The organism is Photobacterium lucens (genome assembly GCF_009873615.1).
Lineage (GTDB): Bacteria > Pseudomonadota > Gammaproteobacteria > Enterobacterales > Vibrionaceae > Photobacterium > Photobacterium lucens.
Genome location: NZ_SSMG01000001.1, coordinates 1,645 through 59,315, shown reverse-complemented (window position 1 = coordinate 59,315; position 57,671 = coordinate 1,645). Strand labels below are relative to the sequence as shown.

The 57,671-nt window shown below is 43.1% G+C and carries 48 protein-coding genes, 1 tRNA gene, 2 rRNA genes and 1 riboswitch (2 of these 52 only partly in view); of the genes, 27 read left to right on the top strand and 24 right to left on the bottom strand.

The window, feature by feature from the left end; translation table 11 throughout:
* Window positions 1–815, top strand: the 3' portion of a protein-coding gene (gene pykF / locus E5A76_RS00255; protein WP_053987224.1) for a pyruvate kinase PykF. The gene continues 598 nt to the left of window position 1, outside the view; 815 of the gene's 1,413 nt are visible here — the last part of the coding sequence; its start codon lies off the left edge, out of view; the stop codon is at window positions 813–815.
* 352 nt (window positions 816–1,167) lie between these two features.
* Complete coding sequence (locus E5A76_RS00250; RefSeq protein ID WP_161117778.1) at window positions 1,168–1,791, top strand: FCD domain-containing protein; 624 nt, start codon at window positions 1,168–1,170, stop codon at window positions 1,789–1,791.
* Between the two features lie 322 nt (window positions 1,792–2,113).
* Here E5A76_RS00250 and ilvN read toward each other — a convergent pair whose 3' ends face one another.
* From ilvN to E5A76_RS00220, 6 genes are all read right to left on the bottom strand, one after another.
* Window positions 2,114–2,611, bottom strand: a complete 498-nt coding sequence (gene ilvN, locus E5A76_RS00245) for an acetolactate synthase small subunit (protein ID WP_008989809.1) — start codon at window positions 2,609–2,611, stop codon at window positions 2,114–2,116.
* Complete coding sequence (locus E5A76_RS00240; protein WP_161117768.1) at window positions 2,611–4,329, bottom strand: acetolactate synthase 3 large subunit; 1,719 nt, start codon at window positions 4,327–4,329, stop codon at window positions 2,611–2,613. The genes ilvN and E5A76_RS00240 overlap by 1 nt, the downstream gene beginning before the upstream one ends.
* Before the next feature lie 326 nt (window positions 4,330–4,655).
* Window positions 4,656–6,479, bottom strand: a complete 1,824-nt coding sequence (locus E5A76_RS00235) for an AMP-dependent synthetase/ligase (RefSeq protein WP_053987226.1) — start codon at window positions 6,477–6,479, stop codon at window positions 4,656–4,658.
* A gap of 369 nt (window positions 6,480–6,848) precedes the next feature.
* Window positions 6,849–7,805 carry a transcriptional regulator LeuO gene (leuO, locus tag E5A76_RS00230; protein ID WP_161117767.1) on the bottom strand — a complete coding sequence of 319 codons (957 nt, stop codon included), beginning with the start codon at window positions 7,803–7,805 and terminating at the stop codon, window positions 6,849–6,851.
* Between the two features lie 324 nt (window positions 7,806–8,129).
* Window positions 8,130–9,248, bottom strand: a complete 1,119-nt coding sequence (locus tag E5A76_RS00225; RefSeq protein WP_161117766.1) for an MJ1255/VC2487 family glycosyltransferase — start codon at window positions 9,246–9,248, stop codon at window positions 8,130–8,132.
* 10 nt (window positions 9,249–9,258) lie between these two features.
* Window positions 9,259–9,768, bottom strand: coding sequence for a phosphatase PAP2 family protein (locus tag E5A76_RS00220; protein WP_161117765.1), 510 nt, complete (start codon window positions 9,766–9,768; stop codon window positions 9,259–9,261).
* Between the two features lie 510 nt (window positions 9,769–10,278).
* On the opposite strand from E5A76_RS00220, the gene leuA reads away from it, so the two are divergent.
* The 7 genes from leuA (at window position 10,279) to thiQ (ending at window position 18,863) form a co-directional block, all read left to right on the top strand.
* On the top strand, window positions 10,279–11,820 hold the full coding sequence (gene leuA, locus E5A76_RS00215) for a 2-isopropylmalate synthase (protein WP_023932259.1): 1,542 nt from the start codon (window positions 10,279–10,281) through the stop codon (window positions 11,818–11,820).
* A gap of 61 nt (window positions 11,821–11,881) precedes the next feature.
* A complete protein-coding gene (gene leuB / locus E5A76_RS00210; RefSeq protein ID WP_161117764.1) occupies window positions 11,882–12,970 on the top strand; it encodes a 3-isopropylmalate dehydrogenase in 1,089 nt (362 codons plus the stop codon).
* A 13-nt stretch (window positions 12,971–12,983) separates the two neighbouring features.
* Complete coding sequence (leuC, locus tag E5A76_RS00205; RefSeq protein WP_161117763.1) at window positions 12,984–14,417, top strand: 3-isopropylmalate dehydratase large subunit; 1,434 nt, start codon at window positions 12,984–12,986, stop codon at window positions 14,415–14,417.
* A 15-nt stretch (window positions 14,418–14,432) separates the two neighbouring features.
* Window positions 14,433–15,035, top strand: a complete 603-nt coding sequence (gene leuD / locus E5A76_RS00200) for a 3-isopropylmalate dehydratase small subunit (protein WP_161117762.1) — start codon at window positions 14,433–14,435, stop codon at window positions 15,033–15,035.
* Window positions 15,036–15,298: 263 nt separating this feature from the next.
* A riboswitch (TPP riboswitch) is annotated at window positions 15,299–15,411 on the top strand.
* 109 nt (window positions 15,412–15,520) lie between these two features.
* On the top strand, window positions 15,521–16,519 hold the full coding sequence (gene thiB, locus E5A76_RS00195; RefSeq protein WP_161117761.1) for a thiamine ABC transporter substrate binding subunit: 999 nt from the start codon (window positions 15,521–15,523) through the stop codon (window positions 16,517–16,519).
* Between the two features lie 42 nt (window positions 16,520–16,561).
* Window positions 16,562–18,142, top strand: a complete 1,581-nt coding sequence (thiP, locus tag E5A76_RS00190) for a thiamine/thiamine pyrophosphate ABC transporter permease ThiP (RefSeq protein ID WP_187695513.1) — start codon at window positions 16,562–16,564, stop codon at window positions 18,140–18,142.
* A complete protein-coding gene (thiQ, locus tag E5A76_RS00185) occupies window positions 18,129–18,863 on the top strand; it encodes a thiamine ABC transporter ATP-binding protein (protein WP_161117759.1) in 735 nt (244 codons plus the stop codon). The genes thiP and thiQ overlap by 14 nt, the downstream gene beginning before the upstream one ends.
* Window positions 18,864–18,945: 82 nt before the next feature.
* Here thiQ and E5A76_RS00180 read toward each other — a convergent pair whose 3' ends face one another.
* Entirely contained in the window at window positions 18,946–20,322 is a 1,377-nt protein-coding gene (locus E5A76_RS00180) for a PhoH family protein (RefSeq protein ID WP_161117758.1), read from the bottom strand.
* Between the two features lie 323 nt (window positions 20,323–20,645).
* Between E5A76_RS00180 and rapA the strand changes: the two genes are divergently transcribed.
* The 3 genes from rapA (at window position 20,646) to E5A76_RS00165 (ending at window position 25,490) form a co-directional block, all read left to right on the top strand.
* The gene (rapA, locus tag E5A76_RS00175; protein WP_161117757.1) at window positions 20,646–23,564 is read left to right on the top strand and encodes an RNA polymerase-associated protein RapA; all 2,919 of its coding nucleotides are present in this window, start codon (window positions 20,646–20,648) and stop codon (window positions 23,562–23,564) included.
* 151 nt (window positions 23,565–23,715) lie between these two features.
* On the top strand, window positions 23,716–24,423 hold the full coding sequence (gene rluA, locus E5A76_RS00170) for a bifunctional tRNA pseudouridine(32) synthase/23S rRNA pseudouridine(746) synthase RluA (RefSeq protein WP_161117756.1): 708 nt from the start codon (window positions 23,716–23,718) through the stop codon (window positions 24,421–24,423).
* 101 nt (window positions 24,424–24,524) lie between these two features.
* Window positions 24,525–25,490, top strand: a complete 966-nt coding sequence (locus tag E5A76_RS00165) for a D-2-hydroxyacid dehydrogenase (RefSeq protein ID WP_187695509.1) — start codon at window positions 24,525–24,527, stop codon at window positions 25,488–25,490.
* A gap of 67 nt (window positions 25,491–25,557) precedes the next feature.
* Here E5A76_RS00165 and djlA read toward each other — a convergent pair whose 3' ends face one another.
* Complete coding sequence (gene djlA / locus E5A76_RS00160; protein ID WP_023932270.1) at window positions 25,558–26,409, bottom strand: co-chaperone DjlA; 852 nt, start codon at window positions 26,407–26,409, stop codon at window positions 25,558–25,560.
* 172 nt (window positions 26,410–26,581) lie between these two features.
* On the opposite strand from djlA, the gene lptD reads away from it, so the two are divergent.
* The 6 genes from lptD to E5A76_RS00130 all read left to right on the top strand — a co-directional run bounded on the left by lptD (window position 26,582) and on the right by E5A76_RS00130 (window position 33,517).
* Window positions 26,582–28,993, top strand: a complete 2,412-nt coding sequence (gene lptD, locus E5A76_RS00155; RefSeq protein WP_161117754.1) for an LPS assembly protein LptD — start codon at window positions 26,582–26,584, stop codon at window positions 28,991–28,993.
* Between the two features lie 45 nt (window positions 28,994–29,038).
* Window positions 29,039–30,340: a peptidylprolyl isomerase SurA gene (surA, locus tag E5A76_RS00150; protein WP_161117753.1), complete on the top strand. Its 1,302-nt coding sequence runs from the start codon at window positions 29,039–29,041 to the stop codon at window positions 30,338–30,340.
* A 10-nt stretch (window positions 30,341–30,350) separates the two neighbouring features.
* Window positions 30,351–31,343, top strand: coding sequence for a 4-hydroxythreonine-4-phosphate dehydrogenase PdxA (pdxA, locus tag E5A76_RS00145; RefSeq protein ID WP_161117777.1), 993 nt, complete (start codon window positions 30,351–30,353; stop codon window positions 31,341–31,343).
* Entirely contained in the window at window positions 31,340–32,164 is an 825-nt protein-coding gene (gene rsmA / locus E5A76_RS00140; protein WP_045063516.1) for a 16S rRNA (adenine(1518)-N(6)/adenine(1519)-N(6))-dimethyltransferase RsmA, read from the top strand. The genes pdxA and rsmA overlap by 4 nt, the downstream gene beginning before the upstream one ends.
* Window positions 32,165–32,283: 119 nt before the next feature.
* Window positions 32,284–32,667, top strand: a complete 384-nt coding sequence (apaG, locus tag E5A76_RS00135; RefSeq protein WP_053987352.1) for a Co2+/Mg2+ efflux protein ApaG — start codon at window positions 32,284–32,286, stop codon at window positions 32,665–32,667.
* Between the two features lie 34 nt (window positions 32,668–32,701).
* Window positions 32,702–33,517 carry a symmetrical bis(5'-nucleosyl)-tetraphosphatase gene (locus tag E5A76_RS00130; RefSeq protein ID WP_107167059.1) on the top strand — a complete coding sequence of 272 codons (816 nt, stop codon included), beginning with the start codon at window positions 32,702–32,704 and terminating at the stop codon, window positions 33,515–33,517.
* A 61-nt stretch (window positions 33,518–33,578) separates the two neighbouring features.
* Here the strand turns inward: E5A76_RS00130 and folA are convergent, their stop codons facing one another.
* The 7 genes from folA to rplU form a co-directional block, all read right to left on the bottom strand.
* Window positions 33,579–34,061, bottom strand: coding sequence for a type 3 dihydrofolate reductase (gene folA, locus E5A76_RS00125; RefSeq protein WP_161117752.1), 483 nt, complete (start codon window positions 34,059–34,061; stop codon window positions 33,579–33,581).
* A gap of 35 nt (window positions 34,062–34,096) precedes the next feature.
* Window positions 34,097–34,573, bottom strand: a complete 477-nt coding sequence (locus E5A76_RS00120) for a threonine/serine exporter family protein (protein WP_161117751.1) — start codon at window positions 34,571–34,573, stop codon at window positions 34,097–34,099.
* A complete protein-coding gene (locus tag E5A76_RS00115) occupies window positions 34,570–35,373 on the bottom strand; it encodes a threonine/serine exporter family protein (RefSeq protein ID WP_107167061.1) in 804 nt (267 codons plus the stop codon). Before E5A76_RS00115 ends, E5A76_RS00120 begins: the two co-directional genes overlap by 4 nt.
* 128 nt (window positions 35,374–35,501) lie before the next feature.
* On the bottom strand, window positions 35,502–36,677 hold the full coding sequence (gene cgtA / locus E5A76_RS00110) for an Obg family GTPase CgtA (protein WP_053987347.1): 1,176 nt from the start codon (window positions 36,675–36,677) through the stop codon (window positions 35,502–35,504).
* 82 nt (window positions 36,678–36,759) lie between these two features.
* A complete protein-coding gene (locus E5A76_RS00105; protein ID WP_053987346.1) occupies window positions 36,760–37,686 on the bottom strand; it encodes a DMT family transporter in 927 nt (308 codons plus the stop codon).
* 66 nt (window positions 37,687–37,752) lie between these two features.
* Window positions 37,753–38,010, bottom strand: a complete 258-nt coding sequence (rpmA, locus tag E5A76_RS00100; RefSeq protein WP_005369901.1) for a 50S ribosomal protein L27 — start codon at window positions 38,008–38,010, stop codon at window positions 37,753–37,755.
* 18 nt (window positions 38,011–38,028) lie between these two features.
* Window positions 38,029–38,340, bottom strand: coding sequence for a 50S ribosomal protein L21 (rplU, locus tag E5A76_RS00095; RefSeq protein ID WP_008989838.1), 312 nt, complete (start codon window positions 38,338–38,340; stop codon window positions 38,029–38,031).
* A 277-nt stretch (window positions 38,341–38,617) separates the two neighbouring features.
* Between rplU and ispB the strand changes: the two genes are divergently transcribed.
* Window positions 38,618–39,589 (top strand): octaprenyl diphosphate synthase, encoded by a 972-nt coding sequence (gene ispB / locus E5A76_RS00090; protein ID WP_161117750.1) that lies wholly within the window; start codon window positions 38,618–38,620, stop codon window positions 39,587–39,589.
* A 127-nt stretch (window positions 39,590–39,716) separates the two neighbouring features.
* A complete protein-coding gene (locus tag E5A76_RS00085) occupies window positions 39,717–39,908 on the top strand; it encodes a hypothetical protein (RefSeq protein ID WP_161117749.1) in 192 nt (63 codons plus the stop codon).
* 78 nt (window positions 39,909–39,986) lie between these two features.
* On the opposite strand, the gene mdh is transcribed toward E5A76_RS00085, so the two are convergent.
* Window positions 39,987–40,925 (bottom strand): malate dehydrogenase, encoded by a 939-nt coding sequence (gene mdh / locus E5A76_RS00080; RefSeq protein WP_107167064.1) that lies wholly within the window; start codon window positions 40,923–40,925, stop codon window positions 39,987–39,989.
* A 392-nt stretch (window positions 40,926–41,317) separates the two neighbouring features.
* Between mdh and argR the strand changes: the two genes are divergently transcribed.
* Window positions 41,318–41,788, top strand: a complete 471-nt coding sequence (argR, locus tag E5A76_RS00075; protein ID WP_008989843.1) for a transcriptional regulator ArgR — start codon at window positions 41,318–41,320, stop codon at window positions 41,786–41,788.
* 259 nt (window positions 41,789–42,047) lie between these two features.
* A complete protein-coding gene (locus tag E5A76_RS00070; RefSeq protein ID WP_161117748.1) occupies window positions 42,048–43,031 on the top strand; it encodes a TAXI family TRAP transporter solute-binding subunit in 984 nt (327 codons plus the stop codon).
* Window positions 43,032–43,072: 41 nt separating this feature from the next.
* Here the strand turns inward: E5A76_RS00070 and E5A76_RS00065 are convergent, their stop codons facing one another.
* Together E5A76_RS00065 and mpl are read right to left on the bottom strand one after the other, a co-directional pair.
* A complete protein-coding gene (locus tag E5A76_RS00065) occupies window positions 43,073–43,687 on the bottom strand; it encodes a flavin prenyltransferase UbiX (protein ID WP_161117747.1) in 615 nt (204 codons plus the stop codon).
* Window positions 43,688–43,700: 13 nt separating this feature from the next.
* Window positions 43,701–45,053 (bottom strand): UDP-N-acetylmuramate:L-alanyl-gamma-D-glutamyl-meso-diaminopimelate ligase, encoded by a 1,353-nt coding sequence (gene mpl / locus E5A76_RS00060; RefSeq protein WP_161117776.1) that lies wholly within the window; start codon window positions 45,051–45,053, stop codon window positions 43,701–43,703.
* 198 nt (window positions 45,054–45,251) lie between these two features.
* Between mpl and fbp the strand changes: the two genes are divergently transcribed.
* The 3 genes from fbp (at window position 45,252) to E5A76_RS00045 (ending at window position 47,325) form a co-directional block, all read left to right on the top strand.
* Window positions 45,252–46,265, top strand: coding sequence for a class 1 fructose-bisphosphatase (fbp, locus tag E5A76_RS00055; RefSeq protein WP_053987339.1), 1,014 nt, complete (start codon window positions 45,252–45,254; stop codon window positions 46,263–46,265).
* Window positions 46,266–46,396: 131 nt separating this feature from the next.
* Window positions 46,397–46,927, top strand: coding sequence for an inorganic diphosphatase (gene ppa / locus E5A76_RS00050; protein ID WP_053987338.1), 531 nt, complete (start codon window positions 46,397–46,399; stop codon window positions 46,925–46,927).
* A gap of 32 nt (window positions 46,928–46,959) precedes the next feature.
* A complete protein-coding gene (locus E5A76_RS00045; protein ID WP_237458799.1) occupies window positions 46,960–47,325 on the top strand; it encodes a rhodanese-like domain-containing protein in 366 nt (121 codons plus the stop codon).
* An 85-nt stretch (window positions 47,326–47,410) separates the two neighbouring features.
* Here E5A76_RS00045 and tamB read toward each other — a convergent pair whose 3' ends face one another.
* From tamB to E5A76_RS00030, 3 genes are all read right to left on the bottom strand, one after another.
* Window positions 47,411–51,166: an autotransporter assembly complex protein TamB gene (gene tamB / locus E5A76_RS00040; RefSeq protein ID WP_161117746.1), complete on the bottom strand. Its 3,756-nt coding sequence runs from the start codon at window positions 51,164–51,166 to the stop codon at window positions 47,411–47,413.
* Window positions 51,163–52,890: an autotransporter assembly complex protein TamA gene (gene tamA, locus E5A76_RS00035; protein WP_161117745.1), complete on the bottom strand. Its 1,728-nt coding sequence runs from the start codon at window positions 52,888–52,890 to the stop codon at window positions 51,163–51,165. Before tamA ends, tamB begins: the two co-directional genes overlap by 4 nt.
* Window positions 52,891–53,420: 530 nt before the next feature.
* Window positions 53,421–53,627, bottom strand: a complete 207-nt coding sequence (locus E5A76_RS00030) for a DUF1107 domain-containing protein (protein ID WP_053987334.1) — start codon at window positions 53,625–53,627, stop codon at window positions 53,421–53,423.
* A gap of 224 nt (window positions 53,628–53,851) precedes the next feature.
* On the opposite strand from E5A76_RS00030, the gene E5A76_RS00025 reads away from it, so the two are divergent.
* Window positions 53,852–54,403, top strand: a complete 552-nt coding sequence (locus E5A76_RS00025; protein ID WP_053987333.1) for a YtfJ family protein — start codon at window positions 53,852–53,854, stop codon at window positions 54,401–54,403.
* A 314-nt stretch (window positions 54,404–54,717) separates the two neighbouring features.
* The gene (locus tag E5A76_RS00020) at window positions 54,718–55,569 is read left to right on the top strand and encodes a TIGR03899 family protein (RefSeq protein WP_161117744.1); all 852 of its coding nucleotides are present in this window, start codon (window positions 54,718–54,720) and stop codon (window positions 55,567–55,569) included.
* A gap of 394 nt (window positions 55,570–55,963) precedes the next feature.
* On the opposite strand, the gene E5A76_RS00015 is transcribed toward E5A76_RS00020, so the two are convergent.
* The 3 genes from E5A76_RS00015 to E5A76_RS00005 form a co-directional block, all read right to left on the bottom strand.
* Window positions 55,964–56,040: transfer RNA gene (locus tag E5A76_RS00015), tRNA-Asp, on the bottom strand.
* A gap of 64 nt (window positions 56,041–56,104) precedes the next feature.
* Window positions 56,105–56,220: ribosomal RNA gene (gene rrf / locus E5A76_RS00010) — 5S ribosomal RNA — on the bottom strand.
* Between the two features lie 85 nt (window positions 56,221–56,305).
* Window positions 56,306–57,671, bottom strand: a 23S ribosomal RNA gene (locus tag E5A76_RS00005) (it continues 1,259 nt past the right edge of the window).

The following is a 57,671-nucleotide window of genomic DNA, read 5'->3' as shown; positions in this document are numbered from 1 at the left end:
TACAAGAGATCCGTGCTCTTCTAGCAGCTAACGGTGGCGAAAACATCCAAATCATCTCTAAGATTGAGAACCAAGAAGGTGTTGATAACTTCGACGCTATCCTTGAAGCTTCTGACGGTATCATGGTTGCTCGTGGTGACCTTGGTGTTGAGATCCCAGTAGAAGAAGTTATCTTCGCTCAGAAGATGATGATCGAGAAATGTAACCGTGCACGTAAAGTTGTAATCACTGCAACTCAAATGCTTGACTCTATGATCAAGAACCCACGTCCAACTCGCGCAGAAGCGGGCGACGTTGCTAACGCAATCATGGATGGTACTGACGCAGTTATGCTTTCTGGTGAATCAGCGAAGGGTAAATACCCAATCGAAGCTGTAACTATCATGGCTCAAATCTGTGCTCGTACAGATGACGTTCTTAAGCCTGAGCTAGGCTCTCGTCTAGACAGCCCACGTCTACGTATCACTGAAGCGGTATGTAAAGGCGCAGTAGACACAGCTGAGAAGCTAAATGCTCCACTGATCATCGTTGCTACTGAAGCTGGTAAGTCTGCACGTTCTGTACGTAAATACTTCCCAACTGCACGCATCCTTGCAGTAACAACAAACACTAAGACAGCAGCTCAACTATGTCTATCTAAAGGTGTTACTCCTGTTGTTGTTGATTCAATCGAAAGTACTGACGCATTCTACCTACGTGGTAAAGAGCTAGCACTTGAGACTGGTCTTGGCGCTAAAGGCGACATCGTTGTTATGGTTTCTGGTGCACTTGTTGCTTCAGGTACAACTAACACTGCATCTGTACACGTACTATAATTCGTACTTACAAATGCTAAAAAGGAGCCCATGTGGCTCCTTTTTTATTATCATCAATTAAGCTCATATCCTACATATATTACTCAAGAACATCTCTATAAGATAAGAGGTATAACCTACAACTCATGAGGTTATATCGCTCATTAAGCCATCACTAGTTTGATATCCCTTCTATAAATGACCAAATACCATCTAAAATGTTTAAGCAATAAACAAAGCAAGGTATAATTAATTTTAGCCGAACTGTAAAGTTCGATATACAGCAAAGCAAAATCCCAATAATAATAATAACGGGATAATAATAACAATAATGAGGACTCACGTGTCTAGCCCGACTTTAACAAATCAGGTTATGGAAGTAATTCGACAGGACATCTTGCTCGGTAAACTCACTCCTGGACAAAAACTGGTTGTAGCTGATCTAAAAGAACGCTACAACGTTGGTGCATCGCCAATCCGTGAAGCATTGGTGCAATTATCATGGAAGAAGTACATTAAATTTGCACCACAAAAAGGCTGCTGGGTAGCTCCTGTCTCTATTGAAGAGCTACAGGATCTTTTCAGTGCTAATAAAATTATTTCACGTGAGCTATTAACGCGTGCAATTACCCATGGTGATGAAGCATGGGAGCTTAATATCCTAACTGCTTACCATAAACTAAGCCGTCTTGATCCTACGTCAGATGAAACAGATTTATCTGAATGGGAACAACGTCATTGCGATTTCCATACCGCAATTCTTACCAGTGAGCATTCTCCTGTGATGCTAGATATCTACCATGATATCTATGATCAGATTAAGCGATATCGCCATATTTGGGTCAGCAAAACCCGACAAGTCGAAGATCGTTACACTGATGAAGGTGAACATGAAGCATTGATGAAAGCAGTGCTAGCACGTGATCTTGAGCTCGCACAAAAGATCATGCACACCCACTTTGAACGTGCGGTAGAAGATATTAAAAACTATCTTTAATACGCTTAGTTTAAAATAATAAAAAGCTCGCTAACCACTTAGCGAGCTTTTTAGATCTTACCAGCCAAAAATCTCTTTATGATGGGTATTGAGTAGTAAAACTACCAATAAAAAGTAGATAGCACTCACTTTAAACCCCAAAATAACCAGAGTAGCTGTGGTTAATCGGACCAAAAATTGCTGCAGCATCGCTTACCTCTGTGGTACAGCGCTTCCCTGCCTTCTGCTCCTCAATTAATCTTAGTCTATGTTTATTAAACCATTACAAACAAAAGAGCCGATTGCTGCTATCAACAATCGGCTCAATATTAATCGGCTATGATTATGCTCTTAATGCACGCTCTCCACGGGCCATACCCACGACACCACTTCTAGCAACTTCAATAATTTCAGTTGCCTCACCAACAGCTTCCAGAAAAGCATCAAGTTTATCGCCAGTACCTGCAAGTTGAATGGTGTATAGCTGACTGGTCACATCAATGATCTGTCCACGGAAAATATCTGCAGTGCGTTTAACTTCTGCGCGAGCAAAACCACTGGCTTTCACTTTCACTAACATCAGTTCACGCTCTACATGTTCCGACTCAGTAACATTACTCACTTTTAAAATATCGATCAGCTTATGCAGTTGTTTTTCAATCTGCTCATAAGCCGATTCATTTTTAACATTTGTCGTAATGTTTAAACGAGAAAGCGTTGGATCATCAGTTGGTGCAACGGTTAACGATTCAATGTTGTAGCCACGCTGAGAAAACAGACCAACCACACGAGACAATGCGCCCGGTTGGTTTTCAAGTAATACTGAAATGATTCTACGCATTATGTTCTCTCCGTTTTACTTAGCCACATCTCATTCATTGCACCACCACGGATCAACATTGGGTACACATGCTCCGTTTCATCGACGCTGATATCGATGAAGACTAATTTATCTTTCAGTGCTAACGCTTTTTCTAATTCACTTTCTAATTTATTCGGATCTGAGATACGTACACCAACATGGCCATAGGCTTCAGCTATAGCAGCAAAATCAGGTACTGAGTCCATGTAAGAGTGAGAATGTCGACCTTGGTAGATCATGTCTTGCCACTGCTTAACCATGCCTAAGAAACGGTTGTTTAAGTTAATAATTTTAACTGGGATATCATATTGCAGTGCGGTCGATAGCTCTTGAATATTCATCTGAATACTGCCATCCCCCGTGACACACACCACTTCTGCATCAGGCAGGGCAAACTTCACCCCCATCGCAGCTGGAAGACCAAAGCCCATGGTGCCAAGACCACCTGAATTGATCCAACGGCGAGGCTTATCAAACGGATAATAGAGAGCAGCAAACATTTGGTGCTGACCTACATCTGAGGCAACATACGCATCACCATCAGTTAAACGGTGCAGCGCTTCAATCACTTGTTGTGGCTTAATACGCTCGTTACTCGTCTCGTAGTTTAAACATTGGCGATCACGCCATGTTGTGATCTCTTGCCACCATTGCTCTATAGCAGCTTGATCATTTTTCACTTCGTGCTCTTTTAATTGTTTTAGCATTTGATTTAAAACAGTATCAGCAGAGCCAACAATAGGAATATCAGCAGAAACCGTTTTTGATATTGATGATGGATCAATATCAATATGCATGATGGTCGCATCAGGGCAATACTTCTCTAAGTTATTGGTCGTACGATCATCAAAACGCACACCTACCCCAAAGATCAGATCAGCATTGTGCATCGCCATATTGGCTTCATAAGTCCCGTGCATACCTAACATGCCTAGACATTGCTTATGAGTACCGGGAAACGCACCAAGCCCCATTAAAGTATTAACTACTGGAATATTTAATGATTCAGCAAGCTCTATCAACTGCTCGCTACACGATGACATGATCGCGCCACCACCAACATATAAGACGGGCTTTTTCGCAGACAGCAATGCTTTTACGCCGCGTTTAATTTGGCCTTTATGGCCTTGCGTAGTGGGATTATAAGAGCGAAGGGCAATCGACTCTGGATATTGATAAGGATACGCTTCTGCAGGGTTTAGCATATCTTTTGGAATATCGACCACAACAGGACCAGGACGCCCTGTTGACGCAATGTAGAATGCTTTTTTAATGATCGCTGGAATGTCTTCAGGCTTGGTCACTAAAAAGCTGTGTTTCACCACCGGACGTGAGATCCCGACCATATCACATTCTTGAAAAGCATCATTACCAATCAAGCTACTCATTACCTGACCGGATAGCACCACCATTGGGATAGAATCCATATAGGCCGTTGCGATACCTGTAATAGCATTGGTTGCGCCAGGGCCTGATGTGACAAGCACAACACCAACTTCACCCGTTGCACGCGCGTAACCATCAGCCATATGCACAGCGGCTTGTTCATGGCGAACAAGGACGTGTTCAATATCGCTTTTCTCATGAAGGGCATCGTAGATATCAAGAACTGAGCCACCAGGGTAGCCGAATATATGCTTAACGCCTTGATCGATCATAGAACGTACGATCATATCAGCGCCGGACAACATCTCCATATTTTGTCTCCAGGTCGATGAAACATAGTTAGGGCTTATTTTTAGCCTAATAAACACATGATCTTGTCATGCTATGTATGCTGCGCTAAGTCATAACAAAACGCAGTTACCTGTAACAACTTTAACGCCTTTGCAGCATTTAGATCCAGTAGCTAAATAGAGTTTACGGTTAAAATCTAACAAATGACTTATTCATAAGTATTTCTACAAACAACCTCTTTGGTTGCCATATCAATAACTAGATTATTAAGCCGATACCAAACATGTCACTAGTGATAATAAAAAAGGAGCCCCAAGAGGCTCCTTAATTTATTAAAAGTAAAACATTAATCGTCTTTATGAGAGGCCTTTTTATGGCTTTCTTCATACATTCGTTCAATTTCTTGATGGTAACGATCTTGGATCACTTTACGACGCAGTTTTTGCGTTGGGGTTAATTCACCATGATCCATCGAGAACGATTTTGGTAACAAGGTAAATTTCTTCACTTGCTCGAAACGGGCTAAGTCTTTTTGTAGCTCTACCACACGCTTTTCAATCAACTCAACAATTTGGCTATGTTTGATCAGCTCTAAACGGTCTTTATATTTGATATTCAATTCACGAGCGTGCTCTTCAAGGGTCTCAAAACACGGAACGATAAGCGCTGATACAAACTTACGGGTATCCGCAATAACAGCAATTTGTTCGATGAAGTGATCTTTACCGATAGCCCCTTCAATCACTTGTGGTGCGATGTATTTACCACCAGAAGTCTTCATCAACTCTTTGATACGATCAGTGATAAACAAATTACCTTGCTCATCAATAAAGCCTGCATCACCCGTTTTCAAAAAACCATCTTCAGTGAAGTTTTTCGCTGTCTCTTCAGGCATGTTGTAGTAACCACGCATCACCATTGGACCACGTACTAAGATCTCGTTTTCTTGACCGATCTTCACTTCAGCACCTGGCATTGGCATACCGATGGAATCAGGGTTATAACAGCTGTCATCCCAACAAGATACGGTTGCTGTGGTTTCAGTCATGCCATAACCCAGCTTCACATTAATACCGATGGCATGAAAGAAACGACCGATACCTGCATCCAGTTTTGCACCACCACATGGCATGAATTTAATGTTACCACCGAGCACTGCCTGCAGTTTTGATAACACCACTTTCTCAGCTAATGCATAAGATTTCTTCAATAACCAAGATGGCTCACGACATTCTTGGCGTGCAACCGACATCTTAGCGCCCATATTAACCGCCCATGTGAAGATCATTTTACGGTGTAATGGTGCACGAGAAACTTTGTCGTGAATACCAGAGTAAATTTTTTCAAATACGCGTGGTACCGCTGACATGTAATGCGGTTTTACTGTTACTAACGCTTCTTTTAACTTGTTTGTATCTGACAGATAACAGTTCACCACACCACGATGGAGCACATAGAACGTCCATGCGCGCTCAAATACGTGTGATAACGGTAAGAAACACAGTGATGTGTCGCCTTCATCTAAAGCTAAACGCTGATCGTGCGCTTCGATTTGTGAAGCAATATTCGCGTAATCTAGCATTACCCCTTTAGGTGTACCAGTTGTACCCGAGGTGTAAATAAGGGTGATCAGATCATCCATTGCTTGTTCAGCTAAACGGGCATCTAGCTCTTGCTGATACTCTACGCTTGCTTGATTAACAAAGTCATTGTAATGACAAGCTAATGGGTGCTTAGGAATAACGACATCATCAGATAAAGCAACAATTCGCTCTAACTGAGGGCATTGTTCTGCAATTTCGACAGCCGCATCCATTTGCGCCTGCTCGCCAACAAATAAAACTTTTACGCTTGCATCTTGCAGAATATAAGCTGCTTGTTGCGGTGTACTTGTTGGGTAAATAGGAACAGTAATACAACGATTGTATAAAGTAGCAAAATCAGCCACAGTCCAACGAGGCATATTATTTGAGAAAATACCTACTTTATCTTGAACTTGTAGACCCTGACGCAATAGCGCTAACGCCAATTGCTGAATTTGTTCACCAAAACAATTCCAACTAATATCTTGCCATTCACCATCAACTTGATGACGTAATGCTGCCTTCTCGCCTAAACGGGCAATTTGGCTACGAATGCGGTGAACAATATGAAAATCGTGTTGTGCCATAAGTACTCTGTTTTTTTAGCTTACACTTGTAAGCTGATTCGAGATATGCAGTCTACAATTCAGCCTATAAAAAGCCAACCATAACGCGCATAAAAATATCTATTCTGATGCCCGAACTTCACTCTACGCCTTATGAATAAAGGCTATCAAACGACTTTTTGAGCAATTGATAAAAGTGTAAGAATCTATAAATAACATGGACGAACAGCGAAACCCCACGCTTACACTTATATACCGAAGTGACTTGAGTATATTAATAATATTATCATTTCACTTCTCGTATTTACTGCTCTTACCACTACTGTTCATAGGGATATAATAAAAAAGGTCAGCAACTAGGCTGACCTCTCTTTCAATGATGCTTATAGATTACTGTGCTAGATCGCCACAGATAGCCATTAATTGATCGCGCATCCAAATGTTACCTTTGTCTTTTTGTGTTGATTCATGCCAACTTAGGTAACCGCTGATCTTGTTGTTCGCAAATGGTAGCTCTAATACCTTTAATTGTAGGTTATCAGCCACAGATTCCGCTAACCAACGAGGTGCTACAGCAATCAGCTCAGATTGACCTACAACGTACATAATATTGCTCAGGCTTGCACCTTGATATGCTTCGTTATAATTCACAGCTTGATTGTAAATATGATCAGCAAAGTTTTTTACTTCTGGTACATTTTTAAGTACCGCATGCATTTCATGGTTAAACTCGGATTCTGAAATAGTATCACCTAAACGCGGGTGCTTATCTGAAGCGATAACCACTAGCTCATCGCTGAACAATTCTGTACTACAAAAACCTTGCTCATCAAAGCGTACATAATCAATAACAAAATCGATTTCCTGATAACGCAATTTTTGTGCTAAATCCGCTTCAAATTCTGCTTCAAGTTGTACACGCAAGTTCGGCGCTTGAGTGCTCATTTCTGTCAGAATTTGTGGTGCAAAACGCATGTCTGAAGGGCTACAAATAGCAAGCTTAAATGAGCGGTTCGATGTCTGAGGACTAAAGATAGAGCACGGCAATTCATTCTTCACTAATTGCAACGCTTGGCGTAATGGACCAAACAATTGTTTTGCTCGTTGAGTAGGTTGAATACCACGGCCATGGCGAATAAAAAGTTCATCATTGAACATAACTTTCAGGCGAGCAACAGCATTACTTACAGCAGGTTGTGACATACCCAAATTATGTGCAGCACGAGTGATATTTTGCTCTTGCATCACGGCATCAAAAACCGTCAATAAGTTAAGATCAACACTACGTAATGTCGATTCCATTGAGTAATTGTCTGCTGGGTAAACTGTAGATGTCTTACGTGTCATGTTATGCCTCTAATTATTAATTTATAGGCATATCCGTTATGCCAGCAGTAACTTAGAAGCCTAACGCTAACTTCTAGTGTTACTCCCCTAAACTCGGGATGAGGCAAGTATTATCCAAACCGATTGATGAGACTAATAATAGAAAATAAGCGATCATGAAGATTGTATGAATTGATAAACATTCAGAAAACAAAACATTAAAAATCAAACAGATAGTTGATACATAAAATAAATAAAAAAAGATATAAATAAAAATTTAGATCGTTTTTTAATATAAAACATCACCACCGATTCAAGAATAATCAGTACTCTAAGGTCATTAATTCACTTCATTAATGGTTTAGTTAACGAAAGGTTCGAGGTGATATATTGGCTTTCTGGATAATGCTCTGACATCACTTCACAAACTAATTCAGGGAATTCAACTTGCGACCAAAGTGTATTTTGCAGCGTTGTTATATCATCCCAATCACCACTAAGTAACCACTTACCAACTTCACTTGCAACATCAGGAATTTTGACTCGTCCTACACTTTCACTATCTAGCCATACTCGCATCGTCGTGACATCTAACGACTGAGTCACATGAGCCAATCCCATCATTGCTAAAGTAGCAACATTACTGCTCTGTTCAAATTGTCCTTGTAGTGGTTTCAACAACAATTTTTTACCCAGTGAAATCGCCTCCGATGGCAGTTCAAACCCACCGTTTGCCACCACGCCTTTGCATTGATGTAAGTGATGATGAAAACCATCACGACTAAGTGGTTTTAACTGTACATTTTGCCACTGAGATTCAATCTCAATATCGGGGTGATAACAGACAAAATTGATCGACTGAAAGTGGGAAAGTAATTCAGTAATTTGAGTTAAGGACTCAAATGGCAAATACACTAAGATGAACGATGCTTGATTGATGCTTGGCTTATCAAAACAAGGAATAATCGGCGGTAATATTGGACAGTTAAAATGATACCAATGTAGTCCAATTTGATACTGAGTTGGAGCAAAATAACGCGTCAATAATCGATCACATAAGCTGTCGTTAACCTTAGGTACATGATGAAGAAATGCCGCTTGGTGGCTAAGCGATAAACTCGGTACTTGCTGTTGCTTGGCTGCCCATGCTGTTACTGGCTCAAAATCATTAAGCACCAAATCATAATCGGATAAATCGAGCGCTTTCACTTCTTGACGAAAATAACCTAACTTCAGATGACGCCACGTTTTCCACTTTTGCACGCAGCCTTGCTCGGTAACAAACGTCAGCCCTTTACCTACCTGAAAATCTCCAAAGCACGCCATATCAAAAAATTTATCGGCGGCTCGACCTGAAAAATAATAATCAACTTGGCAATCTAAGCCTTGAAAGGCCCGTGCCATTTCACGAGCGCGAGAAATATGACCATTGCCAGTACCTTGGATCCCATAAAGTATTTTCATTGTTTATTCCTCACAAGGTAACACTGACTAATTCAAAGCAAACAAGGCCTAATAACGCACCTGCCACAATGTCGCTAAAGTAATGCACTCCCAGCAACACACGAGATAGTCCAATACAGCCAGCCCAACACCAAGCCAATAGGCTAAAAGCAGGAAAAAAACTTGAAATCAACGCCGCCATCATAAAAGCAGCCGCGGTATGACCTGACGGCAAGCTGTAGCGATCGGAAGGTTTAATAAAGGTGGGTAAACTGACTGGGCGATCGCGTTTGAAGCTATTTTTCAACAGCCAGTACAGGGGCAATTCAAGTAAAAACATCAATAAGCCATAGCGAAGAAATGCACTACCTTGTTGATCATCAATCAACCACACCATCAAGCCAATCAAAGCATAAAGGTGGCCATCACCAGTACGAGAGACAATACGGCTGATCTTGGCTACAGAAGGGGTAAAACGATGACAAAGACAAAGCGTTGAAAAGGCATAGTCAAAACGATGAATAGGGCTTAATAACGTCATCTATCAATCTCCTTTTTATAATTATCACTAGCATAAAAAGGAGTTATGACAGCAAAGTTAAGCTTCAAAGGAGACTCAATGACAATCCATTTATCTATTTAAAAGCAAGCAAATGTTAGCTAAATGTAATGAATGAAGATGCTTTAAAATAATATTGATAGCAGCATGCCTTGTGCTCATATCGAGAAACAACACTTTCCTTTAATTTAAAATCAACACTTTAATGGCATATTTGTAAAATAAACGTAATTATTGGTTGACCTTTGACCTGTCTATTTGGTATTCATTTGTTAATTAACTTTATATAAGTGTGTACAAGATGAAAAAGCATTTCTCGTTACTCCTAAGCCTCCTCCTTATCGTGACTTAATCGCGCGGGTTGCTTATGGGTGGGAAATGCCACTGATGAATTTAGAACCCGCGCCACTTGCGCGGGTTTTTTCATATATCGGACTAGCGCAAGTGAATGCGAACTAACCTGTAACGGTAATAGACTAAAAGGAAGTAGCAATGAAAGATCAGGTCATTATTTTCGATACTACGCTACGTGACGGTGAGCAGGCGCTATCAGCAAGCCTAACCGTAAAAGAAAAGCTACAGATCGCATACGCATTAGAACGTCTAGGTGTTGATGTTATTGAGGCGGGTTTCCCTGTTTCATCACCAGGTGATTTTGAGTCAGTGCAGACCATTGCCAAAAATATCAAAAATAGTCGTGTTTGTGCCCTTTCTCGTGCCGTTGCGAAAGATATTGATGTGGCAGCAGAATCTTTAAAAGTCGCAGAAGCTTTTCGTATTCATACTTTTATTTCTACTTCGACCGTTCACGTCCAAGACAAACTGCGTCGCAGCTATGATGACGTGATTGAGATGGGTGTTGCCGCAGTTAAACGTGCTCGCAATTACACTGATGATGTCGAGTTTTCTTGTGAAGATGCAGGTCGCACTCCTATTGATAACCTGTGTCGTATGGTAGAAGCTGCGATCAATGCAGGCGCAAACACCATTAATATTCCAGATACCGTAGGCTACACCCTACCAAGTGAATTTGGTGGCATCATCACTCAGCTATTTAACCGCGTCCCGAATATCGATAAAGCCATCATCTCGGTTCACTGTCATGATGATTTAGGGATGTCTGTTGCTAACTCAATGGCAGCAGTTCAAGCGGGTGCTCGCCAAGTGGAAGGGACGATTAACGGCTTAGGTGAACGTGCAGGTAACTGTTCGCTAGAAGAGATCGCCATGATCATCAAAACCCGTCAAGAGCTACTTGGCGTGACGACCAATATCAAGCACGATGAAATTCACCGCACCAGTAAAATGGTCAGCCAACTATGTAACATGCCTATTCAGGCCAACAAAGCGATTGTCGGTGCTAATGCCTTTAGTCACTCATCAGGTATTCACCAAGATGGCATGCTAAAGAATAAGAACACCTATGAAATCATGACACCAGAGTCTATTGGTCTGAAAAACCAAGCACTCAACCTAACCAGCCGTTCCGGTCGTGCCGCAGTGAAAAGCCATATGGATGCCATGGGTTACACCGAAAACGAATACAACCTAGATAAGTTGTACGCTGATTTCCTAAAACTGGCAGATCGTAAAGGTCAGGTGTTTGATTACGATCTTGAAGCACTGATGCATTTTTCCAACCTGCGTGATGAAGATGACTACTTCAAACTAAATTACCTAAGTGTGCAATCAGGTAGCGTAATGGCAACCACCAGCATCAAGCTGCAATGTGGTGATGAAGAAAAGTGTGAAGCAGCTGTCGGCAATGGTCCGGTTGATGCGCTATACCAATGTATTTACCGTTTAACGGGTTACGACATTGTATTGGATAAGTTTGATCTAACCGCCAAAGGTGAAGGCGAAGATGGCCTAGGTCAGGCCGATATTATCGCTAACTATAAAGGCAGAAAATACCACGGTACGGGTCTCGCAACTGATATTGTTGAAGCCTCTGGTCAAGCCCTACTGCACGTTATTAATAGTATTCACCGTGCCGATCAAATTGAAGAGATCAAACAGCGCTCTGCTCATTGAGCTGATAGCAAACCAAGATAACGAATTTTAATGTTTACATAATTACGGAGAGCAACAAGCCATGGCAGGTTCTTACAAAATTGCAGTTCTACCCGGTGACGGGATTGGCCCTGAAGTGATGCAGCAAGCACATAAAGTGCTAGATGCTGTTGAAGCTAAATTTAATCTTACCTTTGCTCGTACCGAGTATGATGTCGGCGGGATTGCTATCGACAACCACGGTTGCCCACTACCTGATGCAACCCTAAAAGGGTGTGAAGAGGCTGACGCAGTGCTATTTGGCTCTGTCGGTGGTCCTAAATGGGAACATCTTGCGCCCAACGATCAACCAGAGCGTGGTGCTCTACTGCCGCTACGTAAACACTTCCAACTCTTTTGTAATCTTCGCCCAGCCCAAATCCACCGTGGTCTAGAGAAGTTTTCACCACTGCGTGCTGATATTTCTGAGCGTGGCTTTGATATTGCGGTAGTACGTGAACTAACGGGCGGTATCTACTTTGGTCAGCCAAAAGGTCGTGAAGGTGAAGGCGATCAAGAAAAAGCGTTCGATACCGAAGTTTACTACCGTTATGAGATTGAACGTATTGCCAAGATTGCCTTTGAATCAGCACGTCTTCGTAGCAAGAAAGTGTGCTCGATTGATAAAGCGAACGTACTACAAAGCTCAATTCTATGGCGTGAAGTGGTCGAAGAAGTGGCAAAAGACTACCCTGATGTCTGCCTTAGCCACATGTATATTGATAATGCGACGATGCAGCTGATTAAAGATCCTTCGCAGTTTGATGTGATGCTATGTTCAAACATCTTCGGCGACATCATTTCAGATGAATGTGCCATGATCACAGGCTCTATGGGTATGTTGCCATCAGCCAGCCTTAACCAAGATAAGTTTGGCATGTACGAACCTGCGGGCGGCTCTGCGCCTGATATTGCTGGCAAGAATATCGCTAACCCTGTGGCACAGATCCTATCAGCGGCACTGATGCTACGTTACAGTCTTGGTGAAGAAAAAGCCGCACGCACTATTGAGCAAGCAGTATCACAAGCACTGGAAGCCGGTGAACTCACAGCGGATCTTGCCAGTGATAAACCTGCATTAACCACCTCTGAAATGGGCGATAGGATCGCTGCATACATTCAGCAAGCATAAGGGAGCATGAGCAATGTCGAACACTAATAATAGCGCCCCTAAAACGCTTTACGAGAAAGTTTACGATGCCCACGTTGCTGTTGCAGCGCAAGGCGAAAACCCGATCCTGTATATCGATCGCCACTTAGTGCATGAGGTGACATCACCACAAGCCTTTGATGGTCTGCGTGAAAAAGGCCGTAAAGTACGCCAAGTATCAAAAACCTTTGCCACCATGGATCACAATGTCTCTACTCAAACTAAAGACATTAATGCCTCTGGTGAAATGGCACGCATTCAAATGGAAACGTTAGCCAAAAACTGTGAAGAATTTGGTGTCACCCTGTACGATCTAAACCATAAATATCAAGGTATTGTGCACGTTATGGGCCCAGAGCTAGGTATTACGCTACCGGGTATGACCATTGTTTGTGGTGACTCACACACCGCCACGCACGGTGCCTTTGGCGCACTGGCCTTTGGTATTGGTACTTCTGAAGTTGAGCACGTTCTAGCAACTCAGACCCTAAAGCAATCTCGTGCCAAAACCATGAAGATTGAAGTAAAAGGTAAGGTTGCTGAAGGCATTACCGCTAAAGATATCGTCCTTGCGATCATTGGTAAAACCACTGCCGCTGGCGGTACGGGTTATGTGGTGGAGTTCTGTGGTGAAGCCATTACCGATCTGAGTATGGAAGGTCGTATGACCGTCTGTAACATGGCAATTGAACTGGGCGCAAAAGCCGGTTTGATCGCACCAGATCAAACTACCTTTGATTATATTAAAGATCGTGAATTTGCACCAAAAGGCGCTGACTTTGATGCAGCAGTCGAGTACTGGACATCACTGAAATCGGATCCTGATGCTAAGTTTGATGCAGTCGTCACCCTTGATGCGAAAGAGATTAAACCACAAGTGACATGGGGAACTAACCCAGGTCAAGTGATTGCCGTTGACGAGCCAATTCCAGCACCTGAAAGCTTTAGCGATCCAGTAGAAAAAGCATCAGCGGAAAAAGCGTTGGCTTACATGGGGCTAGAAGCAGGTAAAACCCTGTCTGATTTCTCTATTGATAAGGTCTTTATCGGTTCATGTACCAACTCACGTATTGAAGATATGCGTGCAGCAGCAGCGATTGCCAAAGGCCGTAAAGTCGCTCCGAATGTTCAGGCTCTGGTTGTACCGGGTTCAGAGCAAGTTAAAGCACAAGCGGAAAAAGAAGGGCTAGATAAAATCTTCATTGAAGCCGGCTTTGAATGGCGTCTACCTGGGTGCTCAATGTGCTTGGCAATGAATAACGATCGCTTAGGCCCAGGTGAGCGTTGTGCCTCAACCAGTAACCGTAACTTCGAAGGCCGCCAAGGTCGTGATGGACGTACTCACCTAGTAAGTCCTGCGATGGCAGCAGCCGCGGCATGTGCAGGTCACTTTGTCGATATTCGTCAACTAGACGCAGCTTCTGCGTAACAAAAGGATGTGAACATGACTGGTTTTAAACAACACACTGGGCTTGTCGTACCGCTAGATGCTGCCAACGTCGATACCGATGCGATTATTCCAAAACAATTTTTGCAGAAAGTCACCCGTACTGGATTTGGTAAACACCTTTTCCATGACTGGCGTTTCCTTGATGATGCAGGCGAGCAAAACAACCCTGATTTTGTAATGAATGCCCCGCGCTATCAAGGTGCAAGTATTCTGCTTGCCCGTGAAAACTTTGGCTGTGGTTCATCTCGTGAGCACGCACCATGGGCACTGGCTGATTACGGGATCCAAGTAATGATCGCACCAAGCTTTGCCGACATTTTCTACGGTAACTCGATCAACAATCAAATGGTGCCTGTTCGCCTAACCGAACAAGAAGTCGATGAGCTGTTCCAATTTGTTGAAACCAATGAAGGTGCAGAGATCACAGTTGATCTTGAGCAAATGAACGTTACCGCAAACGGCAAAACCTATTCATTCGAAATCGATGAATTCCGTCGCCACTGTTTGCTTAACGGTCTAGACAACATCGGCTTAACGCTACAACACGAAGATAAGATCGCCAGCTTTGAGAGCCAAATCCCTCGCTTCCTTGCTTGATCATTCATCATTTTAAACTTCATAGACGCCCTTGATGGGCGTTTATTTTTTGTCACTAATAACAAAACAAACAATAAAAGCAGGTTTTAGTCACTAAATACTCTATAGTCGTTTAGAAAACCGATTACTTACTATTATCAAGGAATACAACACCTTGATGAGAGAATGTTAATACTGTCATTGCTTTAAATAATATGCGCTTTGTCTACAACAGGTGGTGTATTCAGACGCTATCACTTATTTACTGTTACAGGTACAATGCATTGTTCTCATTGGGGAGCCTGTTGGCTGAGATTGTTAAGCATAACTGCTTTATACAGAACCCATCGAACCTGAACCAGGTAATGCTGGCGTAGGAATTGAGATACTCGACATTTAACTAAATGCTCGAGTCTGCTGCACCGCACGATGCGACAGCTCTCAAACCTGTGCCGCTCTCTCTTTCTATTTTTGTCCATAGGATGTCGGACATACCGGAGCGCATAGTGAAAAAAACAACCACTCTTCTACCACTTATCTCATTGTCACTGATCGCAAGCACTGCTTTTGCTGCCGACAATACTCTCAACGTCTACACCTACAGCTCATTTGCATCTGAATGGGGCCCGGGCCCTGTGATCAAGAAAGCATTTGAAGCACAATGTAATGGCTGTAAGGTGAATTTTGTTTCACTAGAAGATGGCGTCTCTATTTTAAATCGTGTGCGTCTTGAAGGTAAAAACAGCAAAGCCGATATTCTGTTAGGGCTTGATAATAACCTGATGACAGAAGCGAAAAACACTGGATTACTAACAACCTCTAACGTTGATACCAGTAAGCTAGCACTACCCAAAGGCTGGAATGACGATACATTCGTGCCTTATGACTATGGTTATTTTGCCTTTGTCTACGACAGTTCAAAACTACCAAATCCACCAGCAAGTCTTGATGCCTTGATCAAAGATCAAAACATTAGCGTGATCTACCAAGATCCTCGTACCTCAACCCCAGGCCAAGGTCTAATGTTGTGGATCAAGTCAGTATATGGTGATAAAGCACCGGAAATGTGGCAGCAACTAGCAAAACACACCGTCACTGTAACTAAAGGCTGGTCAGAAGCTTATAACATGTTTTTAAAAGGCGAGTCAGATATGGTGTTGTCATACACTACATCACCGGCTTATCACATCATTGCTGAGAACAAGCATCAGTACAAAGCGGCTGATTTTAAAGAAGGCCACTACATGCAAGTAGAAGTCGCAGCGAAGATGAAAAATAGCCCACACCCAAAACTGGCTGATGAGTTCATGCAATTTGTTGTCAGCGGTGCTTTCCAATCACAAATCGCTACCCACAACTGGATGTATCCAGTGACAAAACAAAGCTTACCGAAAGGATTTGATGAGCTAACCGTACCAAGCAAAGCCCTTGAGTTTAGTGCCGATGAAGTGGCAACACACCGCAAAGCTTGGATCCGCGAGTGGCAACAAGCATTGACTCAATAATGGTTTAAGACTTTGAACAAACGCATCACCTTATTGCCCGGTATGATCAGTGCCGGGCTGATCATTTTCATTGTCGTTTCTGCGCTGTATGCCTTAATCAGTGAAGCTGGCGACTGGCAACTTGCAACCTTATGGCATGATCCCTACCTGCGTCATGTAACGGGTTTTAGCTTCTATCAAGCGCTCCTTTCAACGCTACTTAGTATCATTCCAGCGATCCCCATCGCCTATGCCCTTTCTCGTCGTCAATTTATCGGCAAAGCCCTACTCCTTCGCCTCTTTGCGATGACATTGGTCATGCCCGTCTTAGTGGCCGTTTTTGGTTTGCTGTCTATTTATGGCAAAAGCGGCATCATCAGCGACAGTTTGGGAACACTTGGCTTACCACCATTAAATATTTATGGCTTAAGTGGGATCTTACTGGCACATGTATTTTTAAACTTGCCGCTTACGGTACGCTTTTTACTGCAAAGCCTCGATGGTATTCCTGCTGAGCAACATCAACTTGCTGCTCATTTAGGGATCACAGGATGGAGTAAGTTTCGCTTAATTGCATGGCCTCGACTACGCCAGCAGCTACTGCACATTGCCGGCTTAGTCTTCATGCTGTGCTTTACCAGTTTTGCGGTGATCATGTCATTAGGTGGCGGTCCTAAATCCACCACGATTGAACTCGCGATTTATCAAGCGCTGCGTTATGACTTTGATTTATCAACCGGTGCTATTTTGGCGCTATGGCAAATGCTGCTGTGTTGTTCGTTAGTATTGATCACTCAACGCTTTGCTAAACCACTATCAACCCTAAATGGCTCGATCAATAAAACGGTAGTGAACTATCACGATCACTGGCGTGCTAAATGTTGGGATGCCTTTTGGATCATCGTAGCATTACTGTTTGTCGTACCACCGATCATCGCTGTGGTCATTTCGGGTATTAACCGCCAATTGCTCACTATTTTAGAGCAAGAGCAACTCTGGTCCGCTATTTATAACTCGCTGCATATCGCCCTGTTTTCTTGTGTTATCGCTTTCTGTGCTGGGGTGATGATCTTGATCACCAGTCGCAGTTTACGTATAGCCCGTCGCAAGCTTGCCGCCGATGGTATCGAAATGATAGGTACCGTGATTTTAGTGACGCCGGGGCTGGTACTGAGTACCGGGATCTTCTTGTTATTGCGCCAATACACCGATGCTTACAGTGCTGCACTGTGGGTCGTAGTCTGTGTTAATGCCCTAATGGCGCTGCCGTATGTGATAAAAACATTAAGCCAGCCAATGCTGCATCTAGCGCAACAATATAATCCGTTATGTCGCAGTTTAGGTATGACACATCTATCACGATTACGCTTAGTTGAATGGCGTGCATTACGTGCTCCTATCGCTCAGGCTTTAGCGATAAGCTTTGTGTTATCACTAGGGGATTTAGGTGCCATAGCCCTATTTGGCAGCCAAGATTTTCAAACCTTGCCACTGTATTTATTTGAGTTAATGGGCAGTTATCGAATGGATGCTGCAGCCGTTGCAGCACTCGCTCTGCTGTTACTCAGCTTAGGTTTATTTAGTGTTGTCGAGTTTTTGGTTGTGACTCGCCATCGCCAAGGAGTTCATCATGCTAAACATTAATCAACTCAACTATACCTATTTGCCTCAACATAAAAATGAGGTTGCTATGGCGTTGAGCTTTGATGTTCAACTTGAGCAAGGTGACATCGCCGCCCTTATTGGCCCGAGCGGTGCGGGTAAAAGTACTCTATTGGCGCTTATTGCAGGCTTCCTCGTACCTGATAGCGGTGATATTACGATAAATGGTACATCTATCTGCCAGCTAGAGCCTGCACAGCGTCCGCTATCTATGCTATTTCAAGAGTACAATTTATTTCCCCACCTCAGTGTGTTTGAAAATATTGCATTGGGGATCAACCCTAAGCTTAAACTTACGACAGAGCAAAAAAAGCGGGTGATTGAGTGCGCCAAACAAGTAGGAATTGAGAGTTATCTTGAGCGTTTGCCAGAGCAGCTTTCTGGTGGTCAACGTCAACGGGTTGCGCTCGCACGTTGTTTACTTCGTGATCGTCCATTGCTGCTACTTGACGAACCATTCTCTGCGTTAGATCCCGCTCTTCGTGCTGAAATGCTGACGTTAGTGCAACAACTGGCGAAAGAGAAAAACATCACGGTATTAATGATCACCCACAGCCCTGATGACGCCAGAAAAATCGCCGATAAATGTATTTTTATTGATGATGGCAAAATTAAAACGGCAGGTGTAACGCAAACAATCCTTGATAATCCAAGCTTACCAGAGCTGAAAAAATACCTCGGATTAACGCCCACTGTGATTTGATTTATCGCTATCTACATTCAATTAACAACAAAAAAGCGAGCACCTAATATGCTCGCTTTTCATATCTATTAAGTAATGTTAATTAGAGATTTTCTTCAGCAAATTCTGCAAGGCGACTTCGCACCACACCATTGAGGTAAATGTTGGCGCTGCCTTCAAAGTTTTTAAAGCGCTCAACAATGTAAGTGAGTCCTGATGTCACAGGCGATAAGTAATTCGAGTCAATCTGGGCTAAGTTACCCGAACACACAATTTTAGTGCCTTCACCACAACGGGTGATGATGGTTTTGATTTGAGAAGCGGTTAAGTTTTGGCACTCATCCAGTAATACAAACGCATTTTGGATCGAGCGTCCACGCATAAAGTTAATCGATTTAAATTGAATATTCGCTTTATCAAAAATGTACTTCATTGAGCCATCAGTACATACATCATGCTTATGAAGTGCTTCCATTGTATCGGTAACGGCAGCAAGCCAAGGCATCATTTTCTCTTCTTCTGTGCCCGGTAAGAAGCCGATAGATTCTGCAATTTCAGGCGTATTACGGGTGACAATGATCTTGTCATACATCCCTTTTTCAATCACCTGTTCAAGTGCTGCAGCCATCGCTAAGATGGTTTTACCACAGCCCGCTGGGCCCGTTAAGATCACCAGATCAATGTTTGGATCGAGCATGGCATCGAGTGCCATTCCTTGATAAATGTTTTTCGGGGTAACCCCCCACGCTTGTCGATGCATTAACCGCTCTTGGCTAATGTCTTTGATTGTTACTGTTTCTTCATCAATACGCTGAATTCGCGCAGCAAAATCACTGCCTTCATCAACAAGGTATTGGTTTATATAAGGAGTTTCAAAAAGTGATTTAGGGAGTGTGTGCAGTGTCGCTCGGCCTTTATTTTCAGATTGGCACTCAGCAACGTTATTCCAAAAGTCACCACTGTAACGATGAAAACCTTTACTTAATAAGGCAACATCATCGATAAGTTGGTCGGTACGATAATCGTCAACATGTAATACACCTGCACCTTTAGCGCGCAATCGCATATTAATGTCTTTAGTTACTAATACCACTGGTCGTGGCGCATGTTTTTGTTGCAGAAATAGAACACTATTAAGGATTCGGTTATCACCTGCTTTATCACTAAAAGCATGAACCGTTTCTTTTACTTCATAATCGGCAAAAATAGAGATTGTGCCGCTATGTGCGACCGTGTCATTGAAAGGAATACCTGCTGATATTTGCTCAGGTGGCGCATCGTGAAAAATATCTTCTAACGCACGTATGGCGACTCGTGCATCACGAGAAACATCACGTTTACTGTCTTTAATTCTGTCCAATTCTTCCAGTACCGTCATGGGAATAACCACGTCGTGTTCCTGAAATGAAAAGAACGCCAGAGGCTCGTGGAGCAGAATATTTGTATCTAGTACAAACAGTTTCCGTGCGGCGTCGTCCATAGGCACCTCCTTGGTTGTCTGGACAGCGATAATTTAGCTATCACTCTTTTAGCTTACGTCATAATTTACAATCCGGTTTAATTCTGACGTATTTCTTATTAAGCCCTCTCTAAATGAAAGTTTTATGATGATTTTACTGTGACGTATTTTCATCACTTTCACCGTGACCTTAATCACATCATGCAGTAACATTACTCCCCTTTTTTGAGCTATGCACAAATTTCAAATTCTAGCGTACACTTATCTTCAGTGTCGCTTATTAATAAACTGCATAGCTTAATGCACTCTCTTTGATATCAAATAATTAGAAGGTTTCTACCACTATGCCATTTGCTTTGGGTCAACGTTGGATCAGTGATACAGAAAGTGATTTAGGTCTAGGTACCGTTGTCGCTCTTGAACCAAGAACGGTTACCTTGATGTTCCCCGCATCAGATGAAAACCGCCTATATGCACGTAATGATGCCCCTGTTACCCGTGTCATGTTTAATATTGGTGATGTGATTGAAAGCCATGAAGGTTGGTCACTAAAGGTAGAAGCGATCAACGAAGACAATGGTGTGATCACCTACATCGGTACTCGCACTGATACCGAAGAAGAAAATGTCGCGCTACGCGAAGTTTTCTTAAGCCACCAAATCCGTTTCAACAAGCCACAAGATAAGCTATTTGCAGGTCAAATCGATCGCATGGATCGCTTTGCATTGCGTTACCGTGCGCTAAAAAACCAGTACGAGCAGCTTAAGAGTCCATTACGTGGTTTATGTGGTATGCGCGCAGGCTTGATCCCCCATCAGCTATATATTGCCCATGAAGTAGGTCGTCGTTACGCACCACGTGTTTTACTTGCCGATGAAGTTGGTTTAGGTAAAACAATTGAAGCAGGCATGATCATCCACCAGCAAGTGCTATCAGGCCGTGCTGAACGTATTCTGATCGTAGTTCCTGAAACCCTACAACACCAATGGCTAGTTGAAATGATGCGTCGTTTCAATCTGCACTTCTCTATCTTTGATGAAGAGCGTTGTGTTGAAGCCTTTGCTGATGCGGCCAACCCTTTTGATACCGCGCAATATGTACTGTGTTCTTTAGACTTTTTACGTAAAAGCCGTCGTCGCTTTGAACAAGCACTAGATGCTGATTGGGATCTACTTGTTGTCGATGAAGCGCACCACCTTGAGTGGAGCGAAGATAAGCCAAGTCGCCAATACCAAGTGATTGAAGCACTCGCTGAAAAAACACCGAGTGTACTGCTACTAACCGCAACACCTGAGCAATTAGGTCGCGAAAGTCACTTCGCACGTCTACGTATTCTCGATCCTGATCGTTTCTACGATTACGAAGCGTTTGTTGAAGAAGAGCGTCAATATGAGCCTGTTGCTGATGCTGTAACTCAACTACTTTCTGGTGAGAAACTCAATAACGACGCGAAAAACACTTTAACAGAGCTGTTATCTGAGCAAGATATCGAGCCAATGTTGCGTGTTATCGAAGATTCAACGCAAGACGATCCTGAAGCTTTAACAGCACGTCATGAGTTGATCAACAACCTGATGGATCGTCATGGTACGGGTCGCGTATTGTTCCGTAATACCCGCTCTGCAATTACAGGTTTCCCTCAACGCCACCTAAACATGTATCCGCTAGCAATGCCGAGCCAATACACTACTGCAATGCGTGTAGCTGCAATGATGGGCGGCAAAATGGGTGTCAACGAGAAGGCAATCAAGCTGCTTTACCCTGAAGATATCTACCAAGAATTTGAAGGTGAATCTGCCACTTGGTGGAACTTCGATCCTCGTGTGAACTGGCTACTAGATATGCTAAAAGCCAACCGTAACGAGAAGGTATTGGTGATCTGCTCTCGTGCACAAACAGCGCTTACGCTTGAACAAGCACTACGTGAACGTGAAGGTATTCGTGCCACTGTGTTCCACGAAGGTATGTCGATCATCGAGCGTGATAAAGCCGCCGCTTACTTTGCTCAAGAAGAAGATGGCGCACAAGTGTTACTATGTTCCGAAATTGGTTCAGAAGGTCGTAACTTCCAGTTTGCTAACCAATTAGTGATGTTTGATCTACCAAGCAACCCAGATCTACTAGAGCAGCGTATTGGTCGTTTGGATCGTATTGGTCAAAAACGTGAAATTGAAATTCATGTTCCTTACCTAGAAGGGACTTCTCAAGCACTATTGGCACGTTGGTTCAACGAAGGTTTAAATGCCTTTGAAGAAACTTGCCCGACAGGTCGTGCGGTTTATGAAGAAGTCTGTGAAGATCTCATCACCTTACTTGCTAGCGATAAACATGATGTTGAAACGCTAGAGTCTGTAATTCAACGCAGTGCTGAAATGCACAGTGAGCTAAAAGCAAAGCTTGAGCAAGGTCGTGATCGCCTATTAGAAATTCACTCTAACGGTGGCGAAGATGCACAAAAACTGGTTGAAGAAATTGGCTCAAAAGATGGCGATACTAACCTGGTGACTTTCGCACTTGGCTTATTCGATACCATTGGTTTGAACCAAGATGACAAAGGCGAAAATGCGATTGTTGTAACGCCTTCAGAGCACATGATGGTGGCAAGCTACCCTGGCTTACCTTACGACGGTTGTACCATCACATTTGATCGTGATACGGCACTATCTCGTGAAGATATGCACTTTATCAGTTGGGAGCACCCAATGATCCAGGGTGGTATCGAGTTACTACTCAGCGAAGGTGTCGGTACAACAGCGGTTTCTCTGCTTAAGAACAAAGCACTACCCGTTGGTACACTGCTACTTGAGCTGATCTACGTGGTAGACGCACAAGCACCAAAACAATCAGGTATTAGTCGTTTCTTACCAAAGACACCGATCCGCATTCTGCTTGATGGTAAAGGCAATAACCTATCGGCTAACGTTGAGTTTGAGGGCTTTAACCGCCAGCTAAGCCCTGTTAATCGCCACTTAGGCAGCAAACTGGTTAACTCAGTACAAAAAGACATTCATACCTTAATTGAGTTTGCTGAGCGTGAGATCAGTAAAGAGTTAGATGTTGTTCGCAGCCAAGCACAAGCGGAAATGGAAGCGACGCTACGCGCTGAGTTTGATCGTCTACAAGCGTTAAAAGCGGTGAACCCGAATATTCGTGATGACGAATTAGAGTTAATCGAAAGCCAAATTAATGAGCTAACAGGCTACATTGAGAAAGCTCAGATCCAATTAGATTCACTACGATTAATTGTTGTGAGCCATAACTAAGCCACAATAGATTGATAACAATGAAAAGCCGTGAGTATTTAAACCAATACTCGCGGCTTTTTTCTTAAGTCCCTTCGCCAAACATACCAATTTGCTACTATTCATATTAGTATTCAGCCCGTTTTTTTCACCTTAACCCTGCGAGCGCATCATGAAACCATTGCCAGTGCTGAACTACAATCCACCAACAGATCCATGGTTGGATACCCTTTTTCTTGATAGCGACATTATTGCGGTTAATAAGCCTTCCGGCATACTGTCAAATCCAGGGCGTGCGCCTGAGCATCATGACAGTATCTTTGCTCGAGTTCTAGCAGAGCACCCAGAATCTCAAATCGTCCATCGTTTAGACATGGGCACTTCAGGTCTCATTGTGCTGGCACTTAATAAAAACTCTGAGCGTCATTTAAAAGCACAGTTTCGTGAACGTGAAACACAAAAAGTTTACTACGCCCGCGTATGGGGACATATCGCGCAAGATACTGGCACCGTTGATCTGCCACTGATCTGCGATTGGCCTAATCGTCCTCGTCAAAAAGTGTGCTTTGATGATGGTAAACCGTCAGTGACCCATTACGAAGTGGTTAGCCGAGATGAGAAAACCACTTTAGTTCGCCTGCTTCCAGTAACGGGTCGCTCTCACCAGCTACGCGTACACATGCAAGCATTAGGTCATCCGATTTTAGGCGATCAATTCTATGCAACCGATAAAGCGCTTGAGGCTTCTCCTCGTCTATTGCTCCATGCTGCAGAGCTAACATTTACTCATCCCGGAACAGATGAGCCAATGCATTTATTCGCACCTTGTGAGTTCTACCCTGATGCGCCTACACAAACGATTTTTAATAAAAAGTCGTAACGGCAATCACAAAATAGCAATCAAAGAGATGATTAGATTGTAAGTACAAACAATGCTAGCTTAGTTGCTAGCATTTTTATTTCAGCGGAACGTGACGTTCCATGGAGCTTACAGTGGAACATATCGTCTTTTTAGATCGCGCAACCATTCCAAGCCATATCACTATCCCTCGTCCACGCATTCCTCATCAATGGACGCAATACCAGCGCACCAAGCCCGATCAAGTGATTGAACGCTTACAAGATGCCACCATCGTTATTAGCAATAAAGTCTTACTCACTGCCGATATTTTATCTCAGTTACCAAAGCTAAAATTTATCGCCATTGGCGCAACGGGAACCAATAATGTCGATATTGATTATTGTCATCAACATCACCTTCCTGTCGCGAATATTCGTGGTTATGCGACACGCTCAGTCCCTGAACATGTGATTGCAATGATATTTGCTTTAAAACGTAACATTGTTGGTTATCAGCAAGATATCATCGCTGGCGAGTGGCAAAAACAGCAACAATTTTGTTTTTTCACTCACCCAATTAGTGATATTGCAGGATCAACCTTGGGTATTGTAGGTAAAGGAAGTTTAGGGCAAGCGACAGCAAACTTAGCTAAAGCGCTGGGGATGAAGGTGTTATTTGCTGAGCATAAAGGGGCAAGTGTATGTCGTGATGGCTACAGCCCTTTTAATGACGTATTACAGCAAGCCGATGTACTGAGTTTGCATTGCCCACTGACACCAGATACCCAAAACTTAATCGCTAAAGCCGAGCTTTTGCAAATGAAGCCGAATGCAATTTTAATTAACACAGGGCGTGGCAGCTTAGTCAATGAACAAGACTTAGTCGATGCATTGTTACATCAATATATTGCAGGCGCTGGTTGTGACGTGTTTACTACAGAGCCACCTACTGATGATAATCCCTTATTACAGCATGCCCATTTACCGAACTTATTACTCACTCCACATGTCGCTTGGGGCTCAGATTCAGCCATAACAACCTTAGTTGAACAGCTGATTGAAAATATTGAATGTTTTTATAATGGCAAACCGCAGAATCTCGTTTAAATATCAGCCCAATAAAAAAAGCGAGCTCAAGGCTCGCTTCTATTATTTATTCCATGCAGGCTGTTGATTACTTAAATCCTTTCTCTTTTCGGATCAAATCATAAGCCGCTTGTAACTCTTGGGTTTTCTGCTTGGCAATTTCCATCATCTCTGGTGGTAAGCCTTTCGCAGCCAGTTTATCTGGGTGATGTTCATTCATTTGCTTACGATAAGCACGCTTTACATCTTGTGCTGAAGCATTTTCATCAACGCCTAATAGATTAAATGCATCTGCTAATTGATCACGACTTGGTGGCGCTTGGTAACTACCACCTTGCTGTTGATACTGCTGATGGAAGCCACCCTGTTGGAAACGAAATGCCGCTTCTTGCATACGTAAACGTTGCTCAAGTTGTGCTTCTGAGAAACCAAGGTAGCGCGCAATAATGTGCAATAATTGACGCTCTTTCGGGTGAATCGAGCCATCAGCAAATGCCGCTTGAATTTGTAGCTCTAAGAAAAACTGTAATAGATCAGCACGACCTGCACGGCTACGCACGCGATTAAGTGTTTCTTCTAGTGGGAAGTTATCTTCTTTCCCTTCACGAAATGCATTTTGAGCTTGAAGGCGAGACTCTCCTTGTAAGCCCATACGATCCATGATCGCACTTGCAACACGGATTTCTTCTTTTGTTACACGCCCTTTAGCTTTTGCGACATGTCCCATAACTGCGAAGCAAGCATGAAAAAAGGCAGCTTGCTGCTCTGCACTGCTAGCTCGGTTTTGTCCAAATCCAGCAAAACCGCCATTCATCTGACGGGCGTACGCCTTATCAAACTGATGACCAATAAATAAGCCAATCAACAATCCAGGCAATTTACCAATGGAGAGGCCAAGTAACGCACCAATAATTTTTCCCCATATACCTGTCTTCTGCATTCTATACTCTCTGGTAATTTGTTAAATTTTTTCAAGGTTTACCCAACAGCATGCGCTGAAAAGATGCTGTCTGGTCGAATTTGCATTATGATAGCTGTCATTTATCGGGAATGCTTGTAAAAAGCGCAATTATTCGCCTTGCTCTCAAACTGATACAGGAATGTTGAATCTGATGTCACTTACCTCTCACAGCTTACTTGCCACCATGATTGGCCTTGCCATATATGGTCCGGCGATGGCAGAAGATGCCACTTCTTTACATAAAGATATCAACAATAAACATGCTGTAGCAGAAGATCAAAGCACAAATGAAGCAATCGCTAATGATCCTTTAGCTATGGTACGTGGTGTTTGTATCGCGCCAAAAGATCGCAAAGAAGATACCAATAACTTACCAATACACATTGAAGCAGACAGTGCAAAAGCTCAGAACGAGCATCAAGCTGTTTACACTGGTGATGTAATTGTTCAGCAAGGTACCCGTACTATTGCAGCAGATAAGGTAACACTAAAACAACCAGAAAATATTGTTACCGCCAAGGGCAACGTTTTCTACCACGATGGTGGTATTGAAATGGAAGCCAAACAGTTACAAAGTGATCTTGATACCAAAGATTCACAAATGGATGATGCCGTCTACCGTATGACCTGTCAGGCAGGTCGTGGTGAAGCAGAGCAAATCGACAAGCGTAATGTTGATGGTACCCAATTCTACAAAATGAAAGACGGTACCTACACCACCTGTCCTGAAGGCGATAAAAGCTGGCGCTTTGCGGCAGGATCGCTAGAGCGTGATGGTGAATCGCCTTTTGCCGATCTCTACAACGCGCGCTTTGAAGTGCTTGATGTGCCTGTATTCTATTTACCTTGGTTACGTGTACCCGTAACAGATGAACGTATGACAGGTTTCCTATACCCAACGTTAACCTATGGTTCACGAAACGGTATGGAGTATGAAGCGCCATTCTACTGGAATATCGCACCGAACTACGATTTAACGCTAACGCCTAAATACATGAACCACCGTGGTCTACAAACGACGGCGAAGTTCCGCTACCTAACTGATTTCGGTGAAGGTCAGTTAATTGGCGAATACATGGGGCGAGATAAGAAGACTGATTACGATAAACGTTGGGGTTTCCAATGGAAGCATAACGGGATCATTGATCAAAACTGGTTAGTTAATATTGACTATAGCAAGGTCAGTGATTATGAATACTTTGACAGCGGCTTAGATTCCAGCATTGGTGAGCGTGAAGATAACAACCTGCTACAGACAGCAGAAGTGTCTTACCGTAATGCCAACTGGGATACCATGCTAATGGTGCGTGACTTCCAGCCTCTAACAATGGATGGACAAGGTACTCAATACCGCTTAATGCCTCAGCTATCATCCACTTACTATCGTAATAATTTAGGCTACGGACTCGATTTCAAGATGCCTATGAGCATCAGTAAGTTCGATAACGATGCTAAAAATAAGCCAACAGCAGATCGCATAACGTTAGAACCGACGTTAACCCTGCCTTATGCAACACCTTGGTGGTCAGTAACCACACAAGCAAAAGTTAACTACGCCCATTACAATCAAGACAAGAAAGAATCAGGGTTAACCACTCTAAAAGATAATGTTGATCGTGTTGTTCCTGAGTTTCGAGTTAACAGCAGCCTCTACTTTGAACGCGATACCTCTATCTTAGGCAGTCACTATACCCAAAGTTTAGAACCGCAGATTCAATACCTATACATTAAAGATGTCGATCAAAAAGGGATTTATAACCCATTTGATTACGTTGGTGGTGGTTATGATTCAACTCGCTTACAACAAGACTACTATGGCTTATTTAGCGATCGTACCTATAGCGGTAGTGACTACATCGCCCCTGCGAACCAATTCACAATTGGTGCATCAACCCGTTACTTTGACGAAGATTTTAAGGAACGATTTAGCTTATCTGTAGGTCAAATCTTCTATATTGATAAACCAGTAAACCAAGGTACGGATAACAAAGAAGCAAAAAGTTATTCGGCAACCGCGCTTGAAACAGAATTTAACCTTGATGATAACTTGTTCCTAAAGAGCTCAATGCAATATGACTCAAGTGAGAATGAAATTCAGCAAGGTAGTACCACCGTTGAATACCGTAATGGTGGTGTCTTTGTTCAACCAAGCTACCGTTACGTATCTAGTGATTACTTAACCAAATACGTAAATAACCCGAACCCAATTATTCCAGGAACCAAAGATAAGCGTGATGGTATTTCACAATTAGGTTTATCCGTCGGCTTCCCTGTGAGTGATAACATTGATGTCAAAGCGGACTATTTCCAAGACATGAATGTAAATAAAATGCTGGAAAGTAAAGTTGGCTTCACTTACCGCTCAGCGTGTTGGATGATTGGTCTTAGCTACAATCGATATGCAAAAGATCCACTGTCACAAGACTTTACTGAATACGATAGCAACGTAAGCTTCTCGTTCAGCTTACTGGGTTTACAAGGTGCTGGGCCGTCATTTGGTCAATCATCGGATGATGGCGGTAATATTTTGTCTTACGGCGATCCGTTCACTCTTAATAATTAATGTTTAGGCGGTACTTATACCGCCTCATAACCTGATGGAATATAAATGAAAAAGTGGAAGTATTCTGTACTTAGTCTAATGATGATGGGCATGTCAGCAACCAGCATGGCGGCACCTCAAGAGCTAGATCAAGTTGTCATGACTGTTAACGATGGAGTGATCCTACAAAGCGACGTTAACGCAATGCTTAAAACCGTTCATCTAAACGCTGCTGAAGAACACCAACAGTTGCCACCTAATGACATTTTGCGTCAGCAAGTGATGGATAAACTGATCATGGAAAACTTGCAGATCCAGCAAGCAAAACAGCTTGGGATCCGTATTGATGATAGCCAATTAGATCAAGCGATTGCCGATGTTGCTAAACAACGTGGTATGACAGTCGATCAACTTCGCCAAACATTAGCAAAGGCTGGGATCTCTTACCCAATGTTCCGTGAGCAAATGCGAAACGATATGCTTGCATCAGAAGCACGTACCATCATTGTGCGTAAGCGTGTAAATATTCTGCCGCAAGAAGTGGATGCACTAGCGAAACAAATGGCTAAGCAAACACAGCAAAACGTGCAATACAACATCAGCCAAATCCAAATTCGTGTTGATGAAGATGCCGACAAAGCAGCGCGTGATAAAGCGAAACAAGAAGCAGAAGACATTGTTACTCAGCTTAAAAAAGGGGCTGATTTCTCGCAACTGGCTTACCGCTACTCAAAAGGTCCTAAAGCCTTAAAAGGTGGAGAATGGGGGTGGATGAGCAAAGAAGAAATGCCAACCATTTTTGCCGATCAAATCCAAAATAATGGAAAAAATGCGATCATTGGTCCATTCCGCAGTGGTGTGGGTTACCACATCCTAAAGATCAACGACGTAAAAGGCATGCCTAGTGTCTCTGTGGTTGAAGTGAAAGCTCGTCACATTTTGATCAAACCATCAGTGATCCTAAGCGATGCAGCAGCGAAAAAAGAGCTTGAGCAAATTCGCCAGCGTATCATTAGTGGTAAACAAAGCTTTGCAGCAGCAGCGAAAGCTTACAGCCAAGATCCAGGTTCAGCAGCTAATGGCGGTGAACTAGGTTGGCAAGTGCCAGATATGTATGCACCAGCATTTAAAGACAAAGTAGAAACGCTACCTGTTGATAAAATCAGCGAACCGTTTAAATCAGCGTTTGGTTGGCACATTGTAGAAGTAGAAGGTCGCCGTAAAGTCGATCGTACTGATGCTGCAATGAAAAACCGCGCAGCCCAAATTCTCTTTAACCGTAAGTTCAATGAAGAAGCGCAAACCTGGCTACAAGATCTGCGTGCAGGTGCTTACATTGAACAAATGAATAAGGTAAATAATGACTAACACAAGTACAGTGACTAACACGCAACGGATTGCAATTACCCCTGGTGAGCCTGCTGGAATAGGCCCTGATTTAGTCATTGCCTTGTGTCAGCAAGATTGGCCGCATCAACTTGTTATTTGTGCTGACGCACAGGTTATGGTAGAACGTGCGGCTAAATTAGGTTTACCACTAACCGTTTTACCCTATCAGCCAGAACTTGCAGCAAAACCGCATCAAGCTGGAACTATCACCGTGGCGCAAATTGATAGTGCCGTTGATGTTATTCCAGGCTTGTTGGACGAACGAAACGGCATGTATGTGCTATCGACGCTACAACGCGCAGCTGAAGGATGTATAAATGGCGAGTTCGCTGCGCTCGTAACAGGCCCTGTACATAAAGGGGTTATTAACCGAGCGGGCGTCTCATTTAGTGGTCATACCGAGTTTTTTGCACAACAATCAGAAACCGCACAGGTTGTGATGATGCTTGCTACCGAGGGATTACGAGTTGCACTAGTGACTACTCACATTCCTCTTGGCTGTGTATCTAAAGCCATTACTGAAGCAAGATTAAAGCAAGTAATTCGAATCTTACATGCTGATCTGGTGAGTAAATTCGGTATTCCATCGCCGAAAATTTACGTGTGCGGTTTAAATCCTCATGCTGGTGAGGACGGGTGTTTAGGACGCGAAGAAATTGAAGTAATTTCTCCAACTCTTGAACAACTGCGCCAGCAAGAGAATATGGATCTTATCGGCCCATTACCGGCTGATACTATTTTCCAACAAAAATATTTAACTGATGCCGATACGGTATTAGCAATGTATCACGATCAAGGGCTACCGGTGCTGAAATACAAAGGCTTCGGTAAATCCGTTAACATTACGTTAGGACTGCCCTTTATCCGAACTTCAGTAGATCATGGTACCGCACTGGAACTCGCAGGTACCGGACAGGCAGATACAGGTAGCCTTTGGACAGCGCTATCTCACGCCCTCGAATTGGTAGATAAACAAGCATGAGCAGCGATCAAGTCCATCTAGGTCACCGCGCCCGTAAGCGCTTTGGCCAGAACTTTTTGAACGATCCGTACATCATTGATGGCATTGTGTCAGCAATTAACCCGAAACCAGGTCAGAACTTAGTTGAGATCGGCCCTGGTCTAGGTGCAATCACAGAGCAAGTCGGTAAACTAGTTGATAAATTTACTGTTATCGAACTTGACCGTGATCTTGCAGAGCGCCTTGAGAATCACCCAGATCTAGCTTCAAAGCTAACGATCCACCAAGGTGATGCGATGCGCTTTGACTTTACGCAACTTATTAAAGAAAACAATAAGCTACGTATTTTTGGTAACTTGCCATACAACATCTCAACCCCTTTAATGTTCCACATTTTTGAATTCCACAAAGATGTGCAAGACATGCACTTCATGCTACAGAAAGAAGTGGTTAATCGTCTTGCGGCAGGCCCAGGTAGCAAAGCATATGGTCGTCTAACGGTCATGGCACAATACTACTGTCGTGTAATGCCAGTACTGGAAGTACCGCCTGAGTCTTTCGTACCAGCACCAAAAGTAGATTCAGCAGTAGTACGTCTAACTCCTTACGAAACACTGCCATACCCATGTACTAACCTAAAATGGTTAGATCGCGTATGTCGTGAAGGCTTTAACCAGCGTCGTAAAACTATCCGTAACTGTTACAAAGCACTATTTACTGCTGAACAGTTAGAAGCGCTAGGTATTAACCCATCTCACCGCCCTGAAAACATCACTGTTGAACAGTTTGTTGCGATGGCTAACTGGTTAGATGCCAATTACCAAAAAGATGAGAACGCCTAAATTTATTTGAAGTGCGTTACACGAAAACCCCGAGAGCCTCACGGTTATCGGGGTTTTTCTTTCTTTGTGTTTGAATAAAGCTAGAATGAAAGAAGATCATAAGCAAAAGGATGTTGTCTGTGAGTATTACTTCTCCCCCAACAATCAAATGTTATGTTGTTACCCATTATCTCGCCGATCAATCTGAGCCTGATGAAAACCGTTACGTTTTTTCCTATACCATCACCATTCATAATCTTGGTCGAGGTCAAGCCCAGCTACTTAAACGCCACTGGTTGATCACCGATGCCAATGGCAAAAAGTTAGTCATCGATGGCGAAGGTGTCGTCGGCAAACAACCTGTGATTGAAGCAAGTGATGACTATACCTACACCAGTGGTACAATTATCGATACCCCGATCGGTGTGATGCAAGGCCATTACATTATGGAAGACGGGAACGGTAACAGCTTTAAAGTGGACATCGCTCCATTTCGTTTGGCGATGCCCAATATAATCCACTAGCTGTATCACTCACTTTCCTCAATACGAGAGCACTATGGCAACCTACCTTGTTGGTGATATTCAGGGCTGCTTACCTGATCTAAAAAAGCTCCTTTCTCAAGCAAACTTCAATCCAGAATACGATCAACTATGGCTTGCTGGCGATCTGGTGGCTCGTGGTCCAGAGTCATTGGAAACCCTACGCTTTGTAAAATCATTAGGTGATAGCGCCCAAGTAATTTTAGGTAATCACGATTTACATTTACTTGCAGCGGCAAACGGATTAGCACGTTTGAAGCCTAGTGATAAAACCCAAGCGATTTTAGAAGCGCCTGACTGCAATGAATTATTAGATTGGTTGCGCCACCAGCCACTATTAGCAGAGCACCCTGACTTTCCTCTTGTGATGGTACACGCAGGCATTAGCCCACAATGGTCACTGGCAACAGCACGTCAACAAGCCCGCCATGTCGAGGCCCTGCTACAATCCGATCGCTATGTATGGCTGTTAGAAAACATGTATGGCGATGGGCCTGATTTTTGGCAAAAAGATCTGAGTGAATTAGAGCAACTTCGCTATACCATCAATAGCTTTACCCGTATGCGCTTTTGCGAACCAGATGGGCGTTTAGATATGCATTGTAAAGTGGAGCCGGGAAATCCAGACGTCGGCAGTTTAATCCCATGGTTTGAAGTAAAACGTGCAGAGCCGATTGAGAAAACCATTATCTTCGGTCATTGGGCGGCACTAATGGGACATACCGATGAGCACTGTATCGGGCTTGATACCGGCTGTGTATGGGGTAATAGTTTAACCATGCTGCGCTGGGAAGATGGCAAACGCTTTGTTACTGAGTGTCCAATCTATTAACTTGCGTAGTGTTAGAAAATAGAATAATGCCCACCATTTTGTGGGCATTATTTACATTTAATTAATCACGTTCAAGCACAGTAAAGTCCATCGCATACGCATTTTTTTCATCAGCAGCGTAATGCTCTGTACTCACTTGATGCCAACCATTACCCCACTCAGGAAAACGTGTATCACCATCAAGATCAGCATCAATAAACGTCAAATACAGACAATCAGCTTGCGCTAAACAAGCTTGGTAAATACTGCCACCACCGATGATCATCAGCTCTTCAACATCGCCAGCTGCTTGCTTTGCAGCATTAATATCACCAACCACCGTGATCCCTTCAGCATGAAAGTCAGGATTTCGGCTGATCACAATATTATGGCGACCTGGTAGTGGACGACCTATCGATTCAAACGTCTTACGTCCCATCACCACAGGCTTCCCTAAAGTACATTGCTTAAACCAAGCAAAATCAGCAGGCAAATGCCATGGCATCGCATTTTCTTTTCCAATTACTCGATCATGTGCCATTGCAGCGATCATACTGATCTTCATCTTTAGGGATCTCCTTTTAAATTCGTGAAGCTAGGTTATACCACAGGACGACGGCGATAGAACAATAATCCCGGCATGGCTAAGCCAATTGCTAAGGCGGCAATGATAAAGATCGCTTTTAACACATTCTCAATCATCACCCCCCATAGCTCCATCGAAAAACCACGATGGTTGATCTCCACTATTGCAATCATTGCCTTGTAAGCAAACACACCAGGCACCATAGGGATCATCGCCGCGACCGTAAACACTTTCGGGTGAGCTAAAAAGCGGTGTGACCAGTGCACACCGATCATTCCCACCACCGTGGCAGCGGCAAGTGTTGCCCACTCAATCGGCATCCCCCAATGCATTAAAAGAAAGCGAGTCCCATGTCCTAATCCGCCACCGATGGCACAGTACTTCAGTGCTTTTGGCGGTACGTTAAACACTAATGCAAAACCAACCGCAGGGATCATCGCAAAAAACATATCATTGCCAAGTGCGATCAGAAGCTCCAACAACGCATTCATAACAACCACCCCCACACATTCAGCACGTTCATTGCTGCAACAATGCCAATGCAAGTAGCTAACGTCAGTAAGCTCGCCATTGTCCATCGCGCTAATCCCATCGATGGATAGCCTTTCACCATATCAGCAACAGCATTAATTAAAGGAAAACCCGGTACGAGCATTAACACAGAAGAAGCCATGGCGATAAAAGGCTTATCGCCTATTTGATACACCTGAGCAAAGCCTGAAATAAGTGTCGTGACAAATGCAGTGAAAGCAAAATTAATCAAAGGGTTGAAATGACAATGGGCAATTTCTTGGCGGACGAACATACCAATAGAAGAAGCAATAAAGGTAACAAAGAAAACAGGCCAATCGCCACCAGCTAAGCGGCTGAATGAAGCACAAGAAAGACCGATCATAATGATCACTAACAAGCGAGGATAACGCTGGGGTTGAATTTGCTCGAGTTTGTTATGAACATCTCTAAGATCCATTAAGCCACGTTCAGTCAAAATACAGATCCGTTGGATCTCAGTGACAATCTGCATATTGATCCCACCGTCTTGGCATTGGCGAGTGGTAGTAATACAGCTTCCCATATGGCGAGTACTGATCACCATAGAACTGGCAGACAATGATACTTCAACACTTTCTACCCCTAACGCCAACCCTAAGCGTCGTGTTACATCCATTACTAAGGCACTTTCTGCGCCGTGCTGTAATAAACGTTGACCAGCTGAAATAGCCAATCGTGTGATTTCCCTTTGCTCTGGTTCCGAAAGTGGGGCTATTTCACGCTCCGTGTAACTTGCCATGTCTCATCCATAATGATTGGTTACTTTTCATACCACTAAGCATATCGAATTCGATCACACTTTATTTTGATAAGGCACAAAAAAAGCCGTACCTCTCAGTACGGCTTGTTCGACACAATCAAATCAGATTATGGCTTGTAGATGATTTCAACATCGTAATCATCTTCATTCCAATCATCCCAATCTTCATCGTCGTCGTCATCGAATTTCGCTTTCTTAAGCTGCTCAGCGTGGTAATCATCCCACTTGAAGTCAACTTTATCTTCTTTCGCTTCTTCTTCAACGTATGCTTCACGAGGCAATGCTTCAATTGCTTCCATTAGATCATAAGTAAGCTCTTTCGTACCTGTACGATTTAGCGCAGAAATGCTGTAGTACTTATCTTCCCAAGCAAGGGCTTCAAGTACTTCAGTCATCTTCTCTTGTGCTTCTTCTTCATCAAGCAGATCAGCTTTGTTGAAGACGATCCAACGCGGCTTGTTACCAAGCTTATCGCTGTATTGCTCAAGTTCGTTGATAATTGTAAATGCGTTTTCTACTGGATCAGAACCATCAACAGGCAGTAGATCGATCATGTGAAGCAATACACGACAACGCTCTAAGTGCTTAAGGAAACGAATACCTAAGCCAGCACCATCAGCCGCACCTTCGATTAGACCAGGAATATCAGCAACCACAAAATTACGGTCTGAATCCACACGTACCACACCTAGGCTTGGCACTAGGGTTGTGAATGGGTAGTCAGCCACTTTTGGCTTAGCCGCTGAGACAGCACGAATGAAGGTAGATTTACCCGCATTAGGTAAACCAAGCATACCTACGTCAGCCAATAGTAATAGCTCAAGACGAAGGTGACGAACTTCACCCGCACTACCCATGGTCTTTTGACGAGGAGCACGGTTTACAGATGATTTAAAGCGAGTGTTACCAAGGCCGTGGAAACCACCTTTAGCTACCATCACTTTCATGCCGTGTTCAGTCAGATCGGCAATCACTTCACCTGTATCTTCATCAACAGCACGTGTACCTACAGGCACAGTTAGCACCTTATCAGCACCACGTTTACCGGTACAGTTACCACCACGGCCGTTCTCACCACGCTCAGCAGCATGGAAACGCTCGAAACGGTAATCAATCAGGGTGTTAAAGTTTTCATCAGCGAGTAGGTAAACGTCACCGCCGTCACCACCGTCACCACCGTCAGGTCCACCTTTCGGGATGTACTTTTCAGTACGAAAACTTACTACGCCGTTACCACCGTCACCGGCATCAACTTTGATAACTGCTTCATCTATAAACTTCATTCTTTTCTCCGCACTCTGGCGTTTAACATACGATCATGATCACCAACGCATCATGATGTAGTAATACTTGTCATCGACCTGATTATTTGTGCTGGCGAATAAATTTATGGCCTATAGCACAGCATATCGCACCGCTTACCACGACCATTGCTCCGAGGTAACCCCAGATATTCAGCGTTACCGCTGCAACATATTGTGGCCAAGCAAGGCTGGCGAGATCGACAAATAATATTGTAAACAAAGGAGTCAGCGTGATCACTGCACTCACTTGCGAGGCTTGCCAACGTGACATTGCTTCAGCAAAGGCACCATAGCCAACAAGCGTATTAATACAACAGAACATCAACATCGCAAGTTGACGATCATCCATTGCAAAGATCTGTTCAGGTTGTGCCATTGGCGTTAAGATCAAGGCACAGATCACATAGATCATCAGCAAAATTTGTGCTGATGTAAACTGCCTTAACAACCACTTCTGTGCAAGGCCATATACCACCCACACAACGGCAGCCGCCACTGCTAAACTTACACCTAGAGTATAACCAGAAAAACTGGTAAACAACTCAATTAAGCGTTCGTTAAAAAACAATAAAAGGCCGCCAAGTAAACAACTCACACCAATGATCTGATGTTTAGCGAGCTTTTCTTTAAACACCCATGCACTGGTCACCAACAGCCCCACTGGCGCTAATTGGATAATAACTTGTACAACAGGTGGATTAAGGTACTGCAACGAGCTATTAAACAGAACGAAATTACCAGCAAGCCCCAAGCTTGCAACCAGTAATATCACGCCACCGACTCGTCCAATATTTGACACGCTTGGTAACTGTTTTTTCCAGCCTAACAGTAAGCCTAAACCCACAGAGGCGGTAATAAATCGATACCAAACGATGGTAAAAGGGTCCATCACTTCAACAGCTTGCTTCATCGCAATTGGTAACGCGCCCCAAAAGACTGCCGTTGTTAATGCGAGGAAAAAGCCGATCATAGGGCCACGATCGCGCATAAACCCTCCAGATATAAAAAGCCCCGCCAATAGGCAGGGCTTTAATCTTCGTGTCAAAGTTGAATATTATTCAGCTTCGATAGATACGAATTTACGGTTCTTAGGACCTTTAACTTCGAACTTCACTTTACCGTCAGATAGAGCGAATAGAGTGTGGTCTTTACCTAGGCCAACATTGTTACCAGCGTGGAACTTAGTACCACGTTGACGAACGATGATGTTACCTGCTAGTACAGATTCGCCACCAAAACGCTTAACACCTAGGCGTTTGCTTTCTGAATCACGACCGTTATTAGTAGAACCGCCAGCTTTTTTGTGTGCCATCTTTAAATTCTCCTGTTATTAAGCGCTGATGCCAGTAATTTTGACTTCAGTGAACCACTGACGGTGGCCCATTTGCTTACGAGAGTGCTTACGACGACGGAACTTAACGATTTTAACTTTATCGCCACGACCGTGAGTAACAACTTCAGCTGTTACTTTACCGCCAGCTACAAAAGGTGCGCCTACAGTTACTTCTTCGCCGTTAGCTACTAGAAGTACTGAGTCGAATTCAATGCTAGCGCCAGTTTCAGCGTCTAGTTTTTCTAAGCGTAGGGTTTGGCCTTCGCTTACACGGTGTTGTTTACCACCACTTTGGAAAACAGCGTACATGTCTTACTCCGCTTGTCCGCATAGGCCATATGCCACGTATATTGGGCTATGGGTATGCGCTTAATCTTGTCATCAATAGGGCGCAGATTCTACGTAAAAATAGGGCTTATGGCAAGCCATTATGGAAAGAAAATTGATGAAAAGCTGCTCAACAAAAAAAGTCTTTGAAATAGCGCACGTTGGGGTTATGAAGATAGGACTGTTTTAGTGTAAGATTCGATAAATCATTCGAATCACTTTTCCGCCCTACGTGGCTAACAATCTTGCTGGATGTACAATGGATTTTAAAGCTATCCAAGCGCTCACCGCCAACGATATGGCCCAGGTCGACGCGAAGATACAAGCGCAACTTAACTCAGATGTTGCCCTTATCAATCAACTAGGTTTCTACATTGTCAGTAGTGGTGGCAAACGCCTACGCCCCATGCTAGCGGTACTTGCAGCGCGTGCATTAGGCTATGACGGTGAAAAACATACAACGGCAGCCGCTTTTGTTGAATTTATTCACACCGCAACATTATTGCACGATGATGTAGTTGATGAATCAGACATGCGTCGTGGAAAAGAAACCGCCAATGCCGCCTTTGGTAATGCAGCAAGCGTCTTAGTTGGTGATTACATTTACACCCGCTCATTCCAAATGATGACTAGCCTACGATCTTTAAAGATCCTCGACATCATGAGTGAAGCTACCAACGTGATCGCTGAAGGTGAAGTATTACAGTTGATGAACTGTAATGATCCTGACACGACAGAAGATAGCTACATGCAAGTTATCTACTCAAAAACAGCACGCTTGTTTGAGGCATCAACACAAATCGCAGCAATTATTGCTGATGCCCCAGCTGAAATTGAACTCGCCTTCCAAGAGTACGGTCGTTACTTAGGTACAGCATTCCAGCTTATCGATGATGTACTTGACTATATTGCTGACGGTAAAGAAATGGGCAAAAACGTGGGTGATGATTTAGCAGAAGGTAAACCGACGCTACCATTACTTCATGCGATGCACCACGGTAACGCTGAACAAGCAACAATGATCCGAGAAGCGATTGAGAAAGCCAATGGCATGGAGAAACTGGATGTTATTCTAGCTTGCATGCATGAACATGGCTCACTGGAATACACTCAAAAGCGCGCTGAAGAAGAAGCAGAAAAAGCCATTGCAGCCTTAGCGCCTATTGCTGATTCTGACTACAAAGAAGCCTTAGTTGCACTGGCTCACATGGCTGTACAACGCAATAAATAAGCCAGCACCTTAACTCAATAAAACCTGTCATCTTTGGCAGGTTTTTTTTATGCCTAAAATAGAACGATCATGATGATCTATACTTTAAATCAACCTATTTCTTTTGCTAAATCGGTAGGAGTAAATAATGGAGATAACCCAACTTAAGGTGGGTATGTGGGTAGAATCATTGCATGGGGTCGGCAAAGTGATCGGTATTGATCCACAAAACAATGCCGTGATCATTGAACACAAAGATGATCATCAACTTCGCTCAGTTGAATGCAATGAGCTCGTTGATCAACCACAACTACATTCTGGCTGTGATCGTTACTATTGACAGTATTGATACCGCAATATGTTCAGATAATAAAAAAAGCGACTCATAAAGCCGCTTTTTCTCTTCTTTTAATCGCAATTATTTCGCTGCGAACTCTTCACCTAACGTGATATCGCCTTTTAGCGTCTCTAGCATGCTTTCCATTGCAGATTGCTCAAAGTCACTTAGTGAACCGTAGTCCATGACTTCTTCAATACCTTCTTTACCTAAGAGTACTGGTTGTGCGAAGAAACGTGCATGTTTACCATCACCTTCAACATAAGCACATTCAACAATACCTTGCTCACCTTGCAGTGCACGAACAAGAGCAAGACCAAAGCGACATGCCGCCTGCCCCATAGAAAGTGTTGCTGAGCCACCACCCGCTTTGGCTTCAACCACTTCAGTACCCGCATTTTGGATACGTGGTGTCAGTGCTTTGATTTCTTCTTCAGTAAACTCAACACCTTCAACTTGTGATAGTAGAGGCAAGATAGTCACACCTGAGTGGCCACCAATAACCGGAACACGAATATCACAAGGTGCTTTATCTTTTAGCTCAGCAACAAAAGTTTCTGAACGGATCACATCAAGCGTTGTGATACCAAATAGTTTACGTTTGTTATAAACGCCAGCTTTCTTTAATACATCTGCCGCGATTGGCACTGTTGTATTAACAGGGTTAGTGATGATACCTACGCAAGCTTCTGGACACACTACCGCAATTTTTTCTGCTAGTGACTTAACAATACCTGCGTTCACATTAAATAGATCCGCACGATCCATACCAGGTTTACGTGCAACACCTGCAGAAATTAGGACAACGTCAGCCCCTTCTAATGCCGGCGTTGGATCTTCGCCCGCATAGCCTTTAATAGTAACAGGGGTTGGGATATGGCTAAGATCAGCAGCAACACCCGGTGTAACAGGTGCAATATCATATAGGGCAAGATCTGAGCCAGCAGGCAGACGGTTTTTAAGTAGCAGAGCAAGTGCTTGACCGATACCACCAGCAGCGCCAATTACAGCAACTTTCATGTTCGTTCTCCTTTACGATAGAAGTATCTTTTTTTATTAGTACATCTTATTTGAACACCACTATAAATGGTCAAATAAGAAGATTAATGGGACGTTATAGCAAGCTGATAACAAATACAATCGCCAGCCTCACGCTTTGCGAAGTTGAGCAGAAACCCACTTTGTTGACCTATAATCTCACAAGAAGAAAACACTTTTATTCAAAAAAATGAGAATTTAATCAAAAAGCAGTTTATGTTATTCAATAAAAACAATAACAAAGATTGTTTTGCACTTTATGCAGATCGCTAACCTCTGATAATGCAAAAATCAGATTTCATGCAGTTTGTTTGCTAGTTAGTGATAGGTTATGCAAAAATACCTTACCTCGTCCCTGTAGATAATATTTATTTATGCGAAATTCAGATAAACAAGAACGTTTAGTAAAAGCGTTTAAAGCAATTCTAAAAGAAGAAAAATTTAGCTCTCAAGGTGAGATCGTTGACACCTTGAAGGCTCAGGGTTTCGATAATATCAACCAATCTAAAGTGTCACGTATGCTAACCAAGTTTGGTGCGGTACGTACTCGTAATGCAAAAATGGAAATGGTGTATTGTCTACCTGTAGAGCTAGGCGTACCAACCACCACAAGTCCATTAAAAGATCTTGTGATGGATGTGGGCTATAACAGCGCATTAGTGGTAATTCACACAGGTCCTGGAGCCGCTCAAGTGATCGCGCGCCTATTAGATTCATTAGGCAAAGCAGAAGGTATTCTTGGTGTAGTCGCTGGTGACGATACTATCTTTATCACTCCAACGAACACAGTAACCACTCTTGAGTTGTACGATTCAGTGTGTGAGCTGTTCGAATACAGTAAGTAAGTTGTTTGGGTCTATTTATTTTCACAATTAACAGAAAACTCAAATAGACCCGGCACCTCACCTAACATATTCTTTGATCCCTTTCCTGCTAACTCCCCAACATTTCGTTTTTTACATCTTATACTTCTGCTAAGTGAGCGATTGCTCACAGACAAAAACAGCACCCCTTATTCTCATTTGCTATGATAAACATTCAATTTATTCATTAATACGCTCTGATTTTATATTTGCTCATTTCATGATAAGAAAGGATTCATTCATGACATTAAAAAAAAGAGTAATGCTTGGGCTATTTACGCTAGGTTGGTACTGCTTTATGACTACCGCCCATGCTCAAAGCTTTATTACTATAGGAACAGGCCCGATTAATGGCGTTTACTATCCAACAGGTGGTGCCATCTGTAAGCTCGTCAATCAAGAACGTCAGATGCATAACTTACGCTGTTTAGTTGAATCGACAACCGGCTCGATATACAACATTAACAAACTTAAAGATCAAGAATTTGACTTTGGGATCGTGCAATCAGACTGGCAATTTCACGGCTATAACGGTACCAACCAATTTAAATCTCAAGGTCCATACCACAAGATGCGGGCGATCCTGTCACTGCATGATGAGCCATTCAATATCATTGCCCGTAAAGACTCTAATATTAATAACCTAGATGATCTAAAAGGAAAAAGGATCAATATTGGTGAAACAGGATCCGGCGATAGGGCTACCATGAAAATCGTCATGGATAGTCTCGGATGGGATCATAATGATTTTCAACATGTCTCCATTCCACCTGCAGAACGTTCAGAAGCATTATGTAATAACAAAATAGATGCTTATATCTTTTTGGTTGGTCATCCTAATGGCGCAATAAAAGAGGCGGCTGTTTACTGCAATGCGAAAATGATCTCTGCAAAAGGAAAAAATATCGATAAGATCATTTCAACGCACCCTTTCTATGCCAAATCCATAACCCCTAATGGACTCTATAAAGGGATCGAAGAAGATATTGAAAGTTTTGGTGTTTCAGCCACCTTAATCTCAAGTACAGATGTCCCAGACGAGACCGTTTACGCCCTTACAAAATCTATTTTTGAAAACTTTGATATGTTTAAGCGTCTACACCCTGCTTTTGCCAACTTAAATAAAACCGACATGCTGAAAAACGGTTTATCTATCCCCTTTCACCCTGGCGCAGTGCGCTATTATCAGGAAGCTGGCTATCTGCCAGAAAATGAAAAGTATTAAAAAAGCCCGCACAATTGCGGGCTTTATTTATGCTTAAGCTATTAGCGTTGATCGTATCCCCATCGAGGAACGAGACCTTGCTCCACACCAAGGTGATCGAGAATTCGAGCCACCATAAAATCAATCAAATCATCAATTGACTGAGGTTGATGATAAAAGCCGGGAGCAGCAGGCATCACCGTCACACCAAGCTTTGATAATTTCAGCATATTTTCTAAATGGATCGTAGAAAATGGCGTTTCACGTACCACCAGCACTAACTGACCACGCTCTTTGATCACCACATCAGCTGCACGCTCAATCAAATTATCAGACATCCCATAAGCAATAGATGCCAGTGATCCTGCTGAACACGGACAAACAACCATTTGCTTTGGGGCTGCCGAACCTGATGCGACCGGTGAGAACCAATCATCTTTACCGCAAACAATCAATTTTTCAGCATCACAATGAAGATGCTCAACTAATTGCTCTCGCGCTTTATCAGGCGATGCCGATAGCTTCAAACCATGCTCAGTTGCTAGAACCACGCGTGCTGCTGATGAAATCAACAAGTACACCTGATAATCAGCCGCTAATAAGCATTCCAATAGTCGCAAACCATAAGGAGCACCCGATGCGCCAGTCCATGCAAGCGTTATACGCTTATCCGTCATTCCCATTTCCTACTTACTTTGCTAATGTGGTTAATAGCTTGTCGTGAATACCACCAAAGCCACCGTTACTCATCACTAAAATGGTATCGCCTGGCTTTGCTTGCTCCACAATACGCTTAACCAGTTCATCAAGATCACCACTGCAATAGGCAGGTTGAGAACATTGCTGTGCGATCTCTTCTACCGACCATGGAATATTGGGTGGTTGGAAGAAGAACACTTCATCAGCCGCATGTAACGATGGTGCAAGATCGTCTTTGTGAACACCCAGTTTCATGGTGTTTGAACGTGGCTCTAACACCGCAAGAATACGTGAATTACCGACTTTAGCGCGTAAGCCACCAAGAGTAAGTTCAATTGCCGTTGGGTGATGAGCAAAGTCGTCATAAACCGCAACGCCATTTTCTTCACCTTTTAGCTCTAAGCGACGCTTGGTATTAATAAATTTCGCTAATGCTTCACAAGCTAGATCTGGTGTGACGCCGACATGACGCGCAGCAGCTATCGCCATCAATGCATTATTAACATTATGATCGCCAACTAAAGACCAGCGTACCTTGCCAACATTCTCGCCATCAAGATACACATCAAACACACTACCATCTTCACGGTGTTTTTCTGCACGCCAGTGGCCATCACCACCGATATATTCAAGCTCACTCCAACAGCCCATCTCTAGGGTTTCATCAATATTCTTCACACCTTTCGGCGCTAATATACGACCATTACCAGGTACCGTGCGAACCAGATGGTGGAATTGACGTTGGATCGCTTTTAGATCATCAAAAATATCAGCGTGATCAAATTCCAAGTTATTCATGATCAAAGTACGAGGATGGTAATGGACAAACTTCGAACGCTTATCAAAAAAAGCACTGTCATATTCATCCGCTTCAACCACGAAGAACATACTTTCACCTAGGCGTGCTGAAATACCGAAGTTACCTAAGACACCGCCAACTAAAAAGCCCGGCTGATAACCACAATCTTCTAAAATCCAAGCCAACATACTAGCTGTGGTGGTTTTACCGTGTGTACCTGATACCGCCATTACCCAGCGATCATGTAATAAATATTCTTGTAGCCACTGTGGGCCTGAGGTGTAGCGTAAATTGTTATTTAATACGTATTCAACGCAAGGGTTACCACGGCTCATGGCATTACCGATCACTACTAGATCTGGTGCAGGATCTAACTGAGCAGGATCGTACCCTTGAATAATTTCAATGCCTTGAGCTTCTAACATGGTGCTCATTGGCGGATAAACATTAGCGTCAGAACCAGTGACTTTATGACCTAGCTGTCTTGCAAGCATTGCAGCACCGCCCATGAATGTACCGCAAATACCGAGAATATGAATGTGCATTACTGCTGGCTCCGTGATTAATTCGGCTCTTTTCACGCTTTCGCGTTACTTCGTTACCATAAAAAAGATCTTTATATACAATTCTTTATATAACAAAAAATACAGTTAAGCACTCGCCTTCATCCCTAATAAGGAGGCCTAGCGCTATATTGTACTCTCTTCACCCGATGATATGACAACAAGATGCAAGGATTGTTTATGGCAAATATTAGAACGCTTGGTGAATTCATTGTCGAGAAACAGAGTGATTTCCCGCATGCCAGTGGTGAGCTTTCATCACTGCTAGGTTCAATCAAACTCGCCGCTAAAATTGTTAATCGAGAAATTAATAAAGCAGGCTTAGTCGACATTACTGGAGCAGCAGGCGATCAAAATGTTCAGGGCGAAGAACAACAAAAACTCGATGTTTATGCCAATGAAAAATTTAAAGCCGCTTTAGAAGCACGGGATCAAGTGTGTGGTATTGCCAGTGAGGAAGAAGATAACGCTGTTGGCTTCAATAAACCGCTAAACCTCAACGCTAAATACGTCGTGCTAATGGATCCTCTTGATGGTTCATCCAACATTGATGTCAATGTTTCGGTAGGCACCATATTTTCTATTTATCGCAGAATATCGCCTGTTGGTTCACCACCAACAGAAGAAGACTTTCTCCAACCGGGTAGCCAACAAGTCGCCGCAGGCTATGTCATTTATGGCTCTTCAACCATGCTGGTTTACACCACAGGTAATGGCGTTCATGGCTTTACTTATGATCCATCCCTTGGCAGCTTTTGCCTCTCCCATGAAAATATGACCATACCCCAAGATGGCGTGATTTATTCTATCAATGAAGGTAATTACATTCGTTTTCCAATGGGCGTGAAGAAATACATCAAGTTTTGCCAAGAAGCCGTACCAGAAGAAAAACGTCCTTATACTTCCCGTTATATTGGCTCCCTTGTCGCTGATTTCCATCGTAACTTACTAAAAGGTGGCATTTACCTCTACCCAAGTACTGCCAGTTATCCTAATGGGAAATTACGCCTACTTTATGAATGTAACCCGATGGCATTTTTAATTGAGCAAGCTGGCGGTAAAGCCTCGGATGGCTTTCAGCGGATCTTAGATATTCCACCGACAGAATTACACCAACGGGTACCTTTCTTTGTCGGCTCTACCAATATGGTAGAGAAAGTCGAAGACTTCCTTCGTGAATATCCTGATGAGTAAGTAACAAGCGATACGTGTCGCGCATTTGATTGTGCGACACCGCAACGATGATGATTTGCTTTTGTTTTTGTTTACATTCATTATAATTTTAACAAACAACAACATCTCATTAACCTTAGAAGGAATTAGTCATGAGCCTTAATCAGGTCCCTGCTGGCAAGGATATCCCAGAAGATATTTACGTTGTGATTGAAATCCCTGCAAACGCAGATCCGATTAAATACGAAGTAGACAAAGAGACGGGCGCCATTTTTGTAGACCGTTTTATGTCTAGCCCAATGTTCTACCCATGTAACTACGGTTACGTAAACGACACCCTATCACTTGATGGTGATCCGGTTGACGTACTTGTCCCAACGCCATACCCGCTAGTACCTGGTGCGGTGATCCGCTGTCGTCCTGTGGGCGTATTGAAAATGACGGATGAGTCTGGTGAAGATGCGAAAATCGTAGCTGTACCACACAGCAAGCTAAGCAAAGAATATGATCACATTAACGATGTGAACGATCTACCAGAGCTACTAAAAGCGCAAATCACTCACTTCTTCGAGCGTTACAAAGAGCTTGAGCCAAATAAGTGGGTAAAAGTGGAAGGCTGGGATAACGCAGCTGCAGCGAAAGCTGAGATCCTGACATCTTTCGAGCGCGCTCAAAAGAAATAATGGTGATATAACCTATCAATAGCGGTGGAAGTATGATGAAAAAGACACGTGGCTTAGTTACCCTCTTATTTGCTCTCTTTCCCGCTATTTCATTGGCCAAAAACGTCACACCGGATGAGTTTTGGCAGATCGAAAAAGCCCAACAACCTCTGATTATTGATGTTCGTACCCCTGAAGAGTTCAGTGAAGGACATCTCACTAATGCCATCAATATTCCTTTCGATCAAATCGCTAAAATCGAAAACTACCTTACCGATAAGTCCAAACCTATTTTATTGTATTGTCGCTCTGGTCGACGTGCAGAGCTGGCTGAAAACACACTCTATACACTTGGCTATAAAGAAACCTTTAACGGTATGAGCTATCAGTTATTGCTTAAAGCCAAACCCCAAAGTTAAAAATGCTATGTCACTAAATCAAAATAACCAGATATAAAAAAACCCAATGCTCTGCATTGGGTTTTTATTTATCTCACGCTTACGATTAGTTAAATTCAAATTGGTACAGTAAGTCGACCGCCTGATCTAATCCAGACACAGCCTCTACGTACAAATTCTTCATTAAACGATAACGCAGTGTAAATTCATCCACTTGGTTAAAGATACCTACGCCATACTTCACCTGTAGACCTGGAGCAATATAGCCACTAATCTGTACTTGTGAGTCATCACCAGCACCAGCCGTTGACAAGCTAAGATCTTTAATGCCTACCGCTTCACCAACATCACCGACTAGCTGACCACTTTGCGCTAGACCCATACCAATTAAGGCTGTTGTCATTGCGCTATTCGAACCACCGTCACCTTCACTGTCGATGTTACGTCCCGTTAGGATGTAAGACAGTGCGTTTTGTTGTGGCATTGCAGGATCAGAGAAAATCGTCACTTCTGGCTTATCCGCTGAACCCGTCACCTTCACACCGGCAATCACGTCATCTTCGATATTATCCGGATCTCGGATCGCTTCAATCGATAAGAACGGTTGATCAGCAGGGCCATTAAACAAGATCTGACCTTTACGGATCTGTAACTCTTGACCTAATGCACGATAGAACGAGCCTTTGGCAATGTTCACTTCACCGTAAATCATTGGACCTTTACCGTCTTGGCGAACATTAAGATCACCTAATAGACCGGCCTTCAGACCAAAGGCTGACAATTTCACATCATCACCCACATGCACCATGATATTGGTTGTAATATCAAACGGTGTTGATTTTGGTGGTACTACTGGCTCTAAGTTATCTTTTAAGATCACCTGATCTTTAGATACCGCTATCGCAGATTTTGGTAATTGGTTAACCGTAATACGGCCCCATGGAATACCGACTTTACCAGTGATATCAGCTGACTTTGGCGTCGCTTTGATCGTGAGATCTGGCGACACTTTCAAAGACACCATTGGTGGAACGCTAACCTGTAGCTCTTTACCATTAATGTTTAGCTCAGTTTTCCAATTCGCCATATCTTGCCAGTCACCCATACCACGTAGCAGTAACTGACCATCTGGGGTATAGATATCACCCATCAATGTAGCGTTATAACCCGTAAAGGCTAACTTCACATCTGCATTTTTAATATCAAGTGGGACTTTACGTCCTGTTGCTTGCAGCTTAGTCACTTGAATAGAACCGTTCACCGCAGGGTGCATGATCGGTCCTGTAACTTGCAAGTTGGTATCTACTTGACCATTAAACTGATGGTAATCTTTGATCACAGGCTCTAAGAATGCCAACATGAAACGATCCAGTTTCACATTCGCATTAATACGCTTATCACCTTGTAAGTTCGTGATCTTCGCATTACCAGATAAATCACCATTATCTTTCACAGCCACTAACCAGTTAGCATTCAGTACATCGTTTTGCATCTCTGCATTCACGGTCACTTTATCCCAACCTAAGGTTAATGGTTTATCATCCGCAGCTACTTGCTGAGTAAATCGGCCGCTTGGCATCAAAATATCAGCTTTCACGTAAGGTGCAGCTTTTGGTGACCACTTCGCTACAACATTCGCACCAAGCTCGCCTTTCACGTTCATCTCATCAGGAATGAACTGCTTCAATAAATCAAAGTTAAACTGCTTGATTGCTAACTGCGCTTCACCCGATGCACCAGCCGTCAGATCCTGAGTTAAACAGATCCCTGCTTTTCCTTGCTGCCAACAGTGCGCACCCACAGTTGCCATCGCGGTTTTAAGATCATAACGAATTGGTGTTGGGTGATTCAGTACCCAGTCTCCAACAGGTGTAGTAAAGTCGCCTTTTTGCAACATACCTTGCCAACCTGTCTTACGATCTAACTTACCGGTCAGTAATAGCTCTGTACCAACAGGCTCACCTTTAACATTGACTGATAAGCGATGATTTTGCTCGGTACCTGTAAACACCACATTCATGTCATCCAGTGTCACCGTATCAAACTTACCTTTCTTCGCAGTGAGGCTTACATCTGCTTTTAACGAAGGCAGTGGTGTCACATTACCTTTTAGATCAAAAGAGGCAAGGCTTGCTACTTTCTGCCAACCTAAGTTATCACCGACAAGATCAAGCTTCACATCAGGCTCAGCCATTTTACCCGACAGCTTTACATCACCATTAACACGGCCATGTAAACCTGTGAGTGATTTCGATAGATCAGGCGCATGAATATTAGCAATGAGATCCCATGTTTTATCGAGCTTACCTTTTGCCACCAAACCATTAGGACCATGCTTTAACGTTAAGCCTTGGGTAATAAGTTTTAGATCTGTACCTTTACCTGTAGGATCGGAAGCATCTAATTGACCATGAAGATCCAATGGTTGCTTCATGATTGAGCCATTTACCATCAGCTCAGGTAACTTAACAAACCAACCACCTTTCGCCGTTAAGCCACCAGACGTTGTTAGCTTGCCACTTAAATTACCTTCAGCTTCTGGCCATTGTTTACCCGGTTGAATATTGGTAAATGCCAACTGACCTTGCCAATTAACAAGATCTTTCCAGCTAGCTTTGGCATTACCTTTGATAGAACCACCTAAGGTATCTACATTCAGTGAAGACAAATCAACAGAAGCTAAGTCACCTTTACCTTTTAAGTTGAATTTCACGTTAGGCATAGGCTTACCATCAACGTTACTTTTCGCATTAAATGTGAAGCCTTTTAAGCTACCTTTGGCATTAATATCAGTATTCGCGACAGTAAATTCCGCTTTTTTATCAATTGGCCACTGTAAGTGCTTACTTGTGACTTTAAGATCAAACGGCAGGTTAGGATCTAATGGCGAAAGTTTACCTTTCACTAAAGCGTCCAATTTACCTTTCAACGTTGCATCCAATGCCAATTTTGCCAGTGATCCTGAAGCTTTCAGTTTTAGCTTATGACCTTCAACCGGCTTCATCGCAATGTTCGCATCAGCGTCAAGGGTTAGCGGGTAATCACCTTTAAGCTCAACATTTGCTTTAGCGTTCAATGTCGCTTGAGGCGCTTTTAGCTCTAGCTTATCAATGGTGACATCACTGTCTTTTGCTTTTGCAATTAACTCAAGCAAAGCGACTTTTTGCGGCGTTTCTCCCGCTAATTCAAAGTCTTTAATCGTGAATCGCTCAATATCAAAAGACATTGGTAACACGACGTCAGGCAGCTTGATCGCTTCAGCTTTTTTTGTCGTTTTGGTCTTTGCTGCAGGCTTTTTGTCTTCTGGCTTTGATGGCGCTAAAGCCAGTTTAATGCCATCCCAATCCGTTGGCTTCAACGTGACATGACTACCTTCAAGATCTGCAGCCGTTGAGAAGTGTTTCCACTTCACTTTATTAGCAAGAATGTCTAGATCGATATCATCAAGTGTTACCTTCTCAATATGGATCGGTAACGGCATCGAGATTTCTGTAACAGGCTCAGAAGGCTCTTCTGGTTTATCAGATGATGGTGGAAGTTCTGGCATAGAGAACTTCACCCCTTTGACGCCTAAATCAGACACACAAATCGCTGGCGTTAATAAACAGCTATCATTTAATGTTAAATTCAGCTGATTAACCGCAAGATCGATACTGCCATCTTTATAGCTAACATTCTTAAATTCAAACCCATCAAGCAGAGCACCTTGTGCCTCACCAATAGATAATGCAGGTAACGCTTTTTGAGCGCCCCATGCGGCAACTTTTATCCCCGCAGGCGTGTAGAGCAAAGCTGCTACCGCAATTACGAGTAAAAGTAATAAAGCGAGTACGCCAAGCGAGATACGCTTAACCCAAATCATAATTCAGGACCTAATGTAAAGTGGAGCTGGAACTTGTCTTTCTCTTTCTTATCAAGTCCCCATGCAAAATCGAGACGAATTGGACCAACAGGTGATACCCAACGAACCCCTACGCCTGTACCGCGTTTCCAATCTGGTGAATCATTCCATGCCGAACCATAATCGTAAAAGACTGCACCCCACCAATCGCCGTAGACACGGTATTGATATTCAATGCTAGATGTTGCCATATACTGACCACCAATCATGCGCCCTTCACTATTACGAGGAGAGATAGATTGATACCCATAACCACGTACACTGTTATCACCACCAATGAAATAACGCAGTGAAGGTGGAACATCAGTCACATCATCAGCCAGTACCGCACCACCATCCAAACGGAAAATACCACGCTGGTTTTCACCAAAACTACGGATCCAGGCACTCTTTGCTTGCAAACGAACAAAACTGGTATTAGAACCAAGAGACTTATCAGCAAAATCAACTGAGAAGTTATATTTACTGCCTTTAGATGGGAACATGCCACCTACCATGTCACTCTTGCTATAAGAGATCCCTGGCATTAAGACATTAAAAACGCCTTTCTCATTATCTTTGCCGCCTTGAGTATAATCTTCCGTCATCCAACGAAGTGATGCCGTACGGTTCCACCCAGAATCTAAACGCCAGTGACGTTCAACGCCGACACCAAACTGAGTACTTACTGTGTCATGGCTATCAACATAACGAATACCACCCACAATTTGGTAGTAGTTATTTAACACATCATCCAATGGGATCTTGTAGGCCGCTTCAACCTTTGGCTCAACCTGAGAGATCTCGGATTTTAAGTAAAAACTATGGCCTTTACTGGTGATCCATGGCTTCTTCCAATTGAACTTCAATCTTGGGCCTAAGTCAGTGGAATAACCGATCCCCGTTTCAAATTGATTGCGAACTTGGGGAGTTACGACAACATGAATAGGGATCGCATCATCTTTGCGCTCCTTCACATCGCCACCGACAAAAATAGAAGAAAACCAACCAACGTTAGATAAACGCTCATTGTACTCACCTAATTTTGACGCAAGATAAGGTTCATCTTCGGTATAAGGGATCATCGAACGTAAGCGATTATCATCAATCTGACTACCTTGGAAAGTTGTCTCGCCAAAGGTGTAACGGCGCCCAGAATTAAAATCGATAGTAATAAACGCTTCATTACGACTCGGTACAATCTCTAACGTACTCTTCGTTAGCTCAGCGTCAAAGTAACCACGTCGAACCGCAAGGCTGGTTAATGACGATTTAAGCGCTTCATATTTACCTTGATTGAGCGGCTCACCAATCCCTAAGCCACTGTCTTTAATTAACGACATAAAAGCAGGATCGTTTTTCGCATCACCTGTAATATTTAGGTTACTTTTACTAATATGCGTACGTGGACCTTGATCAACCGTCACTACGATTTTAATTTTTGAACCGCTACCCGTGACCTGATAATCAAATTTTGGCTGATAGTAGCCTAACGCCTGCAAAGCTTGGCTGATCTCATTTAAGACTTGCTCTTTAAAACGCAGCGTCTCACTGTAATCATCTTTAGAGATAGCAGACAGATACGCATCAACGTTATCTTCCACAGCTCCATCTATCCCCTTCACTTTCAATGAAGAGGCCATAGCAGGGCTTGATAACACCAGAACAAATGATGTCATCCCCAACCATTTAAAAACTTTATTCATTCTATAATGCTTCTTCGCGAAATTTAGAATTAACCCACAAGATCATTTTGACAAAGCCATTACTAACTTCCAACCTTTGTCTTTTGAAAATTTATGAATATTGAACTCTAGAAACATTTATCTAATATTTATCCAAATATTTCTAAAAATTAACAAATTAATTTTACTTAAGCTCAGTTCGGGAGCGATTGTCAGGACTCATCAACCTCAACAATCACTCAGGAGAAATCAAGCATCAGTATCAATGCCTACTATCAACACACCAAAATCATAAATATTGAAAGGTACAGTAGTTAGCCGTCATTGTTTAAATTGTATCTAAATCAACTCAAACAAATGTAGATCAGCTACCTACTCTTTTTTTGATAAAATCATAACTAAACGCAAAGAATGCGACAAAGTCATGATTATTGATGAACAGCATTATCTAAGAATTGACACACTATCGCCAACATAGATTCTATTACAAAATGTATGGTCAATTAGCATCGCAAAATAAAAATAAGCGCTTGAGTATCACGAATGTAATATCACACAACAACGGATAAGGATTGGATCTCTCGATTCACTTCAGTTAATACGCTAAGCGCTTTGAGATTCGCAGATTTTGGCGGTAACAAACGCCCACTATCAAACTCAAAACCACCAATGCCAACAATAAAAATACGTCCTCGAAAATAGCTTTTCACATAACGTGCAACTTGCTGTGGACGATAAATTTTAAAGATTCTAAGCATGTCACCCTCACATAACGGCTATATAAATAGACCGTAAAACGATGGTTTTGTTTCATCCCTAATTCAGTAATGCAAACAATTTGCCAAGCTATCTCATTTATCAGATATACGAAAATAACAACCATTACGATCGCTACAAAGTTAACAAAAATACGACGTGGTACAACCAGATCAAGTAAGATTAACTATCATAATGGCACGCCTATTTTAGAAAGAGAGTCACTATGAAATCAAAAGCACTGCTATTCTTACTTGCAACACTTATTCCCTCTCTCACCTATGCGAGCAATGTAAAAGATGGCAGCACACTGCCTGGTGTAACGGTGACAAACAAAGGGGAACTGGTTTTAAAAGGTAATGACATTAGCTACCAATCTTGGCGAAGTACCAAACTCACAGGAAAAATGCGTATTGTTTTTGCCATTGCAGGTAGAAGCGCAGCTAAGGAGCTCAATGCACCACTGGTTGCAGCAATCAGCGCAGCAAAGTTCCCGGAAGATAAATACCAAACAACAACTATCATCAATCAAGATGATGCGATTTGGGGCACAGGAAGCTTTGTAAAATCAGCGACGGAAGACAGTAAACGCCAATATCCATGGTCATCAATTGTCTTAGATAGTAAAGGAATTGTACAAAAGGCATGGGATTTAAGAAAAGAAAGCTCAGCCGTTTTTGTACTAGATCAATCGGGGAAAGTGCTTTTCGCTCAAGAAGGAAAACTTTCGCCTAGTGAAATTAAACAAGTGATCAACTTAGTTCAATCTAACCTGTAATCACAGCGAGTCACCTCAATACCAAGAGGTGGCTTTTCTCTACTGACAAATAGCTCTCATAAAGAATTTATCCTAATTGTCGATATATCATTATTGGCTAATAAACCAAATGAGATAACTCACTAATGCAGAGTAACCAACGACTAAAATAATATCGGTAATATATCGATTTACTTTCTTCATATCTCGCTCCATCTCATCATTACCATTACCTTAAAGTTAACATAAAGGTAACATTCGACCATTCAAATCCTAAATGATGAGATGAAGATAACAAAAACAAAGAAAACATTTGTTAAGAGAATAACAAAAGAATGAGTAATAACAACGAAAGCATAAAAGCATCACGTGTAGCTGCTGTTTCAACAAAAGTACTCACTGACAGTAAAAATAAAATCAAAGCGATTGCTGAGAAGTTTTCTCTTTACGGAAAAATCACACCTAAAAGTGAAGCGACATTAGAAACGCGATTACAAGCAAGGCTCACTCAAAAACAATTACTCGAACAAGAAAATTTAGAGCAGATAATTAAACTTAGTTACGATCTTTGTCATGACGAACCGACCCGAGATCCAGATCCAGATTGGTTGATCCGCTTTTTTGATATGGCAAAACAGATCCATAATCCATCAATGCAAAAACTGTGGGCTAGGATTCTAAAGCAAGAACTCATTCAGCCAGGTGCCGTATCATTAAGAACATTACAAATTTTACTAACAATGACACATAGAGAAGCAGTGATTTTTCAAAGAACACTCGCTCTCACGTGCTGTATTGGAAATGATAAAAATAAAAAGCTCTTAACTGGTATAAAGCAAAGGAAAGGAAGCTTCAGCTTACAAAGACCCCATCAAAGTCACATTGATTATAGCCAGTATCAGCTACCTTACTCATCAATACTTATCCTAACTGAGCTAGGACTTATCTTAAGCACCGAGTTAGAAACAAATACTATAAACCTCACAGAAAATCTTAAATTCAGCTACCACCAGTTAGTTTATGATTTATATCCAATCAGAAAAGGCTGCTCTTTAACTTATTATCGCCTGTCTCCAATTGGACAAGAGTTAGCGCACCTCATTGGCTCACATATTAATGACACTTATCAAGAAGATCTGTATGAGGTATTACTGAAGTATTTCACCATTAGCTCAAAAGACAAATAATAAGGTAAAACAAAAACAATCCGTTGGACTGGGTTACCATTTAAGGTTAATGAACAAAGCTATCTATTGTATATGGTGTTAGATGAAACTCATTTGTTTAGATGTAAAAAAGCCTCACTATTTCTAGTGAGGCTTCTTAATAAGTAACGAGACTCTCTGCTCAACAAATATGTTTATTCTACATACAGAAAGACCCTGCATTTCTGCTGAGATCTTAAATAAGTGACGGAGCGGCTGGGTTCGTATTCGACCAGGACTCGAATCCGCGCGCCCCGGCGTGACAGGCCAAGCTATCCAATAAAGAGACTAACTAAACTACCCGCTCATTCGAATAGATTTAACTTATTTAAAACGTAAAAAAGCCCCGCTATTTCTAGCGGGGCTTCTTAATAAGTGGCGGAGCGGACGGGACTCGAACCCGCGACCCCCGGCGTGACAGGCCGGTATTCTAACCAACTGAACTACCGCTCCACACGGAGATAAAACTTTCATTTTATCCGACACCTGTCGTTCAGAACAAGTATCTTAAATTTGAGCCTGGCGATGTCCTACTCTCACATGGGGAGGCCCCACACTACCATCGGCGCTATTACGTTTCACTACTGAGTTCGGCATGGGATCAGGTGGGTCCATAATGCTATGGTCGCCAAGCAAATTCATTACAATCTTAGAAAGCTGATTCTCAAACACACGTTCAAGTGTTCTTGGAGTCCGTATAAAACCCCTTGGGTGTTGTATGGTTAAGCCTCACGGGCAATTAGTATCGGTTAGCTCAATGCCTCACAGCACTTACACACCCGACCTATCCAACGTTGTAGTCTTCAACAACCCTTTAGAGACCTTAAAGGTCTAGGGATGACTCATCTTGAGGCTCGCTTCCCGCTTAGATGCTTTCAGCGGTTATCGATTCCGAACTTAGCTACCGGGCAATGCGTCTGGCGACACAACCCGAACACCAGCGGTTCGTCCACTCCGGTCCTCTCGTACTAGGAGCAGCCCCTCTCAATCATCCAACGCCCACGGCAGATAGGGACCGAACTGTCTCACGACGTTCTAAACCCAGCTCGCGTACCACTTTAAATGGCGAACAGCCATACCCTTGGGACCGACTTCAGCCCCAGGATGTGATGAGCCGACATCGAGGTGCCAAACACCGCCGTCGATATGAACTCTTGGGCGGTATCAGCCTGTTATCCCCGGAGTACCTTTTATCCGTTGAGCGATGGCCCTTCCATTCAGAACCACCGGATCACTATGACCTGCTTTCGCACCTGCTCGACTTGTCAGTCTCGCAGTCAAGCGGGCTTATGCCATTGCACTAACCTCACGATGTCCGACCGTGATTAGCCCACCTTCGTGCTCCTCCGTTACTCTTTGGGAGGAGACCGCCCCAGTCAAACTACCCACCAGGCACTGTCCGTAACCCCGATAAGGGGTCGACGTTAGAACATCAAGCATACAAGGGTGGTATTTCAAGGACGACTCCATAACCGCTAGCGCGATTATTTCACAGTCTCCCACCTATCCTACACATGTAGGGTCAATGTTCAGTGCCAAGCTATAGTAAAGGTTCACGGGGTCTTTCCGTCTAGCCGCGGGGACGCAGCATCTTCACTGCGATTTCAATTTCACTGAGTCTCGGGTGGAGACAGCGTGGCCATCATTACGCCATTCGTGCAGGTCGGAACTTACCCGACAAGGAATTTCGCTACCTTAGGACCGTTATAGTTACGGCCGCCGTTTACCGGGGCTTCGATCAAGAGCTTCGCGTTACCGCTAACCCCATCAATTAACCTTCCGGCACCGGGCAGGCGTCACACCGTATACGTCATCTTTCGATTTTGCACAGTGCTGTGTTTTTAATAAACAGTTGCAGCCACCTGGTATCTGCGACTCCCGGCAGCTTAGAGAGCAAGTCTCATCACCGCTAGGAGCGTACCTTCTCCCGAAGTTACGGTACCATTTTGCCTAGTTCCTTCACCCGAGTTCTCTCAAGCGCCTTGGTATTCTCTACCTGATCACCTGTGTCGGTTTGGGGTACGATTCCTTATAATCTGAAGCTTAGAAGCTTTTCCCGGAAGCATGGCATCAATGACTTCATC

Coding starts and splice junctions, on each gene's coding strand:
- E5A76_RS00115 (WP_107167061.1), bottom strand. CDS start 35,373: ATGGCAAGTTACACGGAGCGTGAAATAGCCCCACTTTCGGAACCAGAG.
- E5A76_RS00120 (WP_161117751.1), bottom strand. CDS start 34,573: ATGAATGCGTTGTTGGAGCTTCTGATCGCACTTGGCAATGATATGTTT.
- E5A76_RS00020 (WP_161117744.1), top strand. CDS start 54,718: ATGAGTAATAACAACGAAAGCATAAAAGCATCACGTGTAGCTGCTGTT.
- argR (WP_008989843.1), top strand. CDS start 41,318: ATGCGAAATTCAGATAAACAAGAACGTTTAGTAAAAGCGTTTAAAGCA.
- E5A76_RS00105 (WP_053987346.1), bottom strand. CDS start 37,686: ATGCGCGATCGTGGCCCTATGATCGGCTTTTTCCTCGCATTAACAACG.
- tamB (WP_161117746.1), bottom strand. CDS start 51,166: ATGATTTGGGTTAAGCGTATCTCGCTTGGCGTACTCGCTTTATTACTT.
- rplU (WP_008989838.1), bottom strand. CDS start 38,340: ATGTACGCTGTTTTCCAAAGTGGTGGTAAACAACACCGTGTAAGCGAA.
- E5A76_RS00030 (WP_053987334.1), bottom strand. CDS start 53,627: ATGCTTAGAATCTTTAAAATTTATCGTCCACAGCAAGTTGCACGTTAT.
- rpmA (WP_005369901.1), bottom strand. CDS start 38,010: ATGGCACACAAAAAAGCTGGCGGTTCTACTAATAACGGTCGTGATTCA.
- leuO (WP_161117767.1), bottom strand. CDS start 7,805: ATGACACGTAAGACATCTACAGTTTACCCAGCAGACAATTACTCAATG.
- E5A76_RS00225 (WP_161117766.1), bottom strand. CDS start 9,248: ATGAAAATACTTTATGGGATCCAAGGTACTGGCAATGGTCATATTTCT.
- leuB (WP_161117764.1), top strand. CDS start 11,882: ATGGCAGGTTCTTACAAAATTGCAGTTCTACCCGGTGACGGGATTGGC.
- folA (WP_161117752.1), bottom strand. CDS start 34,061: ATGAAGATCAGTATGATCGCTGCAATGGCACATGATCGAGTAATTGGA.
- cgtA (WP_053987347.1), bottom strand. CDS start 36,677: ATGAAGTTTATAGATGAAGCAGTTATCAAAGTTGATGCCGGTGACGGT.
- leuC (WP_161117763.1), top strand. CDS start 12,984: ATGTCGAACACTAATAATAGCGCCCCTAAAACGCTTTACGAGAAAGTT.
- E5A76_RS00165 (WP_187695509.1), top strand. CDS start 24,525: ATGGAGCTTACAGTGGAACATATCGTCTTTTTAGATCGCGCAACCATT.
- fbp (WP_053987339.1), top strand. CDS start 45,252: ATGGCAAATATTAGAACGCTTGGTGAATTCATTGTCGAGAAACAGAGT.
- E5A76_RS00235 (WP_053987226.1), bottom strand. CDS start 6,479: ATGGCACAACACGATTTTCATATTGTTCACCGCATTCGTAGCCAAATT.
- E5A76_RS00130 (WP_107167059.1), top strand. CDS start 32,702: ATGGCAACCTACCTTGTTGGTGATATTCAGGGCTGCTTACCTGATCTA.
- rsmA (WP_045063516.1), top strand. CDS start 31,340: ATGAGCAGCGATCAAGTCCATCTAGGTCACCGCGCCCGTAAGCGCTTT.
- rluA (WP_161117756.1), top strand. CDS start 23,716: ATGAAACCATTGCCAGTGCTGAACTACAATCCACCAACAGATCCATGG.
- rapA (WP_161117757.1), top strand. CDS start 20,646: ATGCCATTTGCTTTGGGTCAACGTTGGATCAGTGATACAGAAAGTGAT.
- leuA (WP_023932259.1), top strand. CDS start 10,279: ATGAAAGATCAGGTCATTATTTTCGATACTACGCTACGTGACGGTGAG.
- E5A76_RS00240 (WP_161117768.1), bottom strand. CDS start 4,329: ATGGAGATGTTGTCCGGCGCTGATATGATCGTACGTTCTATGATCGAT.
- E5A76_RS00085 (WP_161117749.1), top strand. CDS start 39,717: ATGGAGATAACCCAACTTAAGGTGGGTATGTGGGTAGAATCATTGCAT.
- E5A76_RS00045 (WP_237458799.1), top strand. CDS start 46,960: ATGATGAAAAAGACACGTGGCTTAGTTACCCTCTTATTTGCTCTCTTT.
- ppa (WP_053987338.1), top strand. CDS start 46,397: ATGAGCCTTAATCAGGTCCCTGCTGGCAAGGATATCCCAGAAGATATT.
- lptD (WP_161117754.1), top strand. CDS start 26,582: ATGTCACTTACCTCTCACAGCTTACTTGCCACCATGATTGGCCTTGCC.
- E5A76_RS00180 (WP_161117758.1), bottom strand. CDS start 20,322: ATGGACGACGCCGCACGGAAACTGTTTGTACTAGATACAAATATTCTG.
- ispB (WP_161117750.1), top strand. CDS start 38,618: ATGGATTTTAAAGCTATCCAAGCGCTCACCGCCAACGATATGGCCCAG.
- E5A76_RS00250 (WP_161117778.1), top strand. CDS start 1,168: ATGGAAGTAATTCGACAGGACATCTTGCTCGGTAAACTCACTCCTGGA.
- mdh (WP_107167064.1), bottom strand. CDS start 40,925: ATGAAAGTTGCTGTAATTGGCGCTGCTGGTGGTATCGGTCAAGCACTT.
- ilvN (WP_008989809.1), bottom strand. CDS start 2,611: ATGCGTAGAATCATTTCAGTATTACTTGAAAACCAACCGGGCGCATTG.
- thiP (WP_187695513.1), top strand. CDS start 16,562: ATGATCAGTGCCGGGCTGATCATTTTCATTGTCGTTTCTGCGCTGTAT.
- leuD (WP_161117762.1), top strand. CDS start 14,433: ATGACTGGTTTTAAACAACACACTGGGCTTGTCGTACCGCTAGATGCT.
- surA (WP_161117753.1), top strand. CDS start 29,039: ATGAAAAAGTGGAAGTATTCTGTACTTAGTCTAATGATGATGGGCATG.
- tamA (WP_161117745.1), bottom strand. CDS start 52,890: ATGAATAAAGTTTTTAAATGGTTGGGGATGACATCATTTGTTCTGGTG.
- E5A76_RS00065 (WP_161117747.1), bottom strand. CDS start 43,687: ATGACGGATAAGCGTATAACGCTTGCATGGACTGGCGCATCGGGTGCT.
- mpl (WP_161117776.1), bottom strand. CDS start 45,053: ATGCACATTCATATTCTCGGTATTTGCGGTACATTCATGGGCGGTGCT.
- E5A76_RS00025 (WP_053987333.1), top strand. CDS start 53,852: ATGAAATCAAAAGCACTGCTATTCTTACTTGCAACACTTATTCCCTCT.
- E5A76_RS00070 (WP_161117748.1), top strand. CDS start 42,048: ATGACATTAAAAAAAAGAGTAATGCTTGGGCTATTTACGCTAGGTTGG.
- thiQ (WP_161117759.1), top strand. CDS start 18,129: ATGCTAAACATTAATCAACTCAACTATACCTATTTGCCTCAACATAAA.
- E5A76_RS00220 (WP_161117765.1), bottom strand. CDS start 9,768: ATGACGTTATTAAGCCCTATTCATCGTTTTGACTATGCCTTTTCAACG.
- djlA (WP_023932270.1), bottom strand. CDS start 26,409: ATGCAGAAGACAGGTATATGGGGAAAAATTATTGGTGCGTTACTTGGC.